Origin of the sequence: Ahrensia marina (genome assembly GCF_001293565.1) — a bacterium.
In the GTDB taxonomy this organism is placed as follows: Bacteria; Pseudomonadota; Alphaproteobacteria; order Rhizobiales; family Rhizobiaceae; genus Ahrensia; species Ahrensia marina.
The window spans coordinates 1-57,259 of record NZ_JXMU01000020.1; the positions used below are offsets into that span (position 1 = coordinate 1).

Below are 57,259 nucleotides of genomic sequence, written 5' to 3' on the forward strand. Positions count from 1 at the left end.
TTTTTTCGTGAGCGTCAAAAAAAGAAAATTCGTGACATTATCCATCGGAGAAGTGGCACGGCGTACAGATTTAAAAGTATCAGCCGTGCGCTTTTATGAGGATGAGGGTTTGATACAGGCAGTCCGCAGCGCAGGCGGAAACCGGCGTTTCATGCGTTCTGAAATCCGCAAAGTGTCATTTATCTCCGTCGCGCAGCGCTTGGGTTTTACGCTGAGCGAAATCAGAAGCGAACTTGAAAAACTGCCCGATGACCGCGCACCCAATAAAAAGGACTGGGAGAAAATCAGCCGCAGTTTTCGTGACGTCTTAAACCAGCGCATTGCGATGATCGAACGTCTGCGCGACAGGCTTGACGGCTGTATCGGCTGCGGCTGCCTGTCTCTGGAGAAGTGCAAACTTTATAACAAGGACGATTGGGCCGCCAATTCAGGGGTCGGGCCGCGCTGGGTTATCGATGATAGAAGGGCCGCTAAATAGAACGCTTCATGTCGCGGTGGGCAATTCCGGCATCCATATATTCATCCGAACACACTTCAAATCCGAGCAGTGCATAAAAGCCTATCGCGCTGACCTGGCTCGATAAAAAGAATACTTTATCGCCCGCATCGTCGCGCTTGGCCAGATCATCCATCATGAAGCGCATTAGCTGCGCACCGATACCTGTGCCGCGTGCAGATTTCATAACTGCGACACGCTGAAACTTGAACTTGCTACCCGTCAGCATCACACGTGCCGTGGCAACAGGCTTGCCGTTTATCGTCGCCAGATAGTGCAGACACTCACCATCAAGCCCGTCCCGTTCCAAATGCTCAGGAACATTCTGCTCGCCAATGAATACGCTCTCGCGAATAGTCATCGACGCAGCCATATCAGCATCGCTTTCGACGCGACGGCAGGTAATTTTCATTATTAATCTCTGTTTTTAATCAGCGGTAGGCAACCGCCGCATGGTGAACTCGACAACATCCCCCTCCAGCAGACGCCAACTTTCGACTTGTGTCCAATAGGCTGCCTTGGGGTATTCTGCGAACCACTTTTTGGCTGTTTTGCGGGCATCAGCGCGAGGCTGACGATAGGTCTGACGCACGAAGGTAGACTTCTCCGTTCGCGCGCGACTTTTGGCCAGATTAGCCGAAAATCGTTCCCTGGGTATCTTGGGCGGTGCCATCATATCCCCCTAGTCACAACTCAAAACGCGATTCTTGCAGGAAAATGCTATCGACTAATATGCTGTTTGACCAGATAATTCTTATATAGCTGCAATTGGCCGCGGACGCGCACCAGCTACGAGACTTGGCAAATCAGGCCGCTAGGGTTAGCAAATAAGAAGAATATCAGGGGATGGGTTATATGGTTGAACGGCCAACATTACCGGCGGGCTTGCCGGACGACATTGAGCAAAAAAAAGCAATTGCGGAAAGCTGGTTTCAAACGCTGCGCGATAAAATATGCGCCGATTATGAGAAGCTTGAAGATGAACTGACCGGCCCGTTTTCAGAATATGCGCCGGGCCGTTTTAAAAAAGAGCCGTGGCTTCGCGATGAAGGCAAAGGCGGCGGCGGTGTCATGTCGATGATGAACGGCCGCGTATTTGAAAAGGTCGGCGTTCACACTTCATCCGTCTATGGCGAATTTTCACCCGAATTCCGCAAGCAAATTCCCGGCGCGGAAGAAGATCCGAAATTCTGGGCTTCCGGCATCTCGCTGATTGCACATCCGCAAAATCCCAATGTACCAGCCGTTCACATGAACACACGTATGGTCGTCACATCTTCATGGTGGTTTGGCGGCGGCGCTGACTTAACGCCGGTCCTTGACCGCCGGCGCACACAGGAAGACCCTGATTCCATCGCCTTTCACAAATCTTTCGAGCTGGCCTGCAACAAACACAAAGTCGCGGACTATCCGTTCTTTAAAAACTGGTGTGACGAATATTTTTATCTGCCGCACCGCGATGAACCACGCGGCATAGGCGGCATCTTCTGCGACTGGCGTCACTCAAGCGATGAAGATGGCGGCTGGGATGCCGATTTTGCGATGATAAAGGACATTGGCCGCACCTTTGCGGTGGTTTATCCGCATTTGGTTCGCAAAAATTTCAACACGCCATGGAGCGAAGAGGACCGCGAGGAACAGCTTGTTCGCCGTGGACGCTATGTCGAGTTTAACCTGCTTTACGACCGCGGCACTATTTTCGGGCTTAAAACCGGCGGCAATGTAAACAGTATTTTATCCTCCATGCCGCCTGCGGTTAAGTGGCCGTAAAGCGTTATGAGTATTGCCGGAAAATATTCGATGGCCGAACTACTTGCGCAATTTCCGCGTGCAGGCACGATTGAATGGATCGGCGTGCGGCCTATTCGCCGCCAACCGATGGAAATCCTGCAAAAGGCCGAAATCAAAAATTTCGGCTTGGTTGGCGATCACCGGACAAAACCCGGCAAACGCGCCGTCACGCTCATTCAGGCAGAACATTTGCCTGTCATTGCCGCGCTGGTCGGGCGCGAGGAAATCGACCCTGCCCTTCTTCGCCGTAATATTGTTGTCTCCGGCATCAATTTGCTTGGCCTTAAAGACCGCACATTCAGGCTTGGCACCGCGATACTGCAAGGCAAGGGATTGTGTGCGCCCTGCAGCCGCATGGAAGAGGAATTTGGCGCCGGTGGTTACAACGCCGTGCGCGGTCATGGCGGCATCATCGCCACTGTTATTGAAGAAGGCGCTGTAAGCCTTGGCGACAAAGTGGAATTTATTGCCGACTAAATTTTCGCGAGCAAATCATCCCGCTTCAAACTGAAATCGCTATCGATCCACTCATTCTCAAGCTCTTTGAGTTTCGCGCCAAGAAGCGGCCCTTTTTCAAATCCGCGCTCTATCAGATCAGCCCCTTTGACAGGCAGTTCCGGAACATCCCACGCATCAAGCGTTTTAGCCGCATTTGCCAATTCGTCATCGCGGCGCAATCCGGTTTGAGCATGCAAGGCGTCCAAAACCGCCATTTTGGAATGACGATAAGCAAGGCCGCGCAGGGAGCGGTCATCTTTTGGCAATTGCTGAGGCAGGCTTGCCCAAGCCCGCAATCTGTCCCGCTCGGCATTGGAAAGCTTCCATCGCGAAGCAATATCATTGACCGTGTCGACCCGCGGCGGGATGATGCTCATCAGACGTACCATCGCATCGGGCGCTATTTCATGCTTGCGCTCCGCCTCCATTAATGGCGGGATTGCATCAATACCCCATTTCTCGCTTTCCGGTAGCAGCTTGGTCAAAACACCGACCTGCCGCATCCAGAGCAGAGCACGTGATGGGTCGGGCGCGGCAAAGAGCTTGCGCATCTCGCTCCAGATACGTTCTGCCGAAAGTCCGTCCAAGCCGTCTTTCAAACGGGCGCAGGCTTTAAGGCCCTGTGCATCCGGCCTGTGTTTGCCGTAATAGGCAAAGAAACGGAAGAAGCGCAAAATGCGCAAATAATCTTCTTCAATGCGCGTGGCGGCATCGCCGATAAACTGCAATGTTTCTGTTTCAATATCGCCAAGCCCGCCAACATAATCGTAAATATGGCCATTGCGGTCGGCATAAATCGCGTTGATTGTAAAATCACGCCGCTTGGCATCGTCTTCAAAACTGGTGCCAAAAGCAACAACCGCATGGCGGCCATCGGTTTTAACATCCTTGCGTAAGCTCGTAATTTCATAGGTTTTGCCGTCAATGACAGCAGTCACTGTGCCGTGTTCAATGCCCGTTGGAATGGCTTTTATATCGGCAGCTTCAAGCAGCGCCAATGTCTCTTCTGGCGGCGTGGTCGTGGCAATATCGATATCGCTATCGCCATATCCCATCAAGGCATTGCGAACAGCACCGCCAACAACGCGCGGCTCGCCGCCGTCTTTTTCCAGCGCATCAAACAGTTGAACAAGCGCCTTGTCCTTCAGCCAAGCGGCGGTAATTTTGCCTGAATTAGTCAATATAAAGCCTTTCATACATGACGCGCAGAATACCGGCCGTCACGCCCCAAATATAGCGGTTTTCATAGGGCATTTCATAAAAATAACGCCGCCTGCCCTGCCAGTCGCGGTCCGCTTTCACATGATTCTGTTCATCCATCAAAAACGAAAGTGGCACATGAAATATCGCGGCAACCTCATCGGGGTTGGGTTTGAGCTGATAGTCACCGGAAATCACCGCCATAATTGGATGAATCCGATAACCGGAACCTGAAAGATAAGCGGGCAAGCGTCCGACAATTTCCAGATTATCAACGCCTATACCGGTTTCTTCCTCACATTCGCGCATGGCGGTTTCTTCAAAGCTCCGGTCGCCTTCATCAGCGCGGCCTCCGGGCAATGCAATTTGGCCCGAATGCGAACGAAGCGTTGTTGTGCGCTCGGTCAGCAACAGACGCGGCCCGCCCTGCGCATCGAACACACCGATCAGCACCGCAGCTTCACGCACAGCGTTTTCCCGGATGAGCGTTTCCAGATCAGGGTTGAAATGGAAATCTCCGGTCTCGCTCAAATGCCAATCGCGATCCTGCCGTGCGGCACGGGCGCGGAAATTTTCAATCGAAAAATCCGTCACTGACTGGCACGCTCCAGTTCGTCAGACGGCATGATCGCAAAGATCTCTCCATTGGAGCGGACGCAGAACATGGATACACCGTCAACGTCGATATGTTCACCGATTTCGACCAGTTCATACATGACAGGGCGCGCAACAAGCGCTTCCAGCCGGCCACGCATATGAATGTAGGGTTTCAGCCCATAGTTCTCGTCTGCAATTTCAAACCGCATCGGATTGTCTTTGCCCGCTTCGACAATATCGTCGGTCAGAGTGCGAAACGTCAGTTTTTGCGTATCGCCCTCGCCTGACACGTTCATTTCGACGGCCAGAAACGGCGCATCAACAACACGAATACCGATTTTTTCCACAGGTGTGACCAGATATGTCTTCCCGTCGTCATCTTTACGCAAAACCGAAGCAAACAACCGCACAAGTTCGGGTCGCCCGATCGGTGTTCCCATGTAATACCAGGAGCCATCGGCACGAATTTCCATATCCAGATCGCCGCAAAACGGCGGATCCCACTTATCAACGGGCGGCAGACCTTTGCCAGCGCCGGGCGCACGCGCCAGCATATCCTGCAGGCTATTTAAGCTCATCTGTTTCGTTTCTGCCTTGGCATTGCCTTTTTCTGTCATGCATACTCCTTAAAGATCGCAGAATCGTGTAGCGTCATTGAACATTATCTGCGTTCACGAAATAGTCAGTCGGAAACGCCTTGTCAGCTTTGTGAACTGATTTACGTTGTTTAGACGTGGCCCACTTAAGGAGATAAGGCAAATGAGCGTACACACAACCGGTGAAACGGTCGATGAAGCAAAAATCGTCGCCGAGGCTGAAGCCGCGTTGAGCGATATTGCCAAGACAAAAGAGGAAATCGCCAAGGTCATTTTCGGACAGGAACAGGTCGTCGAAAGCGCCATTACCGCTATTTTATCGGGCGGTCATGCCTTACTCGTCGGTGTTCCGGGTCTAGCCAAAACCAAACTGGTAGAAACTTTGGGCACCGTTCTTGGCCTTAGCGCAGGCCGCGTACAGTTTACGCCGGACTTAATGCCTGCCGATATTTTGGGCTCTGAAGTGCTCGAAGACAGCGAAAACGGCAAGCGCAGCTTCCGCTTTATCAAAGGACCAATTTTTACCCAGCTTCTCATGGCTGATGAAATCAACCGCGCTAGTCCGCGCACCCAGTCAGCACTATTGCAGGCGATGCAGGAATATCATGTAACCGTTGCCGGTACACGGTATGATCTGCCAGCGCCATTCCATGTTCTTGCAACACAGAACCCGCTGGAACAGGAAGGCACCTACCCGTTGCCTGAAGCCCAGCTCGACCGGTTCCTCATGCAGATCGACATTGATTATCCGGAGCTTGAAGCAGAGCGGCAGATTCTATTGCAGACAACGGGCACCATTGCACAGGAGGCAAGCCCCGTGCTCAGCACCGAAAAACTGCAGGCTATCCAACTTTTGGTGCGCCGTATGCCTGTTCCTGAAAGTGTGGTTGATGCGATTTTGAAACTGGTGCGTTCCTCGCGACCCGGCCACGGCAATGAAACAACAGACAAGCATATTTCATGGGGTCCGGGCCCACGTGCCAGCCAGTCCCTGATGCTGTGCGCCCGCGCCCGTGCGCTCTATGACGGCCGCTTTGCACCTTCCCTTGATGATGTGCGCGCCCTTGCCGAGCCGGTGCTTCAACACCGCATGGCACTGACTTTTGCCGCACGCGCTGAAGGTATGAGCGTTCAGGGTATCATTAAAGACCTTGTGGCAAAGCTGGATTAGGAGCGGCCAAACTGATGGCATCTATCGGCCAATCCACAAAGCCAACAGGCAACAAAGATGCGCTCATCCGCGCACGTCAGCGCGCGGCGCTGGTGCCGGAATTGCTTGTTGACGCCTTGCGTATTGTGAATACGGTCATGGCCGGTTGGCATGGCCGGAAAAAACGCGGTATTGGCGAAACCTTCTGGCAGTACCGCCCCTACACGCAAGGCGAGACGATGGCGCGCATCGACTGGCGCAGATCGGCCCGCGATGACCAGACCTATGTGCGCGATCAGGAGTGGGAAGCAGCCCACACGATCTGGCTCTGGGTCGATCAGTCAACCTCCATGCTATTTAAATCTTCCGCTGCCCCTGTATCAAAAGAATCCCGCGCGCTTGTTGTCACTTTCGCCTTGGCCGAGCTCTTTGCCCGCGCCGGTGAACGTGTCGGCTATCCGGGTCTGTTGAAACCGTCGGCCAACCGCAAAGGTGCGGAGCGTCTTGCGACCGCCTTTGCAACCCAGACGACCGCGATGCCCGACACACCGTCTTTTTTGCAGGTTCAACGTTTCAGCGATGTTGTTTTGGTCAGCGATTTTTTGGGCGATACAGATGAAACACTGGCGATGATCGACGATCTGGCAAGTCAGGGTGCGCGTATGCATCTCATCGAGATCGTTGATCCGGCAGAAGAAGACTTTCCCTATGGCGGACGCACAGAATTCATCGACCCTGAAACCGGCACAAAATTGACCGCTGGCCGCGCCGAAGACTGGCGCGATGATTATCGCAATCTTTATCAGGCGCGCAGACACGCATTAAAAGCGCGATGCCGTGCCCATGGTGGCAGCTATACGATCAGCCGCACGGATCATCTGGCTTCGGAAACACTCGTGCGCCTTCATGGATTTATGACAGGAAATCCGGCGGCAACCGGCAAAATGGCAGGAGCATCCTGATGTTCGGCTTGCCTCTCGCTTTTGCTGTACCTGCCGTTCTCTTCGGTCTCATTGCATTACCCGTTATCTGGTGGCTGTTGCGCTTGACCCCGCCAAAACCTGAAAGCGAAGTTTTCCCGCCATTGCGCATTTTGCAAAAACTGGTCAAACGCGAGGAAACACCGTCGAAAAGTCCTTGGTGGCTGACCTTACTGCGCCTGCTGCTGGCGGCTCTGGTGATTTTTGCGCTGGCACGTCCTTTGCTCAATCCGCAAACTGAAATCGCGCTTGAGGACGGCCCTCTTTTAATTATGGTCGACAACTCATGGGCATCAGCCAGCGATTGGTCTGCACGCCAACGCACAGGCGCCGCGCTTATTCAATCAGCCGGTGAACGCGGTGTGCCCGTTGCGATCAGTCCAAGCGTATCACCGCCCAATGCAACCATTACGCTGGTTGATGCGGCAACAGCCGCTGCATCATTTGCAACGCTTGAGCCGGTTGCCGCCGAACCAAACCGTGCGCAGGCATTGAACCGTCTTTCCGAAGCCGCATCAGGCAGCGAAAATGCAACACTTGCAATCCTGAGCGATGGACTTGCTCAGGGCGAACAGGACAGCGCACTTGATTTCAACAGCAATGCAGTCGCCAAAACGCTGCTGTTTAATGGCGAAATTACACAGCTTGCCGCAGTCAGCGACGCACAGAACCGCACGGATGCGCTTGAAGCAACGGTCATCCGTTCGCAAAATTCGCAGCTTGCTGACGAGATCAATGTCAATGCCATTGATGAAAAAGGCCGACTGCTCGGCACCGCAACAGCCTATTTCGAAGATGGTGCCAATGAAGCCGTTGCCGCTTTTGAAGTGCCGTTTGAATTGCGCAATGACATGGCGACATTGCGCGTTGAAAATCAGGCAAATGCGGCGGCGACCTATTTGCTTGACGAAAACAACCGCAGACGCCGTTTTGCGCTGTTCAGCGGTCTTGCCGGTGATGAAGCCCAGCCGCTCCTGTCGCCGCTTTATTACATCGAACGTGCCATCCAGCCCTATGCGGATATTGTGCGCCCGCGCACCAATGATTTAAGTGTCGATGTCCCTGAAATTTTAGAACAAGGCCCGGCCGTCATCGTTATGGCCGATATCGGCGTTTTGCCGAATGTCGTCGAAGACCAAGTTGAAAACTGGATTGAGGCTGGCGGCACATTGGTGCGCTTTGCCGGTCCCCGTCTCGCCGCCTCGGCTGAGGTTGATCCGTTTTTGCCGGTCTCGCTGCGCAGCGGCGAGCGTGATCTTGGCGGCGCGTTGACATGGACAGAGCCACAAGTCGTTGCGCCTTTCTCTGCAACCGGTCCCTTTGCCGAGCTGGATGCGCCGCGTGACGTGACGGTTAACCGGCAATTGCTCGCCAATCCCGATGCGCAGCTTGCGGAAAAAACATGGGCAAGCCTTCAGGATGGCACACCGCTTGTCACCGGCGAACGGCGCGGACAAGGAACCATTGTCCTGTTCCATGTAACGGCCGAAGCTACATGGTCAAATTTACCCATCAGCGGCTCGTTCGTCGATATGTTGCGTAGGATTGCCGATATTTCCGCCAATACCGGTGCCAGCGAAATCGCCGCGCAATCAACAGCAAGCGAAACCCTAGCACCTTTACGTATCGTGCGTAGCGACGGCGAACTGATCAGCCCGCCCGCCTTTGTTAAACCGCGCGATACAGGCAACTCGGCGGTAACGAACTATGAAAACCCTGCCGGACTTTACGGCACGCAAGACGCTTTTTCCGCACTTAACATTTTAAGTTCCGGCGCAGCCTTAACACCGTTTGTCATGCCCCAAACAGAAGCCACAGTAGAAACACTGCCCTATGCCGTTGCTGAGCAGACCGATTTAAGCGGCTGGCTATTCGCACTGGCATTCCTATTGCTTATCATCGACACATTGGCCATGCTTTGGATTAATGGACGTTTCAAACGCTCGTACAAAACGGCCAGTGCAAGCGCAGCTGTGCTTATCGCCATCACTGTTAGCGGCCTCATTCCAGACCCCGCTGTTGCGCAGGATGCCAAGCCCGGCGATGAATTACTGATCGAAAATCTCGATGCAACACGCATTGGCTATGTTCTGACAGGCCGTCAAGACACGGACAAAATCACAAAAGCAGGCATTTCCGGCATTAGCCGCTATCTGGAATCGCGCACAGCATTTGAGCCGAGTGATCCGGTCGGGCTTGATATCGAAACCGACGCGCTGGCCATCTATCCGCTTATCTATTTCCCGATTGATGCCAATGCAGACATGCCGAGCGACACGGCGATCGCCCGCCTTGATGCCTACATGCAAAGTGGCGGCACAATTCTATTTGATACCCGCGATCAGATCGGCGGTTCGTTTAATGCTGGGCAAAGCCCGGAAAACCAACGCTTGCGCGACATCATGCGCAACCTCAACGTGCCGCCTTTGGAGCCGGTCCCGGCTGATCACGTCCTGACGAAATCATTTTATATTCTGGACACTTTCCCCGGCATTTATGACGGATCACCGCTTTGGGTTCAGGCCAGCACAGATGAAGAAGGTATAGACCGGCCAGTCCGGCGCGGTGACGGTGTGTCACCGGTGCTGATTACCGGCAATGATCTGGCGGGCGCATGGGCACTCGATGAAGCAGGAAAGCCATTGCTGCCCATTGCATCAGGCAACCCGCTCCAGCGTATTTATGCGTTCCGCACCGGCGTGAACATCATGATGTATATGCTGACCGGAAACTACAAAGCCGATCAGGTTCACATCCCTGCTCTGCTTGAAAGATTGGGGCAATAAATGACCAATTATTCCATTGCTTTTGATCCCTTTCTGCCTTGGCCCGTCATCTGGTTCGCGCTGGCGTTTGCCGTCTTATTGTCCGGCATCATTTTAGTGTTGCGTACACGCGGCGGCGTGTTACGCGCATTGGCATTTCTGGCCCTTGCTGTCGCGCTTGCCAATCCGGTCATAAGTCAGGAAGACCGCACAGCATTGCCAACCAGCGTTGCGATCATTGTCGATCAAAGCCAAAGCCAGCGGCTGGATGGACGCACCGACACCACCGAACAAACGGTCGAACGCCTCACCGCCAATTTCGAGCGCTACGACCAGTTTGATGTCAGGGTCATTGAAACAGCCCGCGCTGAAAATGCGGATGCGCAAACACAGACAAGGCTTTTTGAAGCGCTGCGCTCTGTCTTTCGCGACGTGCCGCCCTCACGCATTGGCGGCGCTGTATTTGTGACCGACGGTCAGGTCCACGATGTCCCGAACATCAATGAAGCCCTGGGGTTTGATGCACCGGTTCACGCATTGATTACCGGCAGACCGGACGAATATGACCGCAAAATGCAATTGGTGGAGGCACCGCGTTTTGCAATCGTGGGCGATCCGGTTCAGGTCAGCTACCGCGTCGAACATCAAGGCGATGTCCCTGCCGGAAACGAAAGCGTCGAAGTTTCGATTTATCGCAATGGCGAATTACTGGCTGTGGAACAGGCGCTCGCCAACGAGACTTTTGAAGCCGAGATCGAACTCGACCGCTCCGGCAAGAATATCATCGAGTTTGCAACAGATGAAATTGATGGTGAGCTAACCGGCAACAACAATCGCGCCGTGGTACGCATTGAAGGTATTCGCGAAAACCTGCGCGTATTGCTGGTGTCGGGAGAACCCCATTCGGGTGAACGCACATGGCGTAATTTGCTGAAATCGGACGCATCGGTTGATCTTGTTCATTTTACAATTTTGCGACCGCCGGAAAAACAGGACGGCACACCGATCAATGAATTATCGCTGATCGCGTTTCCGACCCGCGAACTGTTCGTCGAGCGCATTGAGGATTTTGATCTGATCGTGTTTGACCGCTATCAAAACCGCAATGTGCTGCCGGTGCTCTATTATGACTATATTGCAGAATATGTGCGCAATGGCGGCGCGTTGCTGATTGCCGCCGGCGGTGAATATGCAGGCGATTCATCTGTCGCACGCACGCCTTTGTTCAGCGCACTGCCTGCTGTGCCGACAGGTCAGGTGCAAATGGCCGGTTATTATCCGCGCATTAGCGATGACGGCAAACGGCATCCGGTCACACGCGATCTGCCGGGCGGCGCAAGCGAACCGCCCAATTGGGGACGCTGGTTCCGCACCGTTGACGTGCAGGATGTTGAAGGCACAACCATCATGCAGGCCGCCAACCAAAAACCGCTTCTGGTTTTGGATGAATATGAGGAAGGCCGAGTCGGGCTGATGCTTTCCGATCACGGTTGGCTATGGGCGCGCGGCTTTGAAGGCGGCGGCCCCCATGTCAACTTATATCGCCGGCTGGCGCACTGGTTAATGAAAGAGCCGGACCTTGAGGCCGAGGCTTTAAGGGCAGAGCCGGATGGCCAGACGCTGAAAGTCACCCGCCAGACAATGGCCGATGCCGCAGATCCGGTAACCATCATCGCGCCTGATGGGCAGGAAATAATTCTGGAATTACAAAAGACTGATGAAGGGTTGTTTGAAGGCAGCTATGAAACCGGCCAGATCGGACTGTTCGAAATATCCGATGCCACGCAATCAACGCTGTCTCACATCGGTCCGATTGATGCGCCCGAATTTCGCGATATGATTTCAACAACGGGCATTTTGGAGCCTTATTTGAATGAAGCACGCGGCGATACACGCCGTTTGCTAAATGATAATGGCGATATCAGCGTACCCAATATTTTGCCGATCCGCAGCAATGTTGAAACCGCCGGCCGCGACTGGATCGGTTTTAAAATGACGCAGGAAACAGAACTGCGCGGCATCAACCGCCAAGGCGTATTTGCAGGCTTCCTCGGCCTCGCACTGCTCCTGCTTGCCTTCAGCGCGATGTGGTACCGCGAGGGCAAATAATCAGTCCGGCAAAATGTCGCTGTGTGATACAAGACCGGCCATCTGCGACGGGTCAAAGCCGCCAAGCGGGCAAACCAGCAACCGGTTAAGGTCCACCGGACCGGGCATGAGAACATTGCGTTTGGCCACAACATCAAATCCGAGCGGGCCGTAATAAGGCTGATCACCCACAAGCATCACATAGGCGGCATTGGCCTGCTTTGCCGCCTCTATACATTTGGCAACAAGCGCCTTGCCAATGCCCTGTTTTTGCAAATTTGGCATCACGCAAAGCGGACCAAGCAGCAATCCCTTGGAGCGGCTGACCGATGTTGTAATCCACGTCAGACGCACACTGGCGATCATTTCACCATCCGGTCGCGTTGCCACAAATGACAATGCCGCATCATGCCCGCCCTGCTCACGCACACGAAATGCGGCGCGTGTAAATCGGCCCGGTCCAAACACAGTTTGATGCAAATGTTCGATAGCCTGACCGTGGTCTTCCGTTTCAATCGAAATTTCGAATGACGGAGCTGAGGCGTGGTTTGCCAACGAGGCAGAGGATTGTTGTTTCATGGGAAATCCAAAAATTAAAAGCGCACAGGAAAAATGCCCTCAAACAGGCACAGAGATTTTTTCCTATCGTCGTCGGAGCGACGATGTATGTTCAGCTTTTAAAATCATGATCTTCCGGTAGCACCAGTTCACCCGATCGTAAAGATACTTTTTTACCAAGCCGCTTTTTAGAAGTTACGCACTGTTCACATATTTCCCCATGATTGATGCGACTGTTCGCTCTAGATATACAATAAAGCAAACAATAAGGAGGCCACGATGGGCTTGTTAATCGACGGCGAATGGCACGATAAATGGTATGATACAAAATCCAGCGGCGGACGTTTTGAGCGCAAAGCAGCCAGCTTTCGCAACTGGGTAACGGCAGATGGTTCGGCCGGTCCATCCGGCGAAGGCGGCTTTAAAGCAGAAGCAGACCGCTACCATCTTTATGTATCTCTCGCCTGCCCTTGGGCGCACCGCACTTTAATTTTCAGAAAGCTTAAAAAGCTCGAAGACCTTATTTCAGTATCGGTGGTGCATCATTTCATGGGTTCTGATGGCTGGACGTTCAAGACCGATGACGCAGCAAAAGGCGACGATCTTTTCGGGTCTGAATTTCTGCGCGAAATTTATTTGAAAGCACAACCGGATGTGACAACACGCGTTACTGTGCCGGTTTTGTGGGACAATAAAAACAATACGATTGTTTCCAATGAATCATCGGAAATCATTCGCATGTTCAATACGGCCTTTAATGAGATTACCGGCGATGACAGCGATTATTATCCGGAAGAATTGCGCAGCGGCATCGATGAGATCAATGAGCGCGTTTACAACACACTCAATAATGGCGTCTATCGCTCCGGTTTTGCCACAACGCAGGATGCCTATGAAGAGGCAGTATATCCGCTGTTTGAAACTCTGGACATGCTGGAAGAACGGCTCAGCACAAACCGTTATTTGATGGACGACAAGATTACGGAAGCTGACTGGCGCCTGTTCACCACGCTGGTGCGTTTTGATCCGGTTTATTTCGGCCATTTCAAATGTAACATCCGCCGGATTGTCGATTACCCGAATATCTGGAACTACACCAAAGAGCTTTACCAGCATAAAAATGTTGCCGAGACCGTGAACATGCATCACATCAAAGCGCATTATTACGCCAGCCATGAAACGGTCAATCCGACGCGCATCATTCCGGTTGGCCCTGACGTTGATTTTTCAGAAGCACACGACCGAGACAGGCTCTAACTACCAATATTTGGAAATTGCCGCGCCTTTTGTAATTTCTGCCAGACGGTCACGCACGCCTTGGGTCGTTTCCGCTGGCAGATCATTGGGCGCAAACCATCCAAGCTCGGCGATTTCGCCGGCTTGTTTCTTCAAATTGCCGGAAAAATTGGAAAAAATATAAACCGCCACATGGTCACGCTTCGTCACTTTGCGGTTTAGATAAAGGCCAAACAATCTTCCCGCTTCACGTGCCGATAAACCGGTTTCTTCTTCAAGCTCGCGCAGCACCGCATCCTGGCAGGTTTCACCACTGTCAACACCGCCGCCCGGAAAGTGCCATCCATTCACATAGGTATGACGCACCAGTAACACACGGTTTTGATCGTCAATCACAACGGCGCGTACACCGAGCGTCATTGGCCGCGATAACAAAAACCAAATATGATACAATTGCGTTTTAATGGACATGACGCCTTTATGCATAAATGCGCATGGAAACAAAATTAAATTTTGCGCAAAGCGTTTACGGCTTGCCCATTAGGCGCTAGCTAATAGTGAATGGGCTTTACTCTTGCACACATTTCCGATGTTCATCTTGGACCTTTACCGAAAACCAAGCTGCGCGAATTAGCCAGTAAACGCATCACTGGTTACATCAATTGGCGGCGTAACCGCGCCAGCAATTTGGGTACCGCCGCTCTTAACAGTCTGGTTGGGGAGCTTGCCCGCGATAATGCGGACCATCTGGCCATTACCGGCGATCTGATCAATATCGGTCTGGACGCGGAGGTGGTAGCAGCGGCTGAATGGCTGCGGGACAATTTTGACCCTGTCGAAACTACCGTTGTTCCCGGCAATCATGATGCCTATATCGCCGGTACCCTTGCCAAGGCCATCAAGGCTTGGTGGCCCTATATGACCAATGACGATCAGAAGAACTACGTTAAAGGCGAAACGTTCCCGTTTTTGCGTGTACGCGAGAACGTGGCGATCATTGGTGTTTCCAGTGCCGTGGCAACGCCGGCTTTTGTCGCTGCGGGTCGTTTTGGTAAACGCCAGTCAGTCAAGCTCATCAATCTTCTGGAACAAACACGCAAAGCGGGATTGTTTCGTGTCGTATTGATCCACCATCCGCCCGTGCGTAACGCGACCCCGCCGCAGAAGCGGCTATACGGCATAGGGCTGTTTCAAGATGTTATACGTGAATATGGCGCGGAACTCGTATTGCACGGCCACACCCATTTGCCACAACGCCATATGATTGAAGGCCCGGAAGGTGCCAAAGTGCCGGTAATCGGTGTTCCGTCTGCCAGCCAAAGCGGCGGTGGCCGCAAACCGGCCGCCACCTACAACCGCTTTGTCATTTCCGGCGCACCTGACCATTGGCACTGCACGTTGACCTCGCACAGCGTCAATTCTGCAACTTCTGCAACATTTGATGTTACGGACAGCCGCACGCTTTACGGCTAAATTTTAGCTTATTGTGCCGAATATCGCATCGCGGTAAGCCAGAAGAAACGTTCCGCCAATAACGAACAAGGCAATCAAAAACCAGCCAATGCGACTGGCGGATGTTTTGCTCGCGCGGTCCTTGGCAGCCATTGGCACTTCTTCGACGTCACTGCCCTTCTCTTGCCGCACATCACCGGCAGGGATTGCAGTGCTTTCATCCGCTTCAGCTTTATCTGTCTGCGGTGCCTCGTCATCACCGGCCTGTTCGCGATAGGAAATATCATCGCCCGCAAATGCCAGTTCACGCTCATAAATGCGCTCGGCAATATATTTGGTAACGGCCTGCACTATCGGTTCGATCTCGGTGCCTTCCGCAAGCGTCAGACGCCCAAGGCGGCTATCACGGACAAAACGGTATTGCCGCCTGTCTTTACCCATCATCACATGCGCGGTGGCATCAATCCACAAACGCGGTTGCAGTCCCGAAGAAATCGCAAAATCAAAGCGCTCATCACTCAGCGGCACTTCGTCAAAGACAGGTTTAAGCTCTTGCGCCAAAAGCTCGAGGCGTGCGCGATCCGCCTCCTTCATGTCGACAACGATATCGCCGCGTTCCGCAGAAGCGATTTTTATATCACGCACTGCATCGACAAGAGTGCTTTTGGGTGCGTTTTTCACGCGGTCAGGTCGATCAAAGGCCATTTTTGGCTCCAAATACGCTAAACTAATTATTAACCATAATTTGGGGCGGGTTTGAGGTTCTTGCAAGGGAAATGATCATTTGAGCGCCGATACACCCAACATTGCTGCCAATTAGTCCTCAAAATGCCGGTTTCGGCCTGCGCAAATGCAAAAACGGACATGAAACCCGTTTACTGAGTCTCATGCCCGTTCTTCTGTTTAACTTCGCGTTTCAATCAACCCTTACGTGCAAGAACGCGGTTTACAGCAGACAAAATAGCCTCAAGCGAGGATGCAACAATATTTTTGTTAATGCCCGCGCCAAAGACGGTTTCGCCATCAATATCAAGCTGCATATAGGTGATTGCAGCAGCATTTGAGCCATGTTGCATGGAATGTTCCGAATAATCGCTAACGGATATATTCATGCCGAACTCTCTTGAAAGCGCATCGACAAAACCGTCAATCGGTCCGGTCCCTTTGCCCTCAATCGTCTTGGCCTGATTGCCATCAACAATATTGGCGCGCACGATACGCGTCTCATTATCGCTGCTGTCTGCCTGTGTTGAATGGCTTTCAAAGCGCAAACGAGGCGCTACAAGCTTCACATATGTCGCCATGAACACATCATAGATGCGCTGCGCGGAAAGCTCGACGCCTTCCTTATCGGTAATATCCTGCACCACTTGGCGGAACTCGATTTGCAAGTTGCGCGGCAGGTTCAAACCAAAATCCTGCTGGAGAATATAGGCAATGCCGCCTTTGCCTGATTGCGAATTAATACGGATAATCGCCTCATAGGACCGGCCGACATCCTGCGGATCAATCGGCAAATATGGCACTTCCCAAAGCTTGCCATCCGTTTCTTTAATCGCCTTCATACCTTTATTGATCGCATCCTGGTGCGAGCCGGAAAAAGCGGTGTAAACAAGTTCACCGACATAGGGATGGCGTTCAGGAATCGCCAACTGGTTACAATGCTCATACACATCGCGAATATGGTTGATGTCAGAAATATCAAGTTCAGGATCAACGCCCTGCGTCAACATATTCAGCGCCAATGTCACAAGGTCGACATTGCCGGTACGCTCGCCATTACCGAACAAGGTGCCTTCCACACGGTCGGCACCAGCCAACAAGCCCAATTCTGTTGCTGCAATGCCCGTGCCGCGGTCATTGTGCGGGTGTAATGATAAAATGATATTTTCCCGGTTATCGAGATGGCGTCCAATCCACTCCATTTGGTCGGCGTGAACATTAGGTGTCGACATTTCAACGGTCGCCGGCAAGTTGAGAATAAGCTTGTTGTCGGGTGTTGGCTGAATGATTTCAGTCACCGCATTACAGATTTCCAGCGCCACTTCCATTTCAGTACCGGTGAAACTTTCTGGCGAATATTCAAACCGGTAGCCACCGCCTGCTTTAGCTGCCATATCGGAAACCATTTTGGCAGCGTCGGTGGCAATCTGCTTAATGCCCGCCACATCCTTGTTGAACACAACGCGGCGCTGCAACTCAGAAGTCGAATTATAGAAATGAACGATCGGGCTCTTTGCGCCTTTAAGCGATTCAAATGTGCGCGTGATCAGTTCTTCGCGGCACTGAACAAGAACCTGAAGCGATACATCATCAGGCACATTGCCCTCCTCCACACACCAGCGTGCAAAGTCAAAATCGGTCTGTGATGCCGAAGGAAAACCGATCTCGATTTCCTTAAAGCCCATCTTTAAAAGTAGCGCGAACATCCGCGTTTTACGTTCATGACCCATCGGTTCGATCAGCGCCTGATTACCGTCACGCAAATCAACCGAACACCAGATCGGTGCCTTGTCTATTGTCTTAGACGGCCAGGTACGGTCGCTCATATCCATGGTCGGGTAAGGCCGGTACTTGGAAGCAATCGCCGCCATGCTTTTCATGCCTTGGGTGGAAGAAGTGTTCGTCATAATATCCTCGTCGTGCAAGCAGCTTTGCGCATTTCTTACGCGCGGGCTTAGCGCTTGCCAGCTAATTATTCAATGATGGTGATGGATGAAGGGGCAGGCTTTTGATCGCCGAGGATACGACCACCCGGCGCCCCTTATGAACGGGCCGAGCGATCGCTTCTAAGTAGCAGGAGCGCTTTACGACGACGCGCGGCAGCGTTCGCAGCTGCAATAGCAGATAGCGATAAAGCGGCCAGCAATGTCAAAATTGTCATGCTCATAAAATAAACCTAACAAAATAAGCCGGAAGCGCAAGAAGCAAATTAGATTTCGTTCGGCATTTTGCAGCTTTCAGCAATTTACATGCCCAGCACCGGATAAAGCGAGGCGATCAGTAATGCCGCCATGGACCAGTTAAAAGCGGTCAACCGTTTGGGGTTTGTCAGCAGGCGGCGCATTTGCTGGCCAAGCACGGTCCAACTGCTTACCGATGGCAAATTGGTCGCACCGAATATCAACGCGACCCAAAGCGCCCCTTCCGCATCACGTGACGGCGAATAGACCGTCACGGCTGTCAGTGCCATGGCCCATGCTTTCGGATTTACCCATTGAAATGCCGCCGCCTGCAAAAATGTAATCGGCGTGCCTTCCGCCTCGCTTTTCTTCGGCGGTGCGGAATTGGCAATCTTCCAAGCCAGCCAGAACATATAAAAAACGCTGACGACTTTCAAAACAGTATGCAGCACCGGCACATTGTCAAAAACTTGCGCCAAGCCAATCCCGACCAGAAACACCATCAGCGTAAACCCGAGCCCGATACCCAGCATATGCGGTACAGTGCGCGCAAAGCCGAAATTTGCACCGGATGCCATGAGCATCAGATTATTGGGGCCAGGCGTTATCGAACTAACAAAGGCAAAGCCAACCAAAGCGAGAAAAAGATCATAGGTCATAGGCACAATCCTGCATCATAAGCGGCGCTTTGAAATTGCTTTTTAATGTGCTCAGAGATATAATTTGCAAGAAATGATCAAGATCGACAACATATCCAGCAAGATATTGCAAGAACTTGAAGCTGACGGGCGACTAAGCAATCTTGAACTTTCAAGCCGTGTTGGCCTGTCACCCTCAGCGTGTCTGCGCCGTGTTCAGGAATTGGAGCGCTCCGGTATTATTGCCGGATACCGCGCGCGCATAGATAGAACCAAAACCGGCGGCAACTTTGTTGCCTATATTACCGTCGGTTTAAGCGACCATTCAAAAAGTTCACAGGAAGCATTTGAAAAGGCCATCGCGCGTGCGCCGCAAGTGCGCGAATGTCACAACATTGCAGGCGAGAAAGAATATCTACTGCGCGTCGAGGTGGAAGATTTGGTCGCCTATAAAATCTTCCACACCGATATTCTGGGAACCCAGCCTCAGGTTAACGCTATCACATCCTACATCGTAATCGGCTCGTCCAAGGATGAACGCGCCTAATCACTTTATCAGATGCGCAACAACATTCTCGATCATCCGCATACCGGCATTGTGACCAAGGCTCATAATGCTTTCGGGATGAAACTGCACGGCGGCAACAGGTTCATGGCGATGCTCTATCCCCATGACCACGCCGTCTTCCGTTTCCGCTGTCACTGTAAACACTTCAGGCAAACGGGCCGGATCAGCAAAGATCGAATGATAACGGCCAACAGTGATTTCCTTTGGTAGGCCTGAAAAAATCCGCCCCGCCTCTTGCACTCTGATGCGCGATGGCTTGCCGTGCATCGGATAGCCAAGCTGGCGCAATGAGCCGCCATAAGCTTCGGTAAGCGCTTGCAAACCAAGGCACACGCCAAAAACCGGTAAGTCGCGCGCTCTGGCCTGCTTTATCGTCGCCTTGCAATCAAAATCGGAAGGCTTGCCCGGCCCCGGCGACAACACAACAAGATCAGGCCTGTAATCATCAAATATTTCAGCCGCTACAGGCGAACGCACAGTGCGCACATCGGCCCCGGTTTGCCGGAAATAATTGGCCAGCGTGTGCACAAATGAATCTTCATGATCGACGAGCAAAATACGTTTGCCCTCGCCCACACGCGCAACACTGATTTCGCTGGTCGGTGCGTTGCCTTTCGCACTGTCGCGAATGGCGGCAAGCAATGCGGATGCTTTTAATTCGGTTTCTGCCTCTTCCGCCTCAGGATCTGAGTCAAACAAAAGCGTCGCGCCCGCGCGTACCGATGCAATGCCATCGCGTATTTGAATCGTGCGAAGCGTAAGGCCCGTATTCATATCGCCATTGAATTTGACCATGCCAATCGCGCCGCCATACCATGCGCGCGGGCTTTTCTCGTGATTTTCGATAAACCGCATAGCCCAAAGCTTTGGCGCACCGGTAACTGTCACAGCCCATGCATGGGACAAAAAGCCGTCAAAAGCATCCATATCATCACGCAAACGTCCTTCCACATGGTCAACGGTGTGAATGAGACGCGAATACATTTCAATCTGGCGGCGGCCGATAACCCGTACCGTACCCGGTTCACAAACACGGCTTTTGTCGTTGCGATCAACGTCCGAACACATGGTGAGTTCGGATTCATCTTTTTTGGAATTGAGCAGTTTCAAGATCTGTTCTGAATCAGAAATCGCATCAGCGCCCCGTTCGATTGTGCCAGAAATAGGACATGTCTCAATGCGTTTACCAGTCACACGCACAAACATTTCCGGTGAGGCGCCGATCAAAAATTCATTGTTGCCCAAGTTCATGTAGAACGAATAAGGCGCAGGGTTGGTCGCTTTCAGACGGCGGGCAATTGCAGACGGCTTGCTTTTAACCTGTTCGTAAAACATCTGACCCGGCACGACTTCGAACAAATCGCCGCGTGAAAAGCTATCTTTGGCGCTGCGCACAAGATCGGCATATTCACCCGGCTTGTGATCCCCTTTTGGCGGGACAACATCCGTCGGCTCAAACGCATCGAATGTCTTTTTGCGTGGCAAACCTATCGTTGAGGCACCGTCTTCACTGAACTCATATTCATCGACCCAGGCCGCCGCCGAATGATTGTCGACGACCAGAATACGGTCCGGCAAAAACAATACGAGATCGCGCTGGTTTTCAGCCCGCTCGAGCTTTTCCTCAATCGGGTCGAACTGAAAAGCGATGTCATAGCCAAATGATCCGAAGAACCCCAGATTGTCATCTTGCGGTGAATAAAAGTGGCTGACGATTTTACGCACAACGGAAAACACCGAAGGCGCGCGCGAGCGTTCTTCTTCAGACACAACCCGTGTCGGCTCGGCAATAATAATTGCCAATCCCTCATCCGTATCTGACATTTTTGCAATATGCGCTTCATCGACAAGCGCTTTTTTGATCATCGCGACAATAATCTTCCCGCGCGCATTCAGCGCCTTGATTTGCATATCGCGCTTGCGCGCGCTGATCATAACCGGCGGATCGACAATCGCAATATCCCAACGCGTGTAGCGGCCCGGATATTCGTAATTTGAGGACAATACAGCGCCCAGACGATCATCAAGCGCATCCAAATAACTGTCTATTGCTGTGGCATATTCTACGGTGCTGCGCGCACGTTCAATGGCAACACCGCCACGTGTGCTAAAGTGGTCCGGTTGCTGGCGTTGGCCTTCATTCGTCATTTCAAATCTGCCTGTTTGCTCGAACGAGCCGCTAGAATTATGCCTTCAACAATGCGCGGACACAAAAAAACCGCCCTATGTCTAAGGCGGTGCATATGCGTCAAAACATGAAAAAGCCCGCCTATGAAAGCGTGCGCCACCAGTTTGCTGCGATGTTCATTGTTTTGGTCATGGCAAATGTTTAGCACGGAAATGCCGCAGTGCAATCAAAAATTGCAAAGCCGGCGGAACTCTTCTCTGAATAAAAAGAGGTTGAACCGGGCGGAATGGTTCAACCTCTTCTCGTCAGTATGAAACTGACGTTTATGGCTCGGATTAAGCAGGGTGTCCGGCCAAACTCAACAATCAAAGATAACCGCTGGTTGCTACAGTCAATAATACAACCATATTCATTGTAAAGGTGTATTTCTATATCTATACAACTTTTTAGTGTATAAATCATATTAAGCGTCATATAACTTTCAAAAATTCACGATAGCAGCTCCTCGCCCAAGGAGCTTTACATGACCCAATACACCGAGCAGGATTTCATCAACCAATTGACTGGCAAAGGACAAGGCGCGGCTCCTGCGCGTTTGGGCACGCGATTTAACGCGGAAGGACAATTCCTACCTGAACCGGGCAATACAATTGTCGCCCATGTGCCGGAAGGATCGAAGATACAAACCGAACTGGCAGCGCTCGCACAAAAGATGAAAGCATTGCCGGGCGCAGAACACTTCGCGTTTACGCCAGTTTCAAGCTATCATATGACGGTTTTCCAAGGCGTAATCGAGTTTCGGCGAAAGGAAGGCTTTTGGCCTCCATTCCTGCCTATGGATGCAACAATTGACTCTGTGACCGCACATATGGTCGAAAAACTGAAAACTTTTCCAAAATCGAGTCGTTTCGAAATCAAACCCATTGCACTCACCCCGTTGGGCCTGACAGTTGCAGGCAAAACAAGCGAAGATGAAATTGCATTGCGCGATTTTCGCGATCAACTAGCTGATTGTTTTGGATATCGTCATCCTGATCATGACGATTATACATTCCATATAACAATGGCCTATCTGATCAAATTTATGGCTCCTGAACAGGCCAGAATTCACGCGCAGGCAATTAAAGCACTAAGCGACGAGTTTCTTGCAAAGGTGCCGGACATAGAGCTCGGCACCAGTGATTTTTGCACATTCGAGGACATGAACCATTTTGAGCCGGTGGTCTTCGACCTCTGACTTAAAACAGTCCCTCGATAACGCCATCATGATTAAAACGGATGACTTCGGCAGAAGGCGAACGCGGCAGACCCGGCATCGTCATTATCTGGCCGCACACAACGACAATAAACCCTGCCCCCGCAGAAAGCCTGACCTCGCGAATGGGAACAGAATGGCCTGTTGGCGCGCCGCGCAAATTCGGGTCCGTCGAGAAAGAATATTGTGTCTTGGCCATGCACACCGGCAAATGGCCATAACCTTGCGCTTCCCAGCTTCTAAGCTGCTCGCGCACTGTTTTGTCGGCCAACACCTCATCGGCATGATAGATGCGCTTGGCAATTGTCTCGATCTTTTCAAACAGGGACATTTCATCCGGATAAAGCGGTGCGAAATTGGCCATACCGCTATCGGCCATTTGCACGACTTTATGAGCCAGATCTTCGACCCCTGCCGAACCATGCGCCCAATGTTTACACAAGACCGCTTCAGAGCCCTGCTTTGCAACATAGTCTTTCACCGCCTGCACTTCGGCTTCCGTATCGGTGACAAAATGGTTGATGGCAACGACAACGGGCACACCGAAGGATTTCAGATTGGATATATGGCGGCCCAGATTTGCGCAGCCATTATTAACCGCATCCACATTCTCTTCGCCAAGATCCGCTTTTGCCACGCCGCCATTCATCTTCATGGCACGCACCGTTGCAACCAGAACAACTGCGTCCGGTGCAAGTCCAGCTTTACGGCATTTAATATTCATGAATTTTTCAGCGCCCAGATCGGCGCCAAAGCCTGCCTCTGTCACCACATAATCAGCAACTTTCAATGCTGTGGTGGTTGCAACAACCGAATTACATCCATGTGCAATATTCGCAAACGGACCGCCATGCACAAAAGCCGGATTGTTCTCAAGCGTTTGTACCAGGTTTGGTTGGATAGCATCTTTGAGCAAAACAGCCATCGCGCCGTCAGCTTTCAAATCGCGGCAAAAGACCGGTGTTTTATCACGCCGATACGCCACGATCATATCGCCAAGCCGCGTTTCAAGGTCCTTGATATCCTTTGCCAGGCACAAAATGGCCATCACTTCAGAGGCGACAGTAATATCAAATCCGGCTTCACGCGGAAAACCGTTGGCAACGCCGCCAAGTGACGCCGTAATTTGCCGCAAGGCGCGGTCATTCATATCGACAACACGTTTCCACGCGATACGCCGGATATCGATATCCAGTTCATTGCCCCAGTAAATATGGTTGTCGATCATCGCGGAGAGCAAATTGTGCGCCGATGTAATGGCATGAAAATCACCGGTAAAATGAAGGTTCATGTCTTCCATAGGCACAACCTGCGCATAGCCGCCACCGGCTGCACCGCCCTTCATGCCGAAATTCGGACCGAGCGAAGCTTCGCGGATACAGATCGCCGCTTTTTTGCCGATCCGGTTAAGACCGTCACCCAAACCAACTGTCGTTGTCGTTTTTCCTTCACCTGCCGGTGTCGGGTTGATCGCTGTCACAAGGATCAGCTTTCCCTTCTCGTTCCCCTGCACAGAATTGATAAATTCAGCGGATATTTTAGCCTTGTCATGGCCATAGGGAAGCAGATGTTCAGACGGTATATCGAGCTTAGCCCCGATTTCCTGAATGGACTTTTTATTGGCTTCGCGTGCGATTTGAATATCGGTTTTATATTCGGACAATGTGTGGCCTCCCATCGAAACTGACACAGCAGCTAAGCCGTGAACGCGCTTTGCGTGATGGGCTCATTGACGCATATATTTTTCCAAACCTGCAATCTGGAAAGAGGCGTGAAACAGCCTAAAAGCGACCAGCGTGAATATTGTGCAGCGCAAATCAGGCGCAGCCCTTCTGAGCGCCATCATGTTTATGCGACCCGGTTAGAGCAATGCCGAAGAGCGCTGCTCCAAACCTAAGGCTTACCGTTGACCGCTTTAAATCCTTTAGCGGTCCAGAATATCGCGCATCTCAACAAGATTTGCCCGCACCCGCAGCAAATCAAATCCGATGCTGTCCAGATGCGACTTCACCATGCTTGAATTACTGCTATTGGCAATGAATGGCGGTTTGGTTGTCAGCGCATCGCGGAACTGTTCGTCAATACGGTCCCAAACAGAGCCAAGCTGCCTTTGAACAGCAACTTCATGAAAATCTGCCCGCGCCGCCGACAGGATGCCGTAATAACCGTAAAGCTGGCCATAGGTGAACCAAAAGCGGTCATCAGCACGCGCGTCAAAACCGGTGAAATTGGCCGCTTCCATGCGTCGCTGCAATATCTCAGAGGTTGCCCCGATATCGCCGGTAATGCGGTCAAAAAACTGCAACAGATTGTCGGCGCGCGCATCAAAGTCGGCGCGGCAGACTTTCAATTCTTCATTGAAATCAAGCAGGTTCTGACGGCCGTCACGCAAGCGCGCTTGTGTCGAAGGTTGCAGGAATGGCGGTGAGAAAGTCAAAAACCACGCATCTTCGCGGTAGTTGATGGATTCGCGCGCCTTTTGCAAATTCGTATTGATAGACGATGTACCACGCACACGGCCAAGACGGTCGACCAGCTCGATAGATGTGCGGCGTAAAACCTGATTCACACCAAGCTGAAAGGCGGCTTTATTGTCAAAGAAAGGCGTGTCCTTCCAATCCCAGAAGAACATAAAGCCGGCTTTGTAAAGCGGGTTGGATGGCGTCCACACGGTCTGATTGACATTAAAATCGATCAAATCTGCGGCAACGGTGACAACGGCGGATTGCTGACAGCTATTATCGGCAAGCTGTTCACCCACGCCGGTTGTCACCTCTTCAAATTTATATGCGGCAACATAGTCCTCGTCGCCGGTGGACCAGAACTGCGTGATATAGAACAGATACATATAGCTGAGGACGATCAGCAGCAGTACTGCAAAAACCGGTATCTTGATGAACCAGCCTTTGCCGCGAAGCCAATTGCGGAAAGCAACAAAGGGCCAGATGAGCCAACTGATAAAAATGCCGATCGCCCGTCCGATCAATTCAAACACACGCGTAAAAAAAGCGACTATCGGATCTAACATTCTTCCCTCCGGCTACCGGTCAATCAAGCCCATAAAGACGCGCGCGCAGCGCTGCCTTATCTTTCAGATAGGTGGCTTTAAGCGTTTCGACAACATGATTACGATATTGAGCGTCATATTCTTCATAATCATCATAAAACGCCTGCTTATTGAAGATATAACGCGAGACAAAATCAACGCGGTTGAATTCGCAAATGAGGCGGTTGGTCAACCATGCGTCGGGATGGTCCGGCTTGGCGCGTACCAACATGAAGCGGTATTCTTCCGGTATCTCGTTAATATCGACGCGGCCGTTTTTCGCGATTTCGCGTTTGATCTGGTTGAGAAACGGATAGCGCCCGTCCTTGTTCACAAGGCTTGCATTCCGGTGCAGCCATGTTTGCAGCCAGACCGCATCTGCCTTGTTTAGATCCACATCGGGTTCCGCCTTATGAATGATCTCACGGATAATCATCTCGGCGCGATGTTCAAGAAATCCGGTTTCCTCCATCCATGATGCGCGCGGCAGTTCAATACGCTTTGAAGAAACCAGAAAACGAAAGACCTTATCATAGTCACCGATTGGCAGATAGCTGACCTGCCAAGGCCGCGACCGCCTGAAGCCCGGCGCATCCGGATCGCTGATAACTGTGGTCATGCGCTCGTCAACGAATACATAGGCACCTTCGAAATGGCTGGTCCAATAGGCGTTGTGGCGAAACACTACATGTTCCGGCACCATCTGGTTTTCGCGTATGTCGCCGACTTTTTTTGAAAGTTCGACCATGCGGTTCAGCATATCATCGTCGCGCCATGCGTCCGGCGTATGTTTCAGCCGGTCAGCCAGACCGCGCAATTCATTGGCTTTGCCAATTACATCATCTGCCGACAGAACCCGAAATTCCACCTGCTGGATCGACAAAAGATCTTCTATGTCGTTTACGACAGAGACATTGTCTTCGATCTCGCCATAGATCACGTCTTTAATCGTCAGTGCATTGATGACCCGCATATTGTCGCTGTAAAATTCATACATCAGCGCATCGGTGTTGGAAAAACGTGTATGCACTACCGGCAGGGATACCTGCGACGGGGTCAGAATAATAAAGCGCCGGTTGATGCCGTTGGGGTCAAGATAATCATAATCGCCCAGCTCTTCGGCCACCTGCGGCGAAAAGCCGGTCTTATCAATATTAAATGCTGTCAGTTCAGTCGGCTTGATACCAAACGCTTTAAGCGCCTTGTTATAACGCTCGATCAAATGTGGCTGGTCGATGGTGAGCAACCGGCCATAGATGAGTTCATTTTCGTAAAGACGTTTCATACTAATGCGCACCCAACAAACAGACTCTCATCAAAGCCCCATTCCCGTTCCAAATTCTACTAAGCCGGCATAGCCAAGTGCAAATGGTATCAGGCCAACCACAAACCATGCCAGTGGTTGAGCGACACCTTGTTTGAGTGGACCAGTCTTTGGTGCACCGGGGTTAACAAGCCGGACCACCAACCAGACTATACACGCTGCGCAATGCAGCACACCGTATCCGAGCATCAAGAGTACGACTGCGACGTCCGATATCATCACCAAGCCCCTCTGCTCTTCATCCCTTCAATTTCGCCGATTGCTTTTTCGCGCTGGCGTTCGCGGCGGATGATTTCCTCCACGGCGGCATTATCGCTCTTATCCGTGTACCGGAATTCAGAATCCGCATAGCGGTTGATCTCCTGCATCACCATATCCATGGTGAACGGCTGACGCAGCTCGGCAATCATATCGCGCTTGGCATCATAATCCTTGTGCATAAAAGTTTCCGGCGCCTCGAACCATTCGTCCGGCAGATCAATATCCATCGCCCGCATTTTAATTGCGTCGGTGACATTCTTGATGGCGCGGCCCGTAAAGCGCGGCTCCACCTCTTTAATCATATGAAGATAGGTGCCGACATCGGCCATGGTTTTCGGTTTGCCATGGGTATCAATGAACCGGTCATAAATATTGAGCAGCCCCTGCTCTGACGGCTTGGCGCTGCCTGCATAGGCCGTGCTGACCGCCTCTTTGATGGCCTGCGCCTTAAACAGTTCATGATCACCCAGCGGGATATTATGGTTTTTGCCCGCAAGCAGTGCGAAGATATCAATATAGTCGTCCTGCGTTTGCGGCCCGTCAACGAGCCAGCGCGCGCCGGCTCTCTGGCGCAGCGCATCATCCACATTTTCCGGATAGTTGGAGAACATGCCGAACGAGCAATTGCCGCGCACAACGGTCGATGCGCCTGCAAAGCTTTCCATCAAAACCGCTGTCACTTCCTGCTGTCCGGCAGAGGCACGATCATCCGAGCGCTTCGCCGCCACCTGGTCGATATCGTCAATGGTTCCAAAACCGATCGCCTTTGGCGAAATTACATTGTTGATGAACTCTTTGCAGTTCTGGCCGGATTTACCCTGATATGACGAAATCTGGTCCACACCGAAATTCTCATAATGGAACGGATAGCCGGCCACCTGACAATAGTCATTGACCAGTCCTGCCACCATCTGAATCAGGATTGTTTTACCGGTTCCTGGCGCACCGTCACCGATAAACGTAAACAGAAATCCGCCCAGCTCGACAAACGGGTTAAGCTGCCGGTCAAAATCATAGGCGACGAGCATTTTCGCCAGCTTCATCGCCTGATATTTCGCAATATGGTTGCCGATGATTTCGTTCGGCTTTTTGAACTGCATCGTCAGCGGCTTTCGCTTTGCCCCCGGCGCAACGTCAAAACCGTTGATCGTAAAATCATCCTGTTCGACATGAATATGATTATCTTCAAAAGCGCCCAGTCCCGCAAAACGGCCCTTGCGCTGAATAAGGCCCTCAAGCGTGACACGCGCATAGGCTTTGGCCCGCTGTAGCAGGCTGGTATCATCGGGTGCCCCTTCAATCGCAGCAGATAATCCCGCAATCACCGATTTGACGGAATCCTGCGGTGTGTCGAACACAAAATCAGGTTCGTTTAAATCTTCGCCCGGTTCCGTATCGGTCTCCAGCATTTGCCCCAGATAGGCAGCCAGTGTGAAGGCCGCGATATAGGCTGAAGCGGCCATAAGTTGCTTGAAATTCTCAGCCGTTTCGCCGTCCAGCGGCGCAGTGGCATTGCGGGAAGTCAGCGCCTCAAGTTCGGTCTGGCGCGCAAACACATCCGAGACAGCCAGCGCCAAAGCGATCCCGCGCCGCGCACGAAACGCCAGCGCATGCTGCTTGGGCGATAACATGACATCATCAGAGCGCACACTCTGGATGGTTTTCATCAATTCGACTTCACGCGTTTTGCGAAGGCCCGCCGTCGACACTGTTGAAACCATACGTCGGCGCGTACCGGCAAGCTCGGTTCCGGATTTACCGGATGATTGTTCAAGCACAATAAAGCGCGTCACAAAGGATTGGGCGACAGAGCGGTGTTTTATAATATCCTGCTCGTCAATGCGCGTCAGACCAACGTCCATATTTCAACTCCCTCAAACGTCTGAAATCACCTGCCCGCCTGAGATGATATGTGTTTTATATCCGGCGAAAACCTTGTCGATTTCACCAGCAGCATAAAGTGCCTGATAGGCTTCGTGCGGCACGAGCGCATGATTTTCATAAGCTGAAACGCCCATGCGCGCCGCATCTAAATCATTGGTTTCAATATGATATTCCTGACGCGCAGGCGTTGACGACCAAAAACCTTTTTTACCTTCATTTTCATGTTTGGAATAAACATCCTGAATGGTCCAGGTAAGCAGCCACGCATTTTGCGGATTGGCCACACGGTCCAGTATCCGGTTAATAGTCGCATTGTTTTCGGTAATTCCCGCCGAGAAAAACGGGCCTAAAACGATGCGGCGCAATTGCTTGGGGTGGAGCGTGAAAAACTCCTGATCCATATTGGTCGCAATGGTTGTCGGTGACAGAGAATAGGCCGAATTGGCCTCGGCAAACTGGTCAAATTTGCGCGCAAGTTCCGGATTTAATAGACCGCCGACCGGTAAAGGAACGTCCACATCATCGCGCAGCCGCCCGTCTTTGCCAACCAGCGTTTTCATCATGTCGGGTGAAGAATCCTCCACCATCACCGAATAAATCATCGGTAAATTCGACACCCCGTCAAACACACCCCAGTGCGTCAGATAATAAGGCCGTCCGGTTTTGGGATTGGCGGAAACCTTGGTTGTTTCCGGCAGCACGAAGGGTGAAAAAACCTCGCCTTCGCGCACCGTTTCAAGGTAAAGACGCTCAGCCATTGTTTTTTGCAGTTCACGTGGAAAGGCTTTCTGGCGCAAAATAAAGTCGGCCATTTCCTCGCGTAAGACATCCGGTTCAGGAATTGCAGCCAAACGCTTTTCAGCCGTTTGACGGTCCTTTTCCAGTTCAAGCACATTTTGGAAAACAGGAAATCCGCTGTCCGAACGCGAGATCCGGAAACTCGGCTCATAATCGATCCGGTTTTGCCAACTGCTAAAGGAATTATTCAGCCGCGCCAAATATTGCGTCACCGTTTGAGCAACAAGACCATGCTTGTAAAGCGGTGACTTTGAATCACGTAGATAAACATCCAACCCTGCCAGAGCGGCTTCGATTGAATGAAAATAGCGCGACACCGCACTGGTGTCTGCGCTATCGGCTTTCTTGTTTTTTGTCGTGCTCATTGACAGGCGTTCCGATCAGTACCGCCTTAGCTTTTTACATATTGTCCGGCATCATGCTTGCGCATAACCTCTTCAAACCGGCGTGCAAATGCGTCATCGGCAAGCTTTTTGCGGCGCTGAATGTCGGCGGTTGCCACCATATTGCCTTCGTGCATTTCCAAGAGATCGCCAATATGTTTCTGGGCCGCGGCACCGATCCCCGCCATTGTGGTTTCGGCGGCTGTATCAACCTGCGAACCAAGCGTGTTGATCTTATGCGCCACATCTTGCTGGGCTGCGGTTTTAAGCGAATCTTCCAGAGATTTATAAAGCACGATGCGCTGCTCTGTATCGATCGTCAGCTTGTTTATGAGCGTGTTCTGCGCTGCAATCTGATTGTTCAGCGAGTCCACAAATGTCTGGAACATTGAGGTGTAGCGCTCCAATGTCTGGCTTTCAGCAAGCAATTCCTGCTCTTTGGATTGCGCTTCATTATATTCGGTTGCCAGCTTTGAGCGCTCCCCTTCCAGTTGGGTGCGGTCTTTCTGATTGGTCGTCGCGGCAATCTTGTTTTCAAGATCAAGCAACATCGGGTTTAATTCCTCAATGCGCGCCTGTGTTGCTTCAAGATTGGTCATTGTGGTTTTGCGGCGCTCAATGACAGTGCGCAGTGACGCCTCAGAATTGGCATAACGCTCGTCCAGAATATTCTTCTGGTCTTTTAAAATACCGACAATCGTGTCTGATTTATTCAGCAGTTCCTGAAGGTTACCGGCAAGCGACATATTTCGCACGCGCTCGGAACGCATACGCTGCATACGCTGTTTGGAGAAAAGCCCGACAAACTTCTCCCAGCCCGTATAAGATTTCATCGATTCAAATTCAGAGCCAAACACATTGGTTGCATCTTCAAGCCCGATGATAAGGTCGGCCATATTGCCTTCCATGACTTTTTGCTGCTTGAGCACGTCCTGAATGCGGGCATTTTCAATATCAAACTCGGCATCGCCAATTTTGGCGTCTGTTTCGGCAATTTTGTCGAGAACATCGCCTGATTGCTTGATTTTGCCCTGCATATCCTGAACGACATCTTTTGTGCGCTGAATTTCCGCATCAAAATTATACGTGACTGCCATGAAACTTCCCTCACCAATGCATCATTGCTGACCCTACATAATGGTTCAGCGTTTCAATTAGAAGACGTTGTAACAAATACGTCAATAAAGCTATTGCTTATGTTTTTGCAAAGCCGATCATATCTTCCGCGCGCACTCGGCCCATTTCTTCTTCCCAGTGAGCGCGGCACAGCGAAACATAAGTGTCATTGCCGCCGATTTTCACCTGATCACCGTCGCGCGTGACCTTTCCCTCGCCATCAAGACGCACCACCATTGTCGCCTTGCGCCCGCACCGGCAGATGGTGCGCACTTCGCGCAGTTCATCGGCAATCGCCAAAAGGGTTTGCGAACCGGGAAACAAATTGCCCTGAAAATCCACCCGCAAACCGTAGGCCATAACCGGCACATTAAGACGGTCGACAACACGGCCCAACTGCCAAACCTGATCATGGGAAAGAAACTGCGCCTCATCAACAAAAATACAATGAATACGGCCACCCGATAGACGCGCTTCGATTCGCGCATAAAGATCGTCCCCCGCCTCAAACGTCTCGGCCATCTCTTCAAGGCCCACACGCGAGGCGATAACCCGCTCTCCGGCGCGGTTATCCAAAGCCGCAGTAAACAGCATGGTCTTCATACCGCGTTCACGATAATTATAAGATGCCTGCAAAAGCATTGTACTTTTACCTGCATTCATCGTTGCATAATTGAAATAGAGCTTGGCCATTGCCGGTCCATAATGTCATCCTGGTCGCGTGAGAATATGCAACTGGGTTGGCACTGTCACCTGCAAGCCATGTTCATCAACAGGTCAAAGCGGAGCAATTTATGCCGGAAACATCAGAAACCAAAATTATCCGAGATACGGATATGGACGCGCTCAACCTTGTTGCCAAAATTATCATGGCGGCAAAACACGGCGCGCTTGCCGCTTTTGAAAAGAACGGCCGTTTTCCTCATATCAGCCGTATACAGATTTCAACCAGCGATGACGGCCAGTTGATCACCCTTGTTTCCGATTTGGCACCGCACACCGCCTGCATGCGTGAAGATCCGCACTGCGCACTGCTTATTGGTGAGACCGGCAAAGGCGACCCGCTTGCCCATCCGCGGATGTCACTTGATGTGATTGCCGCGCAGGTGAACCGCGATTCTGCGGAATTTAATGCGATACGCGCCAGCCATTTGGCCCGCCATCCAAAGGCCAAGCTATATGTCGATTTCCCTGATTTTTCATTCTTTAAACTCGCGCCGCAAAAGGCAAGCCTCAATGGCGGCTTTGGCAAAGCCTACAATCTAACCGAAGAAGAATTGATTGCCGCCATCACAAGCGATCAGGATTAAATAATGACATCTCTTGCACAGCGACACACAGATTTTCAAAACCTTCACCAGAGCGGTTGTTTTGTCATTCCAAACCCTTGGGATATCGGATCGGCAAAACTAATGGCCGTCAATGGCGCAAAAGCACTTGCAACAACCAGTGCTGGCCTTGCCTTCACTTTGGGTGTGCCGGATATGGGGCGCATCACGCGCGATCAGGCCCTATCGCATGCGCAAGAACTGGTTCGCAACACGAACCTGCCGGTTTCCGGTGACTTTGAAAACGGTTTTGGCCACACACCGGAAGATGTTGCAGAAACGGTCAGGCTGGCCGGTGAAGCCGGATTATCCGGCTGCTCAATTGAGGACACATATCTCGATAACGAAATTCAGACCTATTCTATTGAGGAAGCCACAGACCGCATAGCGGCAGGCGTAACCGCCGCACGGGCACTTGGCCGTCCATTTGTGTTTTGTGCACGCGCCGACGGCATCATGAACGGCACTTATGACACCGATGAAGCAATCAAGCGCTTACAGGCATTTGAGAAAGCCGGAGCGGATTTGCTATATGCACCCCTGCCGCCTTCGATGGAGGATCTGGCTAAAATTGTGTCAAGCTTGAAAACACCCGTCAACGCGCTCGCGGCCGGCCCGTTCAGGAAATACAAAGTACAGGATTTCGCCAAAATAGGTGTACGGCGTATTTCCGTTGGCTCGGCGCTGGCGCGGGTAACACATCATCATATCGTTAACGCAACAAGCCTGATGTGCAATGAAGGCGATTTTTCCGGCCTCAATGATGCCGCCAGTGGCGACATGATTGACGCGATGCTGGAGCGCGCAAGTCCCTCCTAAGCCAGCAAAAATTATTCTGCGGCTTTGGCACCTTTTTTCAGCGCCTTGATCCTGTCGGCAAGGCTGATGACGTCGTCATTCCCGCTGGGCGTTTCGGTATCCAGCAATTGATTGATGCGCGAATCCTTGCCTTCGACAATCGCTGTCATGTGAACGACTTCAGCGGCAAGCTGGCTAAGCTGCTCGCGCAGCATGTCATCACCCTTGGAGGCCGGTTGCGGCTTCGTGTTCAGCCCCTGGCCCTGTGGCGCAGAGCTTTTTAGACCGTTGGATTTCAGCTCAAGCTCCATCTGCGCTGCCTTGACCTGAAGCGCTTCAAAAGCCGCTTCCGGGTCTTTATCGCCCGCAAGCTTGGACAAACGGTTGAACCGCAACGTGTAGTCTGCCAGTTCCCGCTCAAGTTCGGCACGTTCGGCCTCGCTGTCTGCAAGGCGCGCTTCAAACTCGTTGACATCCGCCGCCTCGTCTTTTTTCTTCTCGCGCAGACGGTCCATCTCGCGCTCTCTTCTGGCAAGCTTGGCTTCAAGATCGGAATTCTTGGCAACAAGGCGCTCATATTTGCGCTCAAGCTCTTTGGCGCGTGATCGTTCGTTTTTCAAAAGCTCTGCCTTGGCACGGTCTTCGGTCCGCGTTTCGCGCACAAGTGCCTTGTCTTCCTGGCGCTTGTCACGCAGATCGGCAATGGTCGCTGTCAGTTTGGCTTCGTGCAGTTCCATCTGCTTGTTGCTTTCATCAAGCATGGCAATGCGTTTTTCTGCTTCATTGTTCATCCGCAAAAGGCTTTCTACCTCACCCGAGCGCGCAGACAATTCAGCCTGTGTTGTCGTCAGACCGAATTGGGTATCATTGAGTTCATTTTCCCGCTCAGCCAGATTTGACCGCAGGCTAGCAATTTCGTCGCTCAACTCTGCCAATTTTGCATCTTTTTGCGAGATTTCCGCCTTAAACTCTTTTATCTGCCCGCTTTTCTCTTCAACAATACCGGCCTGCTGCGCGTATTTTTCCCGTTGTTTGGAAAGTGCGAGTTCTACTTTTCGCTGCGAGATTGCGTGCTCGGCACGTAGCTTGTCTTTTTCCGCCTGCAACTCATTGGCTGATAATGGTATTGCGCTTTCAATACGTTTGCGGGTTAGAAACACGGCACGACGCCAAATCGCCGGCGCGATAATCAACGCGATGAAGCCGGCAACCAAAAACCCTAAAAGAAAGAACAGACCAGACTCTATCAACGCAAAAACCTCATCACAGGCGTCTCATGTGCCATATATGCACATATTATTCCATATTACACCGCATTAAAAAGGGCCGCAAACGCGACCCTTAAAACTGGTTACCGGCAATTTGCAGAGCCTTAGAACGGGTTCCATGTCGGCATTGGTGTCAGCTTCAGATAGCCAACGGATACGCCAAGGCGCGCGCCAACACCTGTGCGAACCGGCACAAGCAGAATATTGTTGCGTTTCAAGACGTGCATACCAACACCCGCGATCAGATAGGCGGAGCCTTGCACACCGCCATAACGGCCGTGCAATGATTGAACACTGTCCAGATTATAGACCAGCATCATCGTGCGTCCGCCATCACCACCATAGTCAAAACCGATCGACGGACCCTGCCAGAACACATTGTGGTCGCCCACATTCTTGGTATGCAGCGTACCTTCGCCATATGTCAGACCGCCGACAAATGCGCCGCTGCCTTCCTGTCCAAGAACATAGCCGTTCGGCATGCCGTAGCGGGCAAATGCCTGCTCAATGGTCTGGGCAACCGCACTGGACGTACTGCCGAAAAAGCGGTGTCCGGCATCAATCATTTCGCCAAGAGCATAGGTATCAGGACGCGCCTGGGCAGAAGCCTTGGATGGTGCCATTGCAACAATGACCATCGCAACAAAAGCCGTCAGAGCCGTGATCAGACGAATTTGGGACGTTAAATGGGATGTTATTCGCATGTTTATTGTCCTTACTCTCAACAAACCCGCACAAAAAACGCAAAGCGGGGAAAAATAGGGAAATGGCGCTTAAGCCGCCATCAATCATATTATTCAAATTACACCGATGAAGTTTCCAGTTTATTAAGGAAAAATTGCACCTTTTTAATTAACCAAGACCAAGGTTTGAAAAACCAAGCACAGGGCGGTATTGCCCTGTAAAGACCGTACCGGTAGGTTCTCGACCTATCTACTTTGTTGATTTGAAAGATGGACTCCCTATGGCCCTCGTTGAACTTTCTGCCTCCGACCTCGCTTCCCTCCTCTGCAGCCGTGTTTGCCACGATGTGATTTCACCTGTTGGTGCAATCAATAACGGGCTTGAATTGCTCGATGACGGTGGTGCTGACGAAGATGCGATGGATCTTATTCGTCAAAGTGCCGTCAATGCATCGGCACGATTGCAATTCGCACGCATCGCCTTTGGCGCTGCCGGCTCCGCCGGTGTGCAGATTGACACGGGCGACGCAAAAGCCGTTGCAGAAAACTACATTAAAAACGAAAAGCCTGAATTTACATGGACCGGCCCGCGCGCCTATCTCGCCAAAAGCAAGGTAAAACTGATACTTAACACCTTGCTCATTGGTATCGGCTCGATTCCGCGCGGCGGCAGTTTGGATTTTGACCTTCAGGTGGATGGCGAGGATTGCAGCTTTACGATCACAGCCATGGGGCGGATGAAGCGCATTCCGCAAAAATTTCAGGACTATCTGGATGGCCGCATGGGCGAGGATCCGATCGATGCCCACTCCGTACAGTACTATTACACCATCCTGCTGGCAAAAGAAGCGGGCATGGAAATCAGCACCTATATGGATGATGACAAGGTCGTTTATTCGGTAAAATAGCCTTTTAGAGCCCTATTTCATCGCATTTTGGCAGATCGATAAAATTTTATCGGTCTGCTTTTCTTTTTTTTCAGCTCTCTTTGCTAGGCATATTGCGGGGATAGACTGAGTAAAAGGTAAGATGATGGAAGTTTGTATGATTTTGGACGCATCAAGCGTCATTCGCAAAGTGGCAAAGCGCATTCTCACCAGCGAAGATATGGCTGTTGTAGAAGCCAAAAACAGTGCTGAAGCCATTTCTATGGCAGCGGCCCAAATGCCGGACTATATTATCGTCGATGCCGGTATCAATGATGGTCAATGCGACGATCTCATTCGTCAGTTGCGCAAAATGGACAGCAAAAACGAAGCCAAGATCATTTGCTGCATGACGCAGGTCGATCTTGCCGGCATGATGCGCGCGAAACGCGCCGGTGCGGACGAGTTCCTGCTAAAGCCATTTGATCGCCACCAACTGCTCGGCCAGTTCCGCACGATCCGCAAAGCGGCAGCTTAATATTAGACTTCACGACATGAAAAAACCCGCTCGGCATATACCGGGCGGGTTTAATAGATAGAAATTTGCTTGAAAGCTTAAGCGATTTCTTGAAGTTCGTTCGCTTCCGGGTCACGCAATACATAGCCGCGGCCCCAGACAGTTTCGATGAAATTGATACCGCCGGATGCAGAATCAAGTTTCTTGCGAAGCTTACAGATAAATACGTCGATAATTTTCAGTTCCGGCTCATCCATACCGCCATAGAGATGGTTGAGGAACATTTCCTTGGTGAGCGTTGTGCCTTTGCGCAGTGAAAGTAGCTCAAGCATCTGGTATTCTTTACCTGTGAGATGTACGCGCTGGCCGCCAACCTCAACAGTTTTTGCGTCCAGATTAACAACCAGATCGCCGGTTGTAATAACGGACTGTGCATGACCCTTGGAGCGACGGACGATCGCATGGATGCGCGCTACCAATTCGTCTTTATGGAAAGGTTTTGTCATATAGTCATCAGCACCGAAGCCGAGGCCGCGTACCTTGTCCTCAATGCCGGCCATACCGGATAGAATAAGGATAGGCGTTTTAACTTTCGACAAACGCAAAGTGCGAAGCACTTCATAACCGGACATATCCGGCAAATTCAAATCAAGTAGAATAATGTCGTAATCATAGAGCTTGCCCAGATCGACACCTTCTTCACCTAAATCCGTCGTATAAACATTAAAGCTTTCCGACTTGAGCATCAGTTCGATGCTCTGGGCAATCGCACTATCATCCTCAATCAGCAAAACACGCATTGTATTCCCCTTGTCCAGCATACGTTCGGGCCAAAACCGTGGCACCTACGTCTCTCGCAAATCACCCTGCCACCGAATGGTTAACAAATTATATTCCGGTTAGGCAAGCCTTCAAACTTTATTAAGTGAATCAATGAAGTTATTGATTTATTTACTATAATTTAGGCAAATATTTTGAATCTTTTTGTAAAGAAACCCGCCTAAATGAATCAAATGACTCAATAATCCTCTTAATTTCGACAAATAAGTGAAAGTCGTCCAATCGGTTTACTCCCCCTTAAAGGTTGAGAAGTATCATTAACGCAGGACGTAAACGAAAAGTTACCAAATCAGTGTGTTTTGCAGATTGGTACCTTTTATTAAGTTTTAGGTCTGGTGTTTGTGTACGGGCCAACCATGAGCCCGAAGCGGTTTTGGAGTAATGAGTAATGAAACCAAGAGACAATATGATCCGTCTCAAGCAATTTCAGGTAACTGAAAAGCATCGCCAAGTGATGCAGCTGGAAACAATGATCAACGAATTCGAGCGCATGGCAGGCGAACTCGACCATCAGATTCAAAACGAAGAAAAGAAAAGCGGCGTTACTGACATTGATAACTTCGCTTACCCGACATTTGCAAAAGCAGCGCGTGTGCGCCGCGACAATCTATTCAACTCAATAAAAGATCTAAAGGCACAGAAAGAAAGCGCCGAAGAACTTTTACTGGAAGCCGAAGCAGAACTTCAAAAAGCTGAAAAGCTTGAAGTGCGTGAAGCGCGCGGCAGCGCCGAGCCGGAACCGGAAAGCAAATACGACCGGCACGCCATGATTGGCTGAGCATTACGCTCGCACTTTTAGCACAGACACAATCGTGCAACGTGAAGACATCTTCGCGCTGCGCGATTTTACGTATTTATAGCTTGCTAGAGATCATTTGCATCTCTATCTGCAAAAGATGCGAATTTTAGCCGGATTACTGATCACGATTGCCGCTTTTTGTTTTGCGCTCGGCATAACATTGCCCTTGCTGCAAATGGAGCGGCTTTTCTTTTTGACCGACCGCCCTTCCCTTGTGGCTATCGTAAGCGGACTTTTTACCGCCGGTGATTTTGCGCTGGGCGTTTTGGTCGGCGGCGTATCATTGATATTTCCCGCAGCGAAACTTCTCGCTCTGGCCGCGATGTTATCGGCCAAAAATTTAAACCAGATAACCGCGCACCGCGCCGGAAACTGGCTTGGCATCATTTCAAAATGGTCAATGCTGGATGTCTTGCTGGTTGCACTAACGGTTTTTGCTGCAAAAACATCGGGGCTTGCCACAGCAATCTCGCAGCCGGGCCTGTGGTTTTTCGCGGCCTCCACTTTGGCCGGTGCCATCGCTGCATCCATTGTTAAGCGCGAATTGAGCACAAACGCAAAAACGCCGCCTTCATTGAATGAAAGCGGCGCTTGAAAATTTCTGACTAAATTTTGCCGGAAATTACGGCGTAAAATCTCTAATGGCGATATTGCTGAATACGCGTAGTGCGCAATCCGGCCAAGCCATTTTCTTCGATGGAAGCCTGCCAGGAAAGATATTCCTCAACAGTCAGCGTATAACGGGCACACGCTTCATCGAGGCTTAAAAGGCCACCACGTACAGCAGCGACAACTTCTGCCTTACGGCGGATAACCCAACGACGCGTCGACGCTGGAGGAAGATCATTGATCGTCAACGGGCTACCGTCCGGGCCAATGACATATTTTACGCGTGGTCTAATCTGTTCGGTCATACTACTCTCTACACAACTAACGACCTTCAATTCACAATCCACATTACGGTCACAGTTTTAAAAAAGCGCTAACCGCAGTGTAAGGAGTTGGTAATCTGTATGAATCAATTCCTGCGCATGTGTTTCATAAAAATACGCGAGTAATCAGCGCTCCAAGACCGGTCTATCCTGTCAAACCGCTTTATACTTGGCCCGCGCGCTCGATCTCTTCTGCTGAAAGACCATATTTGGAACTGAAATGATGACGTGCCTTGATAAGGCGTTCATCATCCGGCCGCATGCCGAGCGTGCGGATAAATTCGACACGCTGTTGTTTTTTTAGTGTTTCGCGGTCTATGGCAGTTCCCATTGCTTTGTCGATAATCTGCCCGCCCGGCGAAACATGAAACCATTTTGAAAAATCGCGGAAGTGATGCTGGTTGTGCAGTGTTGTCACATGCCGCTCAACCCAGTTTTTATTGACGGGCAGATGGGCCGTCATATGAAACCACTCATAGCAAAGAAATGTCCCCACCCCGCCGACAAGTACAATTGAGGCGGCAAGCGACAACGCATATTGCGGAACGACAAGCCACAGCAGCGCCCAGACGATTGTAAAATTTATAATCAAAACAGGAATCGACACCCAGATTGGCGCGAAAAATAATTTCCGGTTGGTGGGAAAGTCATGATGTCCGTAATGGGCCTGATAAAGCACATTGAAGTAACGCTGTTTTTCAGGTGGCGGCAGATGAAAAATAAAGCGATGCAATGAATATTCATTCAGCATCTGCGCCGGAATACCGAGAAAAACAAAAAAGACACCCCACCATGATCCGTTCAGGACAAGAATTATGATTCCGGCCAGAAGCGCACAAATCATCGGAACAATGGAATTGTGCGAAAAGATGAGTGACAGCCTGCTCATAACGCCTCCCGGAACAGCTTACGTTCACGTAATCGTAAAAAGCGTAATATCTTATGCCGACCACATCAAGACAACAAAAGTGCTCCGCTCTTTCAATCGTTGTGAAAAACCACTATATCGGCCACCTGAAACGGAGCTGATATGCGTAACTCGCTCGACATTGCTAAAAAGCCGGAAGATACCCGCGTGGTTGTTGCCATGTCGGGCGGCGTTGATTCATCTGTTGTGGCTGGCCTTTTGCACAAAGAAGGTTACGAGGTCATCGGTATTACGCTGCAACTTTACGACCACGGTGAAGCAACCCGCCGCACCGGATCATGCTGCGCTGGGCAGGATATTGATGACGCGCGCCGCGTTTGTGAAACGCTTGGCATACCGCATTATGTGCTCGATTATGAAAGCCGTTTCCGCGATGCGGTCATCGACGTATTTGCTGACAGCTATATTGCCGGTGAAACGCCGGTCCCATGCATTTCCTGCAACCAGACCGTCAAATTTGCCGATCTGTTGAAAACAGCGAAAGATCTAGGCGCGGATTGCTTGGCGACCGGCCACTACATCAACTCGGTTGAAAAAGGCAATCGCCGCGTTTTAACCCGTCCCGTCGATGCGGATCGCGACCAGAGTTATTTTCTGTTTGCGACCACTCAGGAGCAGGTTAATTATGTGCGTTTTCCACTCGGCAATATGACGAAGGACGAAACGCGCCGCCATGCAGCCGATATGGGTCTGATTGTTGCTGACAAACCGGACAGTCAGGACATCTGCTTTGTGCCAAACGGCAAATATGCCGATGTGATCACAAAGCTGCGCCCCAATGCGGCACTTGCCGGCGACATTGTCCATATTGATGGCCGCGTACTCGGTCAACATGAAGGCATTTTGCATTATACGATCGGCCAGCGCCGCGGCCTTGGCGTCTCGGTTGGCGATCCGCTTTATGTGGTCAAAATTGATGCGCGAACCCGCCGCGTTATTGTCGGCCCTGTCGAAGCGCTGGAAACCCACGTGCTTGAACTGCGCGATGTAAATTGGCTTGGCGATATGCCTGTCAGTGAAATACCTCAGGACGGTGTCGATATTCTCGTACGCGTACGCTCCACACGGCCGCCGCGCCCTGCCCGTCTGTTTAACAAAGACGGCATGGTGACAGTGGAAGTGATTGACGGCGAACAGGGTGTTTCACCGGGTCAGGCATGTGTATTTTATGATGGCCAGGGTGCCGGATCGCGGGTTTTGGGCGGCGGCTTTATTGATAAAACACGCCGCGCGGAACATGTGGAAATTCAGCTTGCTGAACTGATGGAAAATCCGGCAACGGTCGCTGCCGAATAAACTTTCCCCCGTCATCCTCGAACGAGGCGCACGCCGAGAGCCGGGGATCCAGTTTCGTGAATATCAAGGAAACCTTCGGCTCTGGATCCCGCATCAAGTGCGGGATGACGGTGCAGCAGGACTAGCCTGAAACGACCTTTAAGCCATTGCGGCCAACATAATTGCGGATTTCTGAAATAACCCGATCCTGATCTTCTTCGGAAAGATAAGGGTGCATCGGCAAGCATAAAATGCGTGATGGTTTGGCTTCTGTTACCGGCAGGCCCTGCGGCGCCCACGGATATTTCGCATAGGCAACCTGCATGTGAAGCGGCTTGACATAATAAACAACCGACGGAATGTCTTTTTCGCTCAAATGCGCGCGAAGTCCGTCGCGGTCATCGGTCTCAATCGCATATTGCGCCCAGGCAGAGCGCTGCCCCGCCACATTGCACGCAGCCTGAACCACATCGCCCAGCTCATTGTGGTAACGCGCGGCAATACGGTTACGCGCTTCCATTTCTTCTTCAAGAATATCCAGTTTCTTGAGCAGAACCGCTGCCTGAATTGTATCCAAGCGCGATGTCAGACCCACGCGCACATTGTCATACTGGCTCTGGCCTTTACCGTGAAAGGCAACCGAGCGCATAATCTCGGCATGGATCGCATCATTGGTCATGATCGCACCGCCATCGCCGTAACAGCCAAGCGGCTTGGCAGGATAAAAACTTGTTGCCGCCACATCACCGAACGAGCCGCAATATGCGCCTTTTGAAGTTGCGCCCAGCGCCTGCGCGGCATCTGAAATCACACGCACACCATGTTTGGCGGCAATCTGGCCAATAGCCTCATAATCGGCAACAGCACCGAAAAGATCGACAGGGATAATCGCTTTCGGCTTCAGGCGGCCTTCTGCTTCGATCATCTGAATGGCCGCTTCAAGCGATTCTGTATCCATCAAATAGGTTTCAGGGTCGATATCAATGAAAACAGGCTCGGCACCCGCAAGCGCAACAACTTCAGCCGTGGAGGCAAACGTAAAGCTCGGCACAAAAACAGCATCACCGCGGCCAATGCCCCACGCCATAAGCGGGATCAGCAAAGCGTCTGTGCCGCTCGCGCAGCCGATCACATGGTTGACGCCGACATAATCCGCCAGACGCTTTTCAAATTCAGCCACTTGTGGCCCGAGAATGTAAGCACCGCTTCGAACGACATCCAAGATTGCGTTTTCAAGGTCAGCGCCAAGGCGCTCACGCTGTGCTGCAAGATCGATAAATTGCATAGTTTCCCCGGTAGAACCGCCAAACGGCTCAAGTTTTCATATTAGCCCGCAAATCGCACTATCGCGGAAAAGCGCTTAAATCCATAGGTTTCAGATCACACCTTCAAGACAAATGTAACAGCAGGTGATTAACCGACAGCTAAGTTCAATATTTTAACAACTTCAAGGCCTTGGCGTCCGTCGGTCAATGGCTGGCGGTTGTCTCTGATGCAATCGATAAAATGTTGCAACTCATCGGTAAGCGCCATGCCCGCCTGACAAGGAATAGATTCGCCATCCTCTTTTGCAAAATGCCAGACATCATTGTCACGCGCGACATCATGCTTGTGGAGCGTAACCTTTTTATTCCAGTCCTGTTCCATATCGTCCCAGACAACGCTGGCCTTCGTGCCGATCACGCTGAAACGGCGCTCCACATAAGCGCTGTGGCGCGAGACAAAGACATGGCCCTTCATGTCATTGTCAAACGCCAGATGAATATGGGCGCAATCGGTTTGCCCGTCGGTCACCGACACAGGAACCGCATCCACATGCGTGGGGCTTGCACCCGCAACCGACAGGATGAGCGAAAGATCATGCGGTGCCAAATCCCAGACAGCATCAAACTTGTTGTGAAATTTGCCGAAACCCAGACGGTGGCTTTGTACATATTTTATATCGCCAAGCGCACCGTCTTTAATCAATTTCAGTATCGCGCGAAACGCATTATGGTGGCATAGAATATGCCCTGACATGAAAACACGGTTCGCTTTTTGGGCCGCATCCACCATTGATTGCGCATCGGCTACGTCCAGCGCTATCGGCTTTTCGGCAAAGACATGCTTGCCCGCCGCAAAAGCCTGACGCGCTGTTTCAGCATGGTGCTGCGCGGGCAATGCCATCGTGATGGCATCAATTGCCGGGTCGGTAAAAACGCTTTGCGCATCGCGTACTTCAACACCGTGCTTTGCCGCAATTTCTTTGGCCAGATTTTCGTCGCGATCGACAACACATGCCAGCGCGCCGAGCTCGGCAAGCGTGCGCACATGATTCTTGCCCCAATATCCGCAACCGAACACGGCGATTTTCGGCATGGAATGCATGGATTACCCTTTCTTGTCTTCGCTTTTGCCTGTGCTAATCAGCGAACGGGTAGAAAACAAGGCCGGAATAATGCGCAAACGGCAAATCAGTTGGAAAAACACGGATTGCTTGCTTGACAGACAAGCGGGCTTCCCCCTATATCCGCCTCGCTTCAACTAACAGGTTTACCTGTTGTGGCGGGATAGCTCAGCTGGTTAGAGCAGCGGAATCATAATCCGCGTGTCGGGGGTTCAAGTCCCTCTCCCGCTACCAAAATTTTCAATAACTTAGCCAACATACCGATTTCAGATTTGTAATTTGCGTGCGTTATTGCGTGCGTTTTTTGATTTTTTCGCCTTTCAGGTCATAATCCCCGACAATTTTTGTACTGCCCAATACCTTCAATCGCCTTCACCAAGAACCCTATGTATTTCAAACTCAGACAAATCGAGGTGCACGTCCAATACCCTACTTTAGTACGACTCGCAGCTTGACGTAGGGTTAACCAAGATAAATTATCAATTACAATTGAATATTTAACGCTCTGTGCTGGTAGTGAATTGGAAACATGGTACAAAATTGCTGGAATATTCCTGTTAATCCACCTCACAAAAGAGTGGATCGTGTTTATTTGGCCAAGTCTAGAAGAACAATTAGAATGGCCAAGCCTAACTAAGCCTACAGTTGGAGGAATATCTTTTCTCATTCTTGTAGTTATTCCATTCACATTCGCCCTAGCTACTTGGTTTTCGCCCCCGAACTCAAATAACGTAAATCGTGATCAAACAATTGAAATTCAATACACTCCGGAACCAACTGTAGCTCCTCCCTCCTCAACATCAACAAGTGTTGAGAGAAGCAATTCTTTTAATAAAGTTCAGAGTTTGCTTAAAAAGGCATGCGATGGAGAGCAAAATTGCATCCTTCATATCTTGAGCTTAACGAAATTTATATGGGATAATCACGGAGAATTGAACCCAACCGCGCTTGGATACAAGCTATCAAAATGTGTTGCTATTTCGGCGTCTAAGCGTGGTTACTTATTCGCTCCCCTTAAGTTTCTGGAAGAAATGGGCGCTAAAGAATTAAAAAGTGTTTCTTCGGAGCTGTGCTCATGCTCGCTTGGCTACTGGGCTAAGGACGTGTGCTTAAAGATAGTCCTTTGAGACGTTGAAAAGCGGCAGCCATTCTTTGTTGCATAAGTAGGCATCTGGAAGTTATCATATTACGCTTGGACTAAACTCAAAGTCCGATCTGCGAAACACAAACCATTGAAACGATCCGCCAAACCACTAAACTTCACCAATATTTCAACAAGGCAAGCGGATGATAAGAAAGTTCATTTCTTTGGTTTCTTTCGGGCTCGCGCTCGTCTTTGGCTATTTGTACTACGTCACATATTTCAAACACCGCGACTGCTTCAATGCGTTAGGCCGCTGCTTCGATGATGAAACCGGTGTCGTTTATTCAGAACAATCTGGGATCATCTGGCTCTTGCTTGCCGCGCTGGCGCTTGGTGTAAGCCTTTACACTGCTTGGCTTTTGAGAAAGCCGAAACGATAACTCAAGCGACAAGCCACTAAGCTAAATGACTCTTTTCATACATCTTTCATACATCCGGCGGGAATGCCTGCGGCTACCCCAGCCTCTTCTTGATTTCTTCGTAGAGATACCAGATGGAAGTCACTCAATCGAACCATGATCACGTTTTGAGTGGAGGCAACTGCCTCGTCCACAAACGAGCCCTCCACCTGGCCGCTGAACAAACCCCGCACAGCCGCATATGCGGCACCCGCTTGCTTTGTTTTCCTGAACGCCTTTGACAGCATCTTTTTCTTTTGGTTGTTTATCCATGGCTAGCCCCTCCAATACTTTACTTGAACAGGTAAGCATAACGAGCCGACTATATACAACTGGCTTGAATAATTTATCGGCCGAAATGACACTACTTTAAGAATTTATTATTTAAACTTACAATAAACGATCGATTCAGTCCTACATTGCGTATTAAAGAATTACGCCCCTAAAGAATTTCCTCGCCCACTAGACAATCGGTCTAATGGTTCCCATATCCGTCAAATGACGAATACACGCACACATATTCTGGATGTCGGGCGCAAGCTGGCCGCGCAGCGCGGGTACACGTCCGTAGGCTTGAGCGAATTGCTCAAGGAAGCAGATGTACCCAAAGGTTCATTCTACCACTATTTCGAATCCAAAGAGAAATATGGCTGCGCGCTGCTAACGCATTATGTTCATCATTATGGCGTCGAGCTTGCCGGTACACTGGCGAATGAAACCCTTTCCGGCCGTGAGCGTATTCTCGCATATTTCACCGCGTGGCAAAGTCGCCAGAGTTCACAGAACGCCGATGAGAAGTGCCTTATCGTAAAACTGGGGGCGGAAATTTCAGACCTCTCTCCTGACATGCGCCTGATACTGCGCGACGGCGTTGAAAAAATCATTTCAAAGCTGTCCGAGACCCTCAAAATTGCTGAAACTGATGGTTCATGTCCAGCTATGACAGACTATTTGACCATAGCCACCAGCCTTTACCAAATCTGGCTCGGTGCGAGCTTGATGGCTCACCTGTCTCAGGACGCTGCGCCATTTGAAACCGCCATGGCCCACACATTGGCCTTGGTTCCCTCCACCTAAAAAATTTGACCACCACTAGACGATCGGTCTAAAAACAAAGGAATAAACATGTCCCAATCCAAAGATCATAACCGCCGCTTCACCCTCGCATCCCGTCCCAAGGGTGAGCCTGATGAAAACACACTGAAGCTGGAAAATGCGGACATTCCTGTCCCCGCGTCAAACCAGATGCTGCTGCGCAACCAGTATCTTTCCCTTGATCCCTATATGCGTGGACGCATGAGTGACGCACCTTCATATGCAGCGCCGGTTGAAATCGGTGAAGTGATGGTTGGCGGCACAGTTTCAAAGGTTGAAAAGTCCAATATAGAGGGGTTTTCGGAAGGTGATTGGGTTGTTGCATTCGGCGGCTGGCAGGATTACGCGCTTTCCGATGGCACCGGCGTCATCAATATGGGTAAAAATCCTCAAAACCCTTCATGGGCGCTTGGCGTTCTGGGAATGCCCGGACTGACCGCTTGGGCCGGATTAACTGAAATCGGTCAGCCCAAAGAGGGCGAAACACTTGTCGTCGCCGGTGCCAGCGGGCCAGTGGGTGCTACGGTAGGACAAATTGCGAAAATTCTTGGTCTACGTGTTGTCGGTATCGCAGGCGGCGCTGAAAAATGTCAACACGTGATCGACACTTTGGGGTTTGACGCATGTGTCGACTATAAGTCCCTGAGTTTTGCAGAAGACTTAAAAGCTGCGGTGCCGTCCGGCATCGACATCTATTTTGAAAATGTCGGCGGCGAAGTCTTTGACGCAGTTCTACCTCTGCTAAACACCAGCGCGCGCGTCCCGCTCTGCGGCCTCATATCCCAGTACAACGCAACATCCCTGCCAGACGGTCCGGACCGCATGAATTATCTGATGGGTCAGCTGCTGCGTAAGCGGATTACCATGCGCGGCTTCATTGTTTTTGATGATTTCGGGCACCTTTATCCGGCATTTGCAAAACAAATGACCGAGTGGGTTAAGAGCGGAAAAATCAAATACCGCGAAGAAATGATCGACGGGCTTGAGCACGCGCCCTCAGCATTCATTGGCCTGCTGCGCGGTGAAGCCTTTGGCAAACGCGTCATTAAACTCAACCCGTAAACTCGAACATATTAAAGGTGAAACAAATGAAAATTTTGATGGTTCTGACGTCGCATGACGAACTTGGAGACACCGGCGAAAAAACCGGTTTCTGGTTGGAGGAGTTCGCTGCCCCTTATTACGTATTCAAGGATGCAGGTGCATCCATTACACTTGCTACGCCCAAAGGTGGCCAGCCACCTCTTGACCCGAAGAGCGATGATGAAAGCGCACAAACAGAGGACACAAAACGCTTCAAGCTGGACACAGCAGCGCAAGATGCCCTCGCCAACACAGAACAATTGGCGCAAATCAATGCCGATGAATTCGACGCCGTATTCTATCCGGGCGGACACGGCCCACTATGGGATTTGGCAGAAGACAAAACCAGCCAGGCACTGATTGAACAATTCGCAAACACAGACCGCCCTATCGGGGCAGTGTGTCATGCGCCCGCAGTGTTCAAAAACACCAAGACATCAGATGGCTCCCCGTTAGTCTCGGGCAAACGTGTCACAGGATTTACAAATACCGAGGAAGATGCCGTTGGGTTGACAGATGTTGTTCCATTTCTCGTTGAGGACATGCTTGTCAAAAATGGCGGAAACTATGACAAAGGCGACGATTGGGCCTCTTTCGTTGTTGTCGATGGCAAGCTTGTGACCGGACAGAATCCAGCTTCTTCTGCCGATGCAGCCAAAAAGCTCATGGCGCTGATCTAAATCTTATCGGGGCGCCGCCGGCGCCCCATCGCCCCAATCCAATAGAAATTAGTTTGTTCTAGATCACAACTATCCAAACAATCAGGAAAACCATTGATTCACGTATCGGTGTCATAGTGCCGACCATGAAGGCAAATGCGTGATCATTTTCGACAGTTTTGCACCTTCAAGATCAGGCACCTGAAAGGAGTAGAGCTGTGACAGGACGTAAACTTTTCCAGATAGTAAAGCCGCTCATCAATGCGATAAGTTTCCTGTTTTCGCTCTTGCCGCGCATTTTATTTGAACTCACCTGGCCGCTTCTGGAGCTGTTTCCTTGGAAGCTGGGTATTTTCCTGCGCTATCTTTGGGCCAAGCGTCTGGCCAAATCCTGCGGCGAAAATGTTCTTTTCGAAACCGGCGTTCGGGTGACATTTTGGGAGGAGATCGAATTGGGATCAAATGTCGCTATCTATGAAACCTGCTATCTGGACGGCAAAGGCGGCATTAAAATTGGCGATAATGTTTCCATTGCGCACCAATCATCATTGATCAGTTTTGATTTCGATATCACTGATCCTGACACAGAACTGAAATACAGCCCCATGCGCAAAAAACCGATTGTCATCGGCGATGACATTATGATCTTTTCCGGCGTGCGTGTTTTTGCCGGCGCAAACATCAAATCGCGGTCAGTCATTGCGGCCAATGCTGTCGTGCGTGAAGGTGTTTACGAATCGGGTATTTATGCAGGACTGCCGGCAAAAAAGAAAAAGGACATCGTTCAACGCGCTAAAGATGGCGTCTAACATTCCAAGCAAAAGTTATGACGGGCCATTGGCCCGCCATAAACTGTCTTGGGAAGATTTTGCGTTAAGCAGCTTGGCGGTATTCCGCTTCCAGATGTGATGACCACGCATCATACCAGGTTTCGAACAGCGTCAATTGCGCTTCGGCATAGCCGCGCTGGCTGTCGCTCAATTCGTCTGTTTCATTAAAGTGAAGCGTATATTCCGCGTCACCTTTCAGCACCATCATATGTTTGAAATACAAAACAAGATCCGGACCTTCATCGAAAGAAGAAAGAACAGCCAGTGCGCTTTCCAACTCCAATGCAAGGCGGCGTGCATGAACGTCACCCTTGGCCGCAAGCTGGCTCAATGAAGCAAGATGCAGCACTTGTTTCGGCAACACACAGCCGATACCGGTGATCGCGCCGGTTGCGCCGCAATTGACAAAACCATGGAACACACAGGTGTCCACACCCACCATCAAAACCACTTCATCATCGCGGCTGGTGATATTTTCGGCCGCATAGCTCATGTCGTCAGCGCCGCCAAACTCCTTGAAGCCTACGAGGTTCGCGTGATCTTCACGAAGCGCGAAAAACAAATCGGCCCGCGTCGCAAAGCCGTAATAGGGGCTGTTATAAATAACCGCCGGCAGATCAGGCGCGGCGCTCAGGATCGCTTTGAAATGGTTTTTCTGTGCGACAAGCGATGATCCACGCGACATAACACGCGGAATAGCCATCAAGCCCTGCGCGCCAACCTTTTGCGCGTGTTGGGCGTGGGCAACAGCCTTGGCTGTGTTTACCGCACCCGTACCGACAACAACAGGAACACCGGCCTTTACCAGACGTTCAACGCCTTCCATCCGCTCTTCATCCGAAATCAATGGCCAGTCGCCCATTGAGCCGCAGTAAACAACCGCAGACATGCCAGCCGCAATAAGCTCTTTGCCCTTGCGCACCAATGCATCAAAATCTGGCGTACGATCATCTTTGCAAGGCGTCATCAACGCCGGCATGCAACCGGAGAAAATCTTAGCGTTCATTTGGTTTTCCTTGTGCTTGATCTGCAAGGATAATCCTTGCTTAGTGTAATAAAATCAATACCTTTGATCTCCATAATACCATTTGTATTTTATTTGTCGACAAGAATATTTGCAAATAAGCAGTTTCCTCCCGCACCATGTGCGAAAGTTTGACCCGTCAAATTTGGTTATTGAACGCTACAGGTCTATGGGCCTGCGCCGGTCCCGCGCCATAAAGGTCTGGATTTGCTGGACGATCTGATCCGCATGCTGGCTTGCAAGCTTGTCTGCGGCAGCGACATCCTGCGCTTCAATGGCAGCAATGATATCGTCATGCTCGGTCACGTAGCGCTGCGGCAACTGGTCATCAAACGAAGAGTAATAAATGCGCAACATGCGCCGACCTTCATCGAGCAGACGGCAAAACAGGCTGGTATAATACGGGTTCTTGCCTGCCTCCGCGATCGCCGCATGAAAATCACGGTTGGTCGCAATCATCGTCAACGCATCCTGCGCTTGAACGGCATCGGAGAATTTGAGTTGGTGGTCGCGGATAATCTCAAGATCGTCATCGGTCCTGTTTTCCGCAGCCAGACGTGTCGTCACCCTATACATCAGCGTCATCGCGTCGAAAAATGTATGCAGGTTCAGAAAATCAATATTGGAAACCATTGTCGAACGGTTCGGAAGCGTTGTCACCAACCCTTCACTGGCCAGTTTGACAAGCGCTTCGCGAATAGGCGTCCGCGACATGGAAAGACGTTCTGCCAGCTGAATTTCATCAATTGGGCTGCCCGGCGGCAAAACCAGATCCAAAATATTGTCGCGCAGAATTTCATAGACATATTTCACACCCTGTCCGCGCTTTCTTTCCGGCACCGGGCGTATGAGCTTCTTATCCATATTCACACCTTCGTTTCGACTGTATGTCTATGGCAGCAGTTGAGAGGAAAAGGAAGAGTATGTTGCCATCATCGCGCGCCCCAGCTGTCAGACAACCGGTAGCCTTCAGGCCACGGATCACTTGGGTCCAGCATATGCTGGTGGGTTCCTGTTATCCAACCGCGCCCTGAAATTTCGGGAATGATGGCTGTTTTATCACCAACTTTTGTTGTCTTGACGATACGCCCGTTAAACGTTGAGCCAAGCACGGATACGGCCGTCAGACTTTCGCCGACCTTCATTTCTCCGCGCGCATGCAAGACGGCCATCCGCGCCGACAATGCAGTGCCGGTTGGAGATCGGTCGACCTTTCCAGGCTGTATCGCAACAGCCGAACCGGCACGCAAGCCCTCCGGCCCGCGCTCTACCTGCCCTGCAAAAAGACAGAAGGAAAAGTGCCGCCAATCGGGCATTGTCGGATGTTCGAATTTTAGGGCCTCATTGGCGGCATTGGTAATTTTAACGCCAAGGCGCGCAATATCATGGGCTTCATCTTCTTTTAGATTTAGCCCCATCGCGGCAGCGTCGACAATCACAAAACTGTCGCCACCAAAAGCTGTATCCACTGTCAGTGTCGGCAATCCTTCCACTTCCAGCTTTTGATCAAGCGGACCGGCGAAGCTCGGCAGGTTTTGAACAAAAATACGCTCGGCTTTGCCATCGCGACATTCAGCGCGGACATGAACCAACCCGCCTGGTGCCTCCAGCACCAGATTGGTCTCAGGCTCCTGCATTGGAATCAAGCCGCCATCAAGCAAGACAGTCGACACGCAAATCGAGTTTGACCCCGACATGGGCGGCGTATCTTCCGGCTCCATGATAATAAAGGCGGCATCTGCCTCCGGATGGCGTGGCGGCACCAGCAAATTCACATGCCTGAAAACACCGCCGCGCGGTTCATTTAATACGAAATTGCGCAAAGTGTCGTCTTGAGCGATCCAGCGGCTTTGCTCCCAAACCGTGTCGCCGGGCGGCGGCAATACTCCGCCGACAATGACGTCGCCAACTTCGCCTTCCGCATGGGCGGAAATAACATGAACGGTTTTACAGCTACGCATGGTAATTTCCTGCTGATATTAGAAGCCGACAAGTCTCTCCGGCAGCCATGTTGCCAGTGCCGGAAACAGAACAATCAAAGTCAGTGTCAACAATTGCAAGGCAATAAATGGCAACACACCACGACACATCTGTCCGTATGTCATGTTGGCCGGCGCAATCGATTTTAGATAGAAGATCGATGATGCCATTGGCGGTGTCAGATACCCCGTCTGGATAACGATCAAAACCAAGGTTGCAAACCAGATCGGATCAACACCCGCACTGCGGATAAATGGCGTGAACAACGGCACACAGATCAGCACATTGGCCGTCCAATCAAGCACAAAGCCCAGTACAAAAACCACAAGCAGGAAGAAGACGATCATACCGGTCGTGCCAAGTCCGGCACTTTCCAGAAAATCACGTATCAGGCTTGCGCCGCCATTGGCCGCAAAGACACCCATAAACATTGTACCGGCGGCCACGATCAGCAGGATCATAGCGGAAATACGCACGGTGATGCTAAGCGACTCGGTCAAAACATTTAGGCTAAAGCGACGGTTGATGACACATAGTAGCAGCGCACCTGCGGCACCGACAGCAGCAGCTTCGGTTGGCGAGGCGATACCGCCGAGGATCGAACCTAGGACCGCAAATATGAGCAGGAACACCGGTACAAGCGTAACGAAAGTTGCCCGCAATTTTTCGCTTAAAGGTATGTCCGCTTCAGGCTCGTCGTCAGGATGCTGCTCTACCGGAAACAGCATGCCGTGAATGGCAATATAGGCCAGAAACAGCACTACCATCAAAAGGCCGGGCAGCATCATACCGGCCAACAGTTTGCCGACAGACATCTGCGCCAGTGACGCATACATAACCGCGATAACAGACGGCGGGATCATGGTACCCAAAGAGCCGCCCGCACAAATTGTACCGGCAATAATCGTATTGTTATAGCGTGCGCGTTGCATCGCCGGAATTGCCATCATGCCGATCATGACTTCGACAGCGCCCACGACACCGGCTGCTGCGGCAAAAATCGCACCCATTGCAATTGTCGCCAGCGCCAATCCGCCCGGCAGTCTTTTCAGCCACATGTTCAAAACAATAAACAGGCGCTCTGCGATACCGGAGCGTTCAAGCAACGCACCCATCAGAATAAACATCGGAACGGCTGAAAGGATAAAGTTGGTCGATGCAGAATAAAACGATCCGTAAATCTGGTTGAATGCCACATCACCAAAAGCCATAAGGCCTGCGCCAACGGCGACAATAGTCAGTGAAAAGGCTACCGGAACGCCTAGAAGAATAAGCGCAAAAAGCGCCGGAAACATCAGTGCGGCAGTAAGCATATCACGTCTCGATTTTGAATGAATTGTCAGTTTTGGATGCGGTAAAGGCGCGCATTCCCTCAATCGCCAGTTGCAGCGTTAGAGCAGCCAGCCCGATTGCCAGCGCACTGTAAAACGGCCACATGACCGGTGCCCAGGGGCTGACATGTTCAACCTCGCCAGTGGTCCACGCCCGCAATGTTCTTTGCCCTGCAACATAGGTCAGCATGGCAAAGATCGGTGTCAGCACCAGAAGGAAAACAATGCCTTCGATGGTGTGCCGCACGCGCGGCGGGAGTTTGGTGGAGAGAAAGTCAATGCGCACATGGGCATCTTCGCGAAGCGCTTGCGCAGCGCCCAGAATAAACAGCGCGCCGGTACTCATATACGCTATGTCAAAAGCCCACAGCGTTGGCGCGCCGAATACATAGCGCGCCACCACTTCATACAACATGGAGCCAATCAGGATCAGAACCATCGCCTGTGCGACATATCCCAGAACAACTGAAATGGTGTCTACGGTAGCAAATAACGTTCTTTTCATAATTGCCTCCCTGTCTGTTAGTTGCCGTTGCGAATGAGATAGCTGCTCTGTGCAGTCCAACGGTCTTCATAGGCCAGATAATCGGCAAGGATTTCGGCCATTTTGCCTTTACCTGCCTCTTTTTCGGATTCAGCCTTTTTCTTGATCCAATCAACACCGGCAGCATTTAGCTCGTCGATAAATGATTGGTCCAGCGTAATGACTTCGGCCTTGCTGCCCGCAAACACTTCCATTGCTTTCATGTCATTGTCATAGAAGTTGTAAAGCGACTGAAAAGTCGTCAGCTCGGCTGCTGCTTCCATTTTCGCTTTTAGCTTGTCGTCAAGCGCATCCCATCTTTCCTGTTTGACAACCACTTCCCAAACAAATGTCGGCTGGTGCACACCAGGTGTAATGATGTAAGGTGCGACTTCATGGAACCCTTCGGGAAGGTTTGCAGAAGGCGGTGCCCATTCGATTGCATCCACGCCTTTGCGCTCAAGCAAAGTGTAAATTTCGCCTGGTGGCACAACAGTAGGAACAGCGTCGAAATAATCGCGCATCACTTCAGCCCATGGACCCGCTGTGCGATATTTAAGGCCCTTCAAATCCTCGGCGGAGCGGATCGGTTTATTGGCATGTGCCATAACTTCCGATGAACCGATGCCAACAACCAGTGACTTGAAGCCTTCTGCCGCACGCATCTCGGCAAGCTTCTCTTTTCCGCCGCCCTCATACATCCATGTCGCATGTGCTTCCGGTCCCATACCGCCGGGAAAACCGCAGAAGATCGCGTTCAGAGGATCCTTGTTGACGCTGAAACATGGCGTTGAATGACCGGCTTCAACAATGCCGTCGCTCACACCATCATAAACCTGCAATGCCGGAACGAGAATCCCCGCACCGAAAGGCTGAATTTCGACGGCACCGTCTGTCAGTGTTTCAACATTATCCGCAAACCGCTCAAGAAAATTCACATAAAATGGTGACCCTTCAGGCACGGACGTTGGTACGCGCCACGTTACCTCTTGTGCACTTGCTGCAAAGGAAAGCGCGGACAGCCCTGCCAGCAGTCCCGCTTTGAGTAGAAATTGTTTCATTTTGAACTCCCTGTTTCAAATTACGAAATTAAGAGTACATATTGTATTTTATTTGTCGACAATTATTTTGAGATAAATTTTTTAAGAGAAATTACGAATATTTTTCAATAATTTATGATTGAATAAGTTGTTTAATTCGGCGACAACCAAGCCGGAACATTCATTGGTGCAGAGCCTTTTACGGCACCAAGAGCGCAATCTTCCATGCTGCCCAAGCGAACAGAACGGCCGGAAAGACCGGGGCCATAATGCGCATATTTGCCCGAATTGGTCATGACAGAGCGCGCATCCGGAGGAAAAATCGGCTCTATAATTGAACACCAGCAAAGGTCAGGAATGACCTGTACGCCCGCATCTTTGAGTGTGGCCAGAGTGCCGTCAGCCTGCGCCAAGGAAATCACGTTTCGCCCTGCGGTCAAAATGGTTGCGGCCGTTACTTTTTGACCCTTGAGCGCTGCGGCAAGCATCCGGCATTCTTTTAAGGAAGCATGCGGGCTGCCAATCGCTATCAGATCGACGTCCTGCGGCCCCTCATTAAGCTGTTGCCATGCATTCAGCAAATCCGTCTTCGAGATGGGAATAATGTCCAAATCGTCTGAACCTGCTTCAGCTGACTCAGGCGTCACACCATCAATATGCAACATCGGTGCGGCGGATGTCGTACCAAAGGCCGCACATAGTGCTTTGAGATCATCTTCATCAGGTTCAAGCGCTTTAAGACCACGCAAAAGCGGAATCCGGTCAGGCGACTTAAGACCGGCCAAATATCCGATAAGAGGCCAGATCGCATCATTGGCGCTCTGTGGCGCTTCTATTTCCAGCACACATTTTGCCTGACGTTCTTTGTCGAGATAAACACCGGCAAGCGGTGCCCTTCCCGTCACGGCAATGCATAAATCCAGATAATCAGGATGTTTAGGCGTGCGTGCGCCCAAAACGCTGTTTGCATAGATAACCGCATTGGATTCTGCCCAAGCGATTGTCTCGTTCAACGCTGGACGGTCATCCAATAAATAAGGAGCGCACGTAAATGTCGGCTGGCATCCCATACGGACATAAGCATCGGCAAGACGCGAGGCTGCATTGCCAAAATCAGCCGGAACGCCTTGTGAATGCCAATTCATACGGTCGACCGAAATCGCGTTGATGGATGTCGGAACACGCACTTTGGCACCCAGATCATCCATTTTTTCAGCAAAAATCAGATTGGCCGGATGGGCATAGATGCAACCGTCAATATGGCCCCGTTTAATGTCGGTAAGCTGTGTTGCGCCTTGTTGCCGCGCGACAGTGCAAATGATCTCCATCGCTAGAGTGGCGGCAGGACCATCGCGCCCGTCAAGTATTGACCGGTCTTCGTCCGTCAATTCCAGCGCTGTCGCAACAGGATTTGTAATCGGAACTTCTACGCCGTCACCAATGATCAAATCATCTTCCATTTTCAGGCTGGACTGTTTCGCCAGTTCGCCAAACACATCGGAAGAAACCCGCAACACCGGAAAGCCGCAGTCAAACAACTTGCCGGCAATCAGAGCGCCCAAAGTCAGAATGTCTTCTTCCTCGGAGAAAATCAGCGCCGCCGGCGCTTTGCCGTTAAGGGCGAGATCAAGCATAACGCCGGAACCGGAACAGGAACCGCGGCTTGTCGGCATCATCAAGACAGCGCCAGCCACGCATTTGCCATGCAAGGGATGGTGGGTATCGATGACACTGGCAGAAACCGGATCAACCCCGCCCCAAAAGCTCAGCCCTGTTGACGAAGCCAAGACCGGCCCTTCGGCGGTACCGGATACAATGCGA

The 57,259-nt window shown here is 51.2% G+C and carries 58 protein-coding genes and 1 tRNA gene (1 of these 59 cut by a window edge); 25 read left to right on the top strand and 34 right to left on the bottom strand.

The annotated features are described in order from the left end of the window. A partial coding sequence (gene soxR, locus SU32_RS13235) for a redox-sensitive transcriptional activator SoxR (protein ID WP_425394279.1) occupies positions 1–478 on the top strand: 478 nt, incomplete at its 5' end. Here the strand turns inward: soxR and SU32_RS13240 are convergent. Beyond that, positions 471–908 (bottom strand): GNAT family N-acetyltransferase, encoded by a 438-nt coding sequence (locus SU32_RS13240; RefSeq protein WP_053999859.1) that lies wholly within the window; start codon positions 906–908, stop codon positions 471–473. The two genes, soxR and SU32_RS13240, sit on opposite strands and share 8 nt — an antisense overlap. A gap of 15 nt (positions 909–923) precedes the next feature. Then, a complete protein-coding gene (locus tag SU32_RS17545) occupies positions 924–1,169 on the bottom strand; it encodes a hypothetical protein (RefSeq protein ID WP_425394280.1) in 246 nt (81 codons plus the stop codon). A gap of 182 nt (positions 1,170–1,351) precedes the next feature. Here SU32_RS17545 and hemF point away from each other — a divergent pair, with 182 nt between their 5' ends. Continuing rightward, positions 1,352–2,266 (top strand): oxygen-dependent coproporphyrinogen oxidase, encoded by a 915-nt coding sequence (gene hemF / locus SU32_RS13250; protein WP_053999927.1) that lies wholly within the window; start codon positions 1,352–1,354, stop codon positions 2,264–2,266. A 30-nt stretch (positions 2,267–2,296) separates the two neighbouring features. After that, on the top strand, positions 2,297–2,764 hold the full coding sequence (locus tag SU32_RS13255) for an MOSC domain-containing protein (protein WP_053999861.1): 468 nt from the start codon (positions 2,297–2,299) through the stop codon (positions 2,762–2,764). Here SU32_RS13255 and SU32_RS13260 read toward each other — a convergent pair. The 3 genes from SU32_RS13260 to SU32_RS13270 are packed head-to-tail and all read right to left on the bottom strand — an operon-like array spanning position 2,761 to position 5,160. Next, positions 2,761–3,981, bottom strand: a complete 1,221-nt coding sequence (locus SU32_RS13260) for a CCA tRNA nucleotidyltransferase (protein WP_082376745.1) — start codon at positions 3,979–3,981, stop codon at positions 2,761–2,763. The two genes, SU32_RS13255 and SU32_RS13260, sit on opposite strands and share 4 nt — an antisense overlap. Then, entirely contained in the window at positions 3,959–4,579 is a 621-nt protein-coding gene (locus SU32_RS13265; RefSeq protein ID WP_053999862.1) for a CoA pyrophosphatase, read from the bottom strand. Before SU32_RS13265 ends, SU32_RS13260 begins: the two co-directional genes overlap by 23 nt. Beyond that, the gene (locus SU32_RS13270; RefSeq protein ID WP_245625544.1) at positions 4,576–5,160 is read right to left on the bottom strand and encodes a DUF1285 domain-containing protein; all 585 of its coding nucleotides are present in this window, start codon (positions 5,158–5,160) and stop codon (positions 4,576–4,578) included. The genes SU32_RS13265 and SU32_RS13270 overlap by 4 nt, the downstream gene beginning before the upstream one ends. 181 nt (positions 5,161–5,341) lie before the next feature. On the opposite strand from SU32_RS13270, the gene SU32_RS13275 reads away from it, so the two are divergent. Genes SU32_RS13275 through SU32_RS13290 form a run of 4 tightly spaced genes read left to right on the top strand, consistent with a single transcriptional unit; the run spans position 5,342 to position 12,182 of the window. Next, entirely contained in the window at positions 5,342–6,349 is a 1,008-nt protein-coding gene (locus tag SU32_RS13275) for an AAA family ATPase (RefSeq protein ID WP_053999864.1), read from the top strand. A 14-nt stretch (positions 6,350–6,363) separates the two neighbouring features. Beyond that, positions 6,364–7,290, top strand: a complete 927-nt coding sequence (locus tag SU32_RS13280; RefSeq protein ID WP_053999865.1) for a DUF58 domain-containing protein — start codon at positions 6,364–6,366, stop codon at positions 7,288–7,290. After that, on the top strand, positions 7,290–10,094 hold the full coding sequence (locus tag SU32_RS13285) for a DUF4159 domain-containing protein (RefSeq protein ID WP_053999866.1): 2,805 nt from the start codon (positions 7,290–7,292) through the stop codon (positions 10,092–10,094). The genes SU32_RS13280 and SU32_RS13285 overlap by 1 nt, the downstream gene beginning before the upstream one ends. Further along, positions 10,095–12,182 carry a hypothetical protein gene (locus tag SU32_RS13290; RefSeq protein WP_053999867.1) on the top strand — a complete coding sequence of 696 codons (2,088 nt, stop codon included), beginning with the start codon at positions 10,095–10,097 and terminating at the stop codon, positions 12,180–12,182. It abuts the gene before it with no gap. Here the strand turns inward: SU32_RS13290 and SU32_RS13295 are convergent, their stop codons facing one another. After that, positions 12,183–12,740, bottom strand: coding sequence for a GNAT family N-acetyltransferase (locus tag SU32_RS13295; protein ID WP_053999868.1), 558 nt, complete (start codon positions 12,738–12,740; stop codon positions 12,183–12,185). It lies immediately after the preceding gene. Positions 12,741–12,998: 258 nt separating this feature from the next. On the opposite strand from SU32_RS13295, the gene SU32_RS13300 reads away from it, so the two are divergent. Beyond that, entirely contained in the window at positions 12,999–13,976 is a 978-nt protein-coding gene (locus SU32_RS13300) for a glutathione S-transferase family protein (RefSeq protein WP_053999869.1), read from the top strand. Here the strand turns inward: SU32_RS13300 and SU32_RS13305 are convergent, their stop codons facing one another. Then, a complete protein-coding gene (locus SU32_RS13305; RefSeq protein ID WP_053999929.1) occupies positions 13,977–14,426 on the bottom strand; it encodes an NUDIX domain-containing protein in 450 nt (149 codons plus the stop codon). A gap of 90 nt (positions 14,427–14,516) precedes the next feature. On the opposite strand from SU32_RS13305, the gene SU32_RS13310 reads away from it, so the two are divergent. Further along, on the top strand, positions 14,517–15,428 hold the full coding sequence (locus tag SU32_RS13310) for a metallophosphoesterase family protein (protein WP_053999870.1): 912 nt from the start codon (positions 14,517–14,519) through the stop codon (positions 15,426–15,428). A gap of 3 nt (positions 15,429–15,431) precedes the next feature. Here SU32_RS13310 and SU32_RS13315 read toward each other — a convergent pair whose 3' ends face one another. The 4 genes from SU32_RS13315 to SU32_RS13325 all read right to left on the bottom strand — a co-directional run bounded on the left by SU32_RS13315 (position 15,432) and on the right by SU32_RS13325 (position 18,969). Continuing rightward, positions 15,432–16,112, bottom strand: a complete 681-nt coding sequence (locus SU32_RS13315) for a hypothetical protein (protein WP_053999871.1) — start codon at positions 16,110–16,112, stop codon at positions 15,432–15,434. A 215-nt stretch (positions 16,113–16,327) separates the two neighbouring features. Further along, positions 16,328–18,037, bottom strand: coding sequence for a 2-isopropylmalate synthase (gene leuA, locus SU32_RS13320; protein WP_082376749.1), 1,710 nt, complete (start codon positions 18,035–18,037; stop codon positions 16,328–16,330). A gap of 134 nt (positions 18,038–18,171) precedes the next feature. Continuing rightward, the gene (locus tag SU32_RS17600; protein WP_281175892.1) at positions 18,172–18,297 is read right to left on the bottom strand and encodes a hypothetical protein; all 126 of its coding nucleotides are present in this window, start codon (positions 18,295–18,297) and stop codon (positions 18,172–18,174) included. A gap of 78 nt (positions 18,298–18,375) precedes the next feature. Then, a complete protein-coding gene (locus tag SU32_RS13325) occupies positions 18,376–18,969 on the bottom strand; it encodes a LysE family translocator (RefSeq protein ID WP_053999873.1) in 594 nt (197 codons plus the stop codon). 73 nt (positions 18,970–19,042) lie between these two features. Here SU32_RS13325 and SU32_RS13330 point away from each other — a divergent pair, with 73 nt between their 5' ends. Beyond that, positions 19,043–19,495: an Lrp/AsnC family transcriptional regulator gene (locus SU32_RS13330; RefSeq protein WP_053999874.1), complete on the top strand. Its 453-nt coding sequence runs from the start codon at positions 19,043–19,045 to the stop codon at positions 19,493–19,495. Here SU32_RS13330 and SU32_RS13335 read toward each other — a convergent pair whose 3' ends face one another. Beyond that, the gene (locus tag SU32_RS13335) at positions 19,496–21,664 is read right to left on the bottom strand and encodes an anthranilate synthase component I (RefSeq protein ID WP_053999875.1); all 2,169 of its coding nucleotides are present in this window, start codon (positions 21,662–21,664) and stop codon (positions 19,496–19,498) included. A 503-nt stretch (positions 21,665–22,167) separates the two neighbouring features. Between SU32_RS13335 and SU32_RS13340 the strand changes: the two genes are divergently transcribed. Then, positions 22,168–22,881: a DUF1868 domain-containing protein gene (locus SU32_RS13340; protein WP_053999876.1), complete on the top strand. Its 714-nt coding sequence runs from the start codon at positions 22,168–22,170 to the stop codon at positions 22,879–22,881. A gap of 1 nt (position 22,882) precedes the next feature. Here SU32_RS13340 and SU32_RS13345 read toward each other — a convergent pair whose 3' ends face one another. The 8 genes from SU32_RS13345 to SU32_RS13380 form a co-directional block, all read right to left on the bottom strand. Then, on the bottom strand, positions 22,883–24,562 hold the full coding sequence (locus tag SU32_RS13345) for a formate--tetrahydrofolate ligase (RefSeq protein WP_211097776.1): 1,680 nt from the start codon (positions 24,560–24,562) through the stop codon (positions 22,883–22,885). A gap of 261 nt (positions 24,563–24,823) precedes the next feature. Next, positions 24,824–25,927, bottom strand: a complete 1,104-nt coding sequence (locus SU32_RS13350; RefSeq protein ID WP_053999878.1) for a DUF2333 family protein — start codon at positions 25,925–25,927, stop codon at positions 24,824–24,826. Positions 25,928–25,946: 19 nt separating this feature from the next. Next, positions 25,947–27,230, bottom strand: coding sequence for a DUF6638 family protein (locus tag SU32_RS13355; RefSeq protein WP_053999879.1), 1,284 nt, complete (start codon positions 27,228–27,230; stop codon positions 25,947–25,949). Between the two features lie 30 nt (positions 27,231–27,260). Further along, complete coding sequence (locus SU32_RS13360; RefSeq protein ID WP_053999880.1) at positions 27,261–27,488, bottom strand: hypothetical protein; 228 nt, start codon at positions 27,486–27,488, stop codon at positions 27,261–27,263. Then, complete coding sequence (locus tag SU32_RS13365) at positions 27,488–29,392, bottom strand: AAA family ATPase (protein ID WP_053999881.1); 1,905 nt, start codon at positions 29,390–29,392, stop codon at positions 27,488–27,490. Before SU32_RS13365 ends, SU32_RS13360 begins: the two co-directional genes overlap by 1 nt. Positions 29,393–29,404: 12 nt before the next feature. Further along, positions 29,405–30,577 carry a hypothetical protein gene (locus SU32_RS13370; RefSeq protein WP_053999882.1) on the bottom strand — a complete coding sequence of 391 codons (1,173 nt, stop codon included), beginning with the start codon at positions 30,575–30,577 and terminating at the stop codon, positions 29,405–29,407. Positions 30,578–30,603: 26 nt separating this feature from the next. Continuing rightward, on the bottom strand, positions 30,604–31,692 hold the full coding sequence (locus SU32_RS13375; protein WP_053999883.1) for a coiled-coil domain-containing protein: 1,089 nt from the start codon (positions 31,690–31,692) through the stop codon (positions 30,604–30,606). A gap of 97 nt (positions 31,693–31,789) precedes the next feature. Then, entirely contained in the window at positions 31,790–32,404 is a 615-nt protein-coding gene (locus SU32_RS13380; protein ID WP_053999884.1) for a thymidine kinase, read from the bottom strand. 101 nt (positions 32,405–32,505) lie between these two features. On the opposite strand from SU32_RS13380, the gene SU32_RS13385 reads away from it, so the two are divergent. Next, positions 32,506–33,021, top strand: coding sequence for a HugZ family pyridoxamine 5'-phosphate oxidase (locus SU32_RS13385; RefSeq protein ID WP_144421139.1), 516 nt, complete (start codon positions 32,506–32,508; stop codon positions 33,019–33,021). A 3-nt stretch (positions 33,022–33,024) separates the two neighbouring features. Then, the gene (locus SU32_RS13390; protein ID WP_053999886.1) at positions 33,025–33,858 is read left to right on the top strand and encodes an isocitrate lyase/PEP mutase family protein; all 834 of its coding nucleotides are present in this window, start codon (positions 33,025–33,027) and stop codon (positions 33,856–33,858) included. Between the two features lie 11 nt (positions 33,859–33,869). Here the strand turns inward: SU32_RS13390 and SU32_RS13395 are convergent, their stop codons facing one another. Both SU32_RS13395 and SU32_RS13400 read right to left on the bottom strand, forming a co-directional pair. Continuing rightward, the gene (locus SU32_RS13395; protein WP_053999887.1) at positions 33,870–35,087 is read right to left on the bottom strand and encodes a coiled-coil domain-containing protein; all 1,218 of its coding nucleotides are present in this window, start codon (positions 35,085–35,087) and stop codon (positions 33,870–33,872) included. Between the two features lie 122 nt (positions 35,088–35,209). Then, positions 35,210–35,809, bottom strand: coding sequence for a DUF1134 domain-containing protein (locus tag SU32_RS13400; RefSeq protein WP_053999888.1), 600 nt, complete (start codon positions 35,807–35,809; stop codon positions 35,210–35,212). Between the two features lie 260 nt (positions 35,810–36,069). Here SU32_RS13400 and chpT point away from each other — a divergent pair, with 260 nt between their 5' ends. After that, a complete protein-coding gene (chpT, locus tag SU32_RS13405) occupies positions 36,070–36,696 on the top strand; it encodes a histidine phosphotransferase ChpT (protein WP_053999889.1) in 627 nt (208 codons plus the stop codon). Between the two features lie 136 nt (positions 36,697–36,832). Continuing rightward, entirely contained in the window at positions 36,833–37,192 is a 360-nt protein-coding gene (locus SU32_RS13410; RefSeq protein ID WP_144421140.1) for a response regulator, read from the top strand. A 77-nt stretch (positions 37,193–37,269) separates the two neighbouring features. On the opposite strand, the gene ctrA is transcribed toward SU32_RS13410, so the two are convergent. Continuing rightward, positions 37,270–37,971: a response regulator transcription factor CtrA gene (ctrA, locus tag SU32_RS13415; protein WP_053999890.1), complete on the bottom strand. Its 702-nt coding sequence runs from the start codon at positions 37,969–37,971 to the stop codon at positions 37,270–37,272. A 428-nt stretch (positions 37,972–38,399) separates the two neighbouring features. Between ctrA and SU32_RS13420 the strand changes: the two genes are divergently transcribed. Both SU32_RS13420 and SU32_RS13425 read left to right on the top strand, forming a co-directional pair. Further along, the gene (locus tag SU32_RS13420; RefSeq protein WP_053999891.1) at positions 38,400–38,789 is read left to right on the top strand and encodes a flagellar export protein FliJ; all 390 of its coding nucleotides are present in this window, start codon (positions 38,400–38,402) and stop codon (positions 38,787–38,789) included. 118 nt (positions 38,790–38,907) lie between these two features. Continuing rightward, the gene (locus SU32_RS13425; RefSeq protein WP_053999892.1) at positions 38,908–39,405 is read left to right on the top strand and encodes a paraquat-inducible protein A; all 498 of its coding nucleotides are present in this window, start codon (positions 38,908–38,910) and stop codon (positions 39,403–39,405) included. 43 nt (positions 39,406–39,448) lie between these two features. On the opposite strand, the gene sciP is transcribed toward SU32_RS13425, so the two are convergent. Together sciP and SU32_RS13435 are read right to left on the bottom strand one after the other, a co-directional pair. Further along, positions 39,449–39,724: a CtrA inhibitor SciP gene (sciP, locus tag SU32_RS13430; RefSeq protein ID WP_018690118.1), complete on the bottom strand. Its 276-nt coding sequence runs from the start codon at positions 39,722–39,724 to the stop codon at positions 39,449–39,451. Positions 39,725–39,905: 181 nt separating this feature from the next. Beyond that, on the bottom strand, positions 39,906–40,631 hold the full coding sequence (locus SU32_RS13435; RefSeq protein ID WP_053999893.1) for a sterol desaturase family protein: 726 nt from the start codon (positions 40,629–40,631) through the stop codon (positions 39,906–39,908). A gap of 141 nt (positions 40,632–40,772) precedes the next feature. Here SU32_RS13435 and mnmA point away from each other — a divergent pair, with 141 nt between their 5' ends. Further along, entirely contained in the window at positions 40,773–41,966 is a 1,194-nt protein-coding gene (mnmA, locus tag SU32_RS13440; RefSeq protein WP_053999894.1) for a tRNA 2-thiouridine(34) synthase MnmA, read from the top strand. 121 nt (positions 41,967–42,087) lie between these two features. On the opposite strand, the gene SU32_RS13445 is transcribed toward mnmA, so the two are convergent. Then, on the bottom strand, positions 42,088–43,230 hold the full coding sequence (locus tag SU32_RS13445; protein WP_053999895.1) for a DegT/DnrJ/EryC1/StrS family aminotransferase: 1,143 nt from the start codon (positions 43,228–43,230) through the stop codon (positions 42,088–42,090). Between the two features lie 128 nt (positions 43,231–43,358). Beyond that, positions 43,359–44,312, bottom strand: coding sequence for a Gfo/Idh/MocA family protein (locus SU32_RS13450; RefSeq protein WP_201454953.1), 954 nt, complete (start codon positions 44,310–44,312; stop codon positions 43,359–43,361). Positions 44,313–44,488: 176 nt separating this feature from the next. Here SU32_RS13450 and SU32_RS13455 point away from each other — a divergent pair. From SU32_RS13455 to SU32_RS13490, 7 genes are all read left to right on the top strand, one after another. Beyond that, positions 44,489–44,565 (top strand) — tRNA-Met (locus tag SU32_RS13455). Positions 44,566–44,915: 350 nt separating this feature from the next. After that, the gene (locus tag SU32_RS13460; protein WP_144421141.1) at positions 44,916–45,458 is read left to right on the top strand and encodes a hypothetical protein; all 543 of its coding nucleotides are present in this window, start codon (positions 44,916–44,918) and stop codon (positions 45,456–45,458) included. Positions 45,459–45,618: 160 nt separating this feature from the next. Further along, positions 45,619–45,855 carry a hypothetical protein gene (locus SU32_RS13465; protein ID WP_053999897.1) on the top strand — a complete coding sequence of 79 codons (237 nt, stop codon included), beginning with the start codon at positions 45,619–45,621 and terminating at the stop codon, positions 45,853–45,855. 516 nt (positions 45,856–46,371) lie between these two features. Continuing rightward, positions 46,372–46,950: a TetR/AcrR family transcriptional regulator gene (locus tag SU32_RS13475; protein ID WP_053999899.1), complete on the top strand. Its 579-nt coding sequence runs from the start codon at positions 46,372–46,374 to the stop codon at positions 46,948–46,950. 48 nt (positions 46,951–46,998) lie between these two features. Beyond that, a complete protein-coding gene (locus SU32_RS13480; protein ID WP_053999900.1) occupies positions 46,999–48,030 on the top strand; it encodes an NADP-dependent oxidoreductase in 1,032 nt (343 codons plus the stop codon). A gap of 26 nt (positions 48,031–48,056) precedes the next feature. Then, on the top strand, positions 48,057–48,731 hold the full coding sequence (locus SU32_RS13485; RefSeq protein WP_053999901.1) for a type 1 glutamine amidotransferase domain-containing protein: 675 nt from the start codon (positions 48,057–48,059) through the stop codon (positions 48,729–48,731). Positions 48,732–48,928: 197 nt separating this feature from the next. Continuing rightward, complete coding sequence (locus SU32_RS13490; protein ID WP_082376751.1) at positions 48,929–49,519, top strand: acyltransferase; 591 nt, start codon at positions 48,929–48,931, stop codon at positions 49,517–49,519. A 64-nt stretch (positions 49,520–49,583) separates the two neighbouring features. On the opposite strand, the gene SU32_RS13495 is transcribed toward SU32_RS13490, so the two are convergent. The 7 genes from SU32_RS13495 to lhpI all read right to left on the bottom strand — a co-directional run. Continuing rightward, complete coding sequence (locus SU32_RS13495; protein ID WP_053999902.1) at positions 49,584–50,546, bottom strand: dihydrodipicolinate synthase family protein; 963 nt, start codon at positions 50,544–50,546, stop codon at positions 49,584–49,586. A gap of 177 nt (positions 50,547–50,723) precedes the next feature. Next, a complete protein-coding gene (locus SU32_RS13500) occupies positions 50,724–51,428 on the bottom strand; it encodes a GntR family transcriptional regulator (RefSeq protein WP_053999903.1) in 705 nt (234 codons plus the stop codon). A 68-nt stretch (positions 51,429–51,496) separates the two neighbouring features. Further along, the gene (locus SU32_RS13505) at positions 51,497–52,525 is read right to left on the bottom strand and encodes a trans-3-hydroxy-L-proline dehydratase (RefSeq protein WP_053999904.1); all 1,029 of its coding nucleotides are present in this window, start codon (positions 52,523–52,525) and stop codon (positions 51,497–51,499) included. Positions 52,526–52,543: 18 nt separating this feature from the next. Beyond that, positions 52,544–53,857: a TRAP transporter large permease gene (locus tag SU32_RS13510; RefSeq protein WP_053999905.1), complete on the bottom strand. Its 1,314-nt coding sequence runs from the start codon at positions 53,855–53,857 to the stop codon at positions 52,544–52,546. Position 53,858: 1 nt separating this feature from the next. Beyond that, the gene (locus tag SU32_RS13515; RefSeq protein ID WP_053999906.1) at positions 53,859–54,380 is read right to left on the bottom strand and encodes a TRAP transporter small permease subunit; all 522 of its coding nucleotides are present in this window, start codon (positions 54,378–54,380) and stop codon (positions 53,859–53,861) included. A 17-nt stretch (positions 54,381–54,397) separates the two neighbouring features. Further along, entirely contained in the window at positions 54,398–55,459 is a 1,062-nt protein-coding gene (gene dctP / locus SU32_RS13520) for a TRAP transporter substrate-binding protein DctP (protein WP_053999907.1), read from the bottom strand. 131 nt (positions 55,460–55,590) lie between these two features. Beyond that, positions 55,591–57,259, bottom strand: the 3' portion of a protein-coding gene (lhpI, locus tag SU32_RS13525) for a cis-3-hydroxy-L-proline dehydratase (RefSeq protein WP_053999908.1). It continues 20 nt past the right edge of the window; only the last 1,669 of its 1,689 coding nucleotides appear in the window; its start codon lies beyond the right edge, outside the window — the gene reads right to left on this strand; its stop codon occupies positions 55,591–55,593.

Excerpts from the sequence above, each read along its gene's own strand:
- SU32_RS13240 (WP_053999859.1), bottom strand. The coding sequence starts at position 908 with ATGAAAATTACCTGCCGTCGCGTCGAAAGCGATGCTGATATGGCTGCG.
- SU32_RS17545 (WP_425394280.1), bottom strand. The coding sequence starts at position 1,169 with ATGGCACCGCCCAAGATACCCAGGGAACGATTTTCGGCTAATCTGGCC.
- hemF (WP_053999927.1), top strand. The coding sequence starts at position 1,352 with ATGGTTGAACGGCCAACATTACCGGCGGGCTTGCCGGACGACATTGAG.
- SU32_RS13255 (WP_053999861.1), top strand. The coding sequence starts at position 2,297 with ATGGCCGAACTACTTGCGCAATTTCCGCGTGCAGGCACGATTGAATGG.
- SU32_RS13260 (WP_082376745.1), bottom strand. The coding sequence starts at position 3,981 with ATGAAAGGCTTTATATTGACTAATTCAGGCAAAATTACCGCCGCTTGG.
- SU32_RS13270 (WP_245625544.1), bottom strand. The coding sequence starts at position 5,160 with ATGAGCTTAAATAGCCTGCAGGATATGCTGGCGCGTGCGCCCGGCGCT.
- SU32_RS13275 (WP_053999864.1), top strand. The coding sequence starts at position 5,342 with ATGAGCGTACACACAACCGGTGAAACGGTCGATGAAGCAAAAATCGTC.
- SU32_RS13280 (WP_053999865.1), top strand. The coding sequence starts at position 6,364 with ATGGCATCTATCGGCCAATCCACAAAGCCAACAGGCAACAAAGATGCG.
- SU32_RS13285 (WP_053999866.1), top strand. The coding sequence starts at position 7,290 with ATGTTCGGCTTGCCTCTCGCTTTTGCTGTACCTGCCGTTCTCTTCGGT.
- SU32_RS13290 (WP_053999867.1), top strand. The coding sequence starts at position 10,095 with ATGACCAATTATTCCATTGCTTTTGATCCCTTTCTGCCTTGGCCCGTC.
- SU32_RS13295 (WP_053999868.1), bottom strand. The coding sequence starts at position 12,740 with ATGAAACAACAATCCTCTGCCTCGTTGGCAAACCACGCCTCAGCTCCG.
- SU32_RS13300 (WP_053999869.1), top strand. The coding sequence starts at position 12,999 with ATGGGCTTGTTAATCGACGGCGAATGGCACGATAAATGGTATGATACA.
- SU32_RS13305 (WP_053999929.1), bottom strand. The coding sequence starts at position 14,426 with ATGTCCATTAAAACGCAATTGTATCATATTTGGTTTTTGTTATCGCGG.
- SU32_RS13310 (WP_053999870.1), top strand. The coding sequence starts at position 14,517 with ATGGGCTTTACTCTTGCACACATTTCCGATGTTCATCTTGGACCTTTA.
- SU32_RS13315 (WP_053999871.1), bottom strand. The coding sequence starts at position 16,112 with ATGGCCTTTGATCGACCTGACCGCGTGAAAAACGCACCCAAAAGCACT.
- leuA (WP_082376749.1), bottom strand. The coding sequence starts at position 18,037 with ATGACGAACACTTCTTCCACCCAAGGCATGAAAAGCATGGCGGCGATT.
- SU32_RS17600 (WP_281175892.1), bottom strand. The coding sequence starts at position 18,297 with ATGAGCATGACAATTTTGACATTGCTGGCCGCTTTATCGCTATCTGCT.
- SU32_RS13325 (WP_053999873.1), bottom strand. The coding sequence starts at position 18,969 with ATGACCTATGATCTTTTTCTCGCTTTGGTTGGCTTTGCCTTTGTTAGT.
- SU32_RS13330 (WP_053999874.1), top strand. The coding sequence starts at position 19,043 with ATGATCAAGATCGACAACATATCCAGCAAGATATTGCAAGAACTTGAA.
- SU32_RS13335 (WP_053999875.1), bottom strand. The coding sequence starts at position 21,664 with ATGACGAATGAAGGCCAACGCCAGCAACCGGACCACTTTAGCACACGT.
- SU32_RS13340 (WP_053999876.1), top strand. The coding sequence starts at position 22,168 with ATGACCCAATACACCGAGCAGGATTTCATCAACCAATTGACTGGCAAA.
- SU32_RS13350 (WP_053999878.1), bottom strand. The coding sequence starts at position 25,927 with ATGTTAGATCCGATAGTCGCTTTTTTTACGCGTGTGTTTGAATTGATC.
- SU32_RS13355 (WP_053999879.1), bottom strand. The coding sequence starts at position 27,230 with ATGAAACGTCTTTACGAAAATGAACTCATCTATGGCCGGTTGCTCACC.
- SU32_RS13360 (WP_053999880.1), bottom strand. The coding sequence starts at position 27,488 with ATGATATCGGACGTCGCAGTCGTACTCTTGATGCTCGGATACGGTGTG.
- SU32_RS13365 (WP_053999881.1), bottom strand. The coding sequence starts at position 29,392 with ATGGACGTTGGTCTGACGCGCATTGACGAGCAGGATATTATAAAACAC.
- SU32_RS13370 (WP_053999882.1), bottom strand. The coding sequence starts at position 30,577 with ATGAGCACGACAAAAAACAAGAAAGCCGATAGCGCAGACACCAGTGCG.
- SU32_RS13375 (WP_053999883.1), bottom strand. The coding sequence starts at position 31,692 with ATGGCAGTCACGTATAATTTTGATGCGGAAATTCAGCGCACAAAAGAT.
- SU32_RS13380 (WP_053999884.1), bottom strand. The coding sequence starts at position 32,404 with ATGGCCAAGCTCTATTTCAATTATGCAACGATGAATGCAGGTAAAAGT.
- SU32_RS13385 (WP_144421139.1), top strand. The coding sequence starts at position 32,506 with ATGCCGGAAACATCAGAAACCAAAATTATCCGAGATACGGATATGGAC.
- SU32_RS13390 (WP_053999886.1), top strand. The coding sequence starts at position 33,025 with ATGACATCTCTTGCACAGCGACACACAGATTTTCAAAACCTTCACCAG.
- SU32_RS13400 (WP_053999888.1), bottom strand. The coding sequence starts at position 35,809 with ATGCGAATAACATCCCATTTAACGTCCCAAATTCGTCTGATCACGGCT.
- chpT (WP_053999889.1), top strand. The coding sequence starts at position 36,070 with ATGGCCCTCGTTGAACTTTCTGCCTCCGACCTCGCTTCCCTCCTCTGC.
- SU32_RS13410 (WP_144421140.1), top strand. The coding sequence starts at position 36,833 with ATGATTTTGGACGCATCAAGCGTCATTCGCAAAGTGGCAAAGCGCATT.
- ctrA (WP_053999890.1), bottom strand. The coding sequence starts at position 37,971 with ATGCGTGTTTTGCTGATTGAGGATGATAGTGCGATTGCCCAGAGCATC.
- SU32_RS13420 (WP_053999891.1), top strand. The coding sequence starts at position 38,400 with ATGAAACCAAGAGACAATATGATCCGTCTCAAGCAATTTCAGGTAACT.
- SU32_RS13425 (WP_053999892.1), top strand. The coding sequence starts at position 38,908 with ATGCGAATTTTAGCCGGATTACTGATCACGATTGCCGCTTTTTGTTTT.
- sciP (WP_018690118.1), bottom strand. The coding sequence starts at position 39,724 with ATGACCGAACAGATTAGACCACGCGTAAAATATGTCATTGGCCCGGAC.
- SU32_RS13435 (WP_053999893.1), bottom strand. The coding sequence starts at position 40,631 with ATGAGCAGGCTGTCACTCATCTTTTCGCACAATTCCATTGTTCCGATG.
- mnmA (WP_053999894.1), top strand. The coding sequence starts at position 40,773 with ATGCGTAACTCGCTCGACATTGCTAAAAAGCCGGAAGATACCCGCGTG.
- SU32_RS13445 (WP_053999895.1), bottom strand. The coding sequence starts at position 43,230 with ATGCAATTTATCGATCTTGCAGCACAGCGTGAGCGCCTTGGCGCTGAC.
- SU32_RS13450 (WP_201454953.1), bottom strand. The coding sequence starts at position 44,312 with ATGCATTCCATGCCGAAAATCGCCGTGTTCGGTTGCGGATATTGGGGC.
- SU32_RS13465 (WP_053999897.1), top strand. The coding sequence starts at position 45,619 with ATGATAAGAAAGTTCATTTCTTTGGTTTCTTTCGGGCTCGCGCTCGTC.
- SU32_RS13475 (WP_053999899.1), top strand. The coding sequence starts at position 46,372 with ATGACGAATACACGCACACATATTCTGGATGTCGGGCGCAAGCTGGCC.
- SU32_RS13480 (WP_053999900.1), top strand. The coding sequence starts at position 46,999 with ATGTCCCAATCCAAAGATCATAACCGCCGCTTCACCCTCGCATCCCGT.
- SU32_RS13485 (WP_053999901.1), top strand. The coding sequence starts at position 48,057 with ATGAAAATTTTGATGGTTCTGACGTCGCATGACGAACTTGGAGACACC.
- SU32_RS13495 (WP_053999902.1), bottom strand. The coding sequence starts at position 50,546 with ATGAACGCTAAGATTTTCTCCGGTTGCATGCCGGCGTTGATGACGCCT.
- SU32_RS13500 (WP_053999903.1), bottom strand. The coding sequence starts at position 51,428 with ATGGATAAGAAGCTCATACGCCCGGTGCCGGAAAGAAAGCGCGGACAG.
- SU32_RS13505 (WP_053999904.1), bottom strand. The coding sequence starts at position 52,525 with ATGCGTAGCTGTAAAACCGTTCATGTTATTTCCGCCCATGCGGAAGGC.
- SU32_RS13510 (WP_053999905.1), bottom strand. The coding sequence starts at position 53,857 with ATGCTTACTGCCGCACTGATGTTTCCGGCGCTTTTTGCGCTTATTCTT.
- SU32_RS13515 (WP_053999906.1), bottom strand. The coding sequence starts at position 54,380 with ATGAAAAGAACGTTATTTGCTACCGTAGACACCATTTCAGTTGTTCTG.
- dctP (WP_053999907.1), bottom strand. The coding sequence starts at position 55,459 with ATGAAACAATTTCTACTCAAAGCGGGACTGCTGGCAGGGCTGTCCGCG.